At 67.3% G+C, this 49,633-nt stretch carries 47 protein-coding genes, 1 pseudogene and 1 riboswitch; of the genes and pseudogenes, 24 read left to right on the plus strand and 24 right to left on the minus strand.

Annotated features, from left to right (window positions below):
• Positions 1–96 precede the first annotated feature (96 nt).
• The 8 genes from N5D45_RS17860 (at position 97) to N5D45_RS17895 (ending at position 8,607) form a co-directional block, all read left to right on the plus strand.
• Positions 97–843, plus strand: coding sequence for an N-acetylmuramoyl-L-alanine amidase (locus tag N5D45_RS17860; protein ID WP_057503443.1), 747 nt, complete (start codon positions 97–99; stop codon positions 841–843).
• A gap of 67 nt (positions 844–910) precedes the next feature.
• The gene (locus tag N5D45_RS17865) at positions 911–2,086 is read left to right on the plus strand and encodes an MltA domain-containing protein (RefSeq protein ID WP_057503445.1); all 1,176 of its coding nucleotides are present in this window, start codon (positions 911–913) and stop codon (positions 2,084–2,086) included.
• Between the two features lie 84 nt (positions 2,087–2,170).
• Positions 2,171–2,485 (plus strand): hypothetical protein, encoded by a 315-nt coding sequence (locus N5D45_RS17870; RefSeq protein WP_008268793.1) that lies wholly within the window; start codon positions 2,171–2,173, stop codon positions 2,483–2,485.
• 138 nt (positions 2,486–2,623) lie between these two features.
• A complete protein-coding gene (locus tag N5D45_RS17875) occupies positions 2,624–4,669 on the plus strand; it encodes a TonB-dependent receptor (protein ID WP_197656723.1) in 2,046 nt (681 codons plus the stop codon).
• 114 nt (positions 4,670–4,783) lie between these two features.
• Positions 4,784–5,845, plus strand: coding sequence for an ATP-binding protein (locus tag N5D45_RS17880; protein WP_029380135.1), 1,062 nt, complete (start codon positions 4,784–4,786; stop codon positions 5,843–5,845).
• Positions 5,838–7,286, plus strand: coding sequence for a nitrogen regulation protein NR(I) (ntrC, locus tag N5D45_RS17885; protein ID WP_043400755.1), 1,449 nt, complete (start codon positions 5,838–5,840; stop codon positions 7,284–7,286). Before N5D45_RS17880 ends, ntrC begins: the two co-directional genes overlap by 8 nt.
• A gap of 93 nt (positions 7,287–7,379) precedes the next feature.
• Positions 7,380–7,949 carry a superoxide dismutase family protein gene (locus N5D45_RS17890; protein ID WP_010487189.1) on the plus strand — a complete coding sequence of 190 codons (570 nt, stop codon included), beginning with the start codon at positions 7,380–7,382 and terminating at the stop codon, positions 7,947–7,949.
• Positions 7,950–7,980: 31 nt separating this feature from the next.
• Complete coding sequence (locus N5D45_RS17895) at positions 7,981–8,607, plus strand: superoxide dismutase family protein (protein ID WP_019336498.1); 627 nt, start codon at positions 7,981–7,983, stop codon at positions 8,605–8,607.
• A 113-nt stretch (positions 8,608–8,720) separates the two neighbouring features.
• Here the strand turns inward: N5D45_RS17895 and N5D45_RS17900 are convergent, their stop codons facing one another.
• A complete protein-coding gene (locus N5D45_RS17900) occupies positions 8,721–9,608 on the minus strand; it encodes a hypothetical protein (RefSeq protein WP_134959446.1) in 888 nt (295 codons plus the stop codon).
• A gap of 93 nt (positions 9,609–9,701) precedes the next feature.
• On the opposite strand from N5D45_RS17900, the gene N5D45_RS17905 reads away from it, so the two are divergent.
• On the plus strand, positions 9,702–10,997 hold the full coding sequence (locus N5D45_RS17905; protein ID WP_029550824.1) for an acetyl-CoA C-acetyltransferase: 1,296 nt from the start codon (positions 9,702–9,704) through the stop codon (positions 10,995–10,997).
• Between the two features lie 131 nt (positions 10,998–11,128).
• On the opposite strand, the gene N5D45_RS17910 is transcribed toward N5D45_RS17905, so the two are convergent.
• From N5D45_RS17910 to N5D45_RS17920, 3 genes are all read right to left on the minus strand, one after another.
• Complete coding sequence (locus N5D45_RS17910; RefSeq protein WP_197656725.1) at positions 11,129–12,424, minus strand: heme biosynthesis HemY N-terminal domain-containing protein; 1,296 nt, start codon at positions 12,422–12,424, stop codon at positions 11,129–11,131.
• Positions 12,425–12,430: 6 nt separating this feature from the next.
• Positions 12,431–13,408 (minus strand): uroporphyrinogen-III C-methyltransferase, encoded by a 978-nt coding sequence (locus N5D45_RS17915; protein WP_197656726.1) that lies wholly within the window; start codon positions 13,406–13,408, stop codon positions 12,431–12,433.
• A gap of 104 nt (positions 13,409–13,512) precedes the next feature.
• Positions 13,513–14,322 (minus strand): uroporphyrinogen-III synthase, encoded by an 810-nt coding sequence (locus N5D45_RS17920; protein ID WP_197656727.1) that lies wholly within the window; start codon positions 14,320–14,322, stop codon positions 13,513–13,515.
• Between the two features lie 35 nt (positions 14,323–14,357).
• Here N5D45_RS17920 and N5D45_RS17925 point away from each other — a divergent pair, with 35 nt between their 5' ends.
• The 5 genes from N5D45_RS17925 (at position 14,358) to N5D45_RS17945 (ending at position 17,442) form a co-directional block, all read left to right on the plus strand.
• The gene (locus N5D45_RS17925) at positions 14,358–14,825 is read left to right on the plus strand and encodes a YiiD C-terminal domain-containing protein (protein ID WP_043400743.1); all 468 of its coding nucleotides are present in this window, start codon (positions 14,358–14,360) and stop codon (positions 14,823–14,825) included.
• Between the two features lie 32 nt (positions 14,826–14,857).
• Positions 14,858–15,283 carry a hypothetical protein gene (locus N5D45_RS17930; protein WP_019338209.1) on the plus strand — a complete coding sequence of 142 codons (426 nt, stop codon included), beginning with the start codon at positions 14,858–14,860 and terminating at the stop codon, positions 15,281–15,283.
• Positions 15,284–15,340: 57 nt separating this feature from the next.
• On the plus strand, positions 15,341–15,778 hold the full coding sequence (locus tag N5D45_RS17935; protein WP_004153552.1) for a rhodanese-like domain-containing protein: 438 nt from the start codon (positions 15,341–15,343) through the stop codon (positions 15,776–15,778).
• 99 nt (positions 15,779–15,877) lie between these two features.
• Positions 15,878–16,396: a protein-export chaperone SecB gene (gene secB / locus N5D45_RS17940; RefSeq protein ID WP_004153553.1), complete on the plus strand. Its 519-nt coding sequence runs from the start codon at positions 15,878–15,880 to the stop codon at positions 16,394–16,396.
• Positions 16,397–16,416: 20 nt separating this feature from the next.
• On the plus strand, positions 16,417–17,442 hold the full coding sequence (locus tag N5D45_RS17945) for an NAD(P)H-dependent glycerol-3-phosphate dehydrogenase (protein ID WP_010487166.1): 1,026 nt from the start codon (positions 16,417–16,419) through the stop codon (positions 17,440–17,442).
• 140 nt (positions 17,443–17,582) lie between these two features.
• Here the strand turns inward: N5D45_RS17945 and N5D45_RS17950 are convergent, their stop codons facing one another.
• The gene (locus N5D45_RS17950) at positions 17,583–18,035 is read right to left on the minus strand and encodes a nuclear transport factor 2 family protein (protein WP_279939411.1); all 453 of its coding nucleotides are present in this window, start codon (positions 18,033–18,035) and stop codon (positions 17,583–17,585) included.
• Between the two features lie 135 nt (positions 18,036–18,170).
• Between N5D45_RS17950 and N5D45_RS17955 the strand changes: the two genes are divergently transcribed.
• Positions 18,171–18,845 carry an Ivy family c-type lysozyme inhibitor gene (locus tag N5D45_RS17955; RefSeq protein WP_197656728.1) on the plus strand — a complete coding sequence of 225 codons (675 nt, stop codon included), beginning with the start codon at positions 18,171–18,173 and terminating at the stop codon, positions 18,843–18,845.
• 60 nt (positions 18,846–18,905) lie between these two features.
• Here N5D45_RS17955 and N5D45_RS17960 read toward each other — a convergent pair whose 3' ends face one another.
• From N5D45_RS17960 to N5D45_RS17980, 5 genes and pseudogenes are all read right to left on the minus strand, one after another.
• A complete protein-coding gene (locus N5D45_RS17960) occupies positions 18,906–19,280 on the minus strand; it encodes a hypothetical protein (RefSeq protein ID WP_010487161.1) in 375 nt (124 codons plus the stop codon).
• A 490-nt stretch (positions 19,281–19,770) separates the two neighbouring features.
• The gene (gene arsB / locus N5D45_RS17965; protein WP_049480466.1) at positions 19,771–20,802 is read right to left on the minus strand and encodes an ACR3 family arsenite efflux transporter; all 1,032 of its coding nucleotides are present in this window, start codon (positions 20,800–20,802) and stop codon (positions 19,771–19,773) included.
• A 13-nt stretch (positions 20,803–20,815) separates the two neighbouring features.
• A complete protein-coding gene (locus N5D45_RS17970) occupies positions 20,816–21,319 on the minus strand; it encodes an arsenate reductase ArsC (RefSeq protein WP_057502517.1) in 504 nt (167 codons plus the stop codon).
• Positions 21,320–21,355: 36 nt separating this feature from the next.
• Positions 21,356–21,775: pseudogene (arsN2, locus tag N5D45_RS17975) on the minus strand (arsenic resistance N-acetyltransferase ArsN2); the annotation flags it as partial.
• 1 nt (position 21,776) lies between these two features.
• The gene (locus tag N5D45_RS17980; protein ID WP_010487154.1) at positions 21,777–22,106 is read right to left on the minus strand and encodes a metalloregulator ArsR/SmtB family transcription factor; all 330 of its coding nucleotides are present in this window, start codon (positions 22,104–22,106) and stop codon (positions 21,777–21,779) included.
• Positions 22,107–22,123: 17 nt separating this feature from the next.
• Here N5D45_RS17980 and arsH point away from each other — a divergent pair, with 17 nt between their 5' ends.
• The gene (gene arsH / locus N5D45_RS17985; RefSeq protein ID WP_191850428.1) at positions 22,124–22,852 is read left to right on the plus strand and encodes an arsenical resistance protein ArsH; all 729 of its coding nucleotides are present in this window, start codon (positions 22,124–22,126) and stop codon (positions 22,850–22,852) included.
• A gap of 23 nt (positions 22,853–22,875) precedes the next feature.
• On the opposite strand, the gene N5D45_RS17990 is transcribed toward arsH, so the two are convergent.
• The 3 genes from N5D45_RS17990 to N5D45_RS18000 form a co-directional block, all read right to left on the minus strand.
• Entirely contained in the window at positions 22,876–23,562 is a 687-nt protein-coding gene (locus tag N5D45_RS17990; RefSeq protein WP_043034949.1) for a hypothetical protein, read from the minus strand.
• A 157-nt stretch (positions 23,563–23,719) separates the two neighbouring features.
• The gene (locus N5D45_RS17995; RefSeq protein WP_010487149.1) at positions 23,720–23,992 is read right to left on the minus strand and encodes a hypothetical protein; all 273 of its coding nucleotides are present in this window, start codon (positions 23,990–23,992) and stop codon (positions 23,720–23,722) included.
• 212 nt (positions 23,993–24,204) lie between these two features.
• Positions 24,205–25,155: a DUF2268 domain-containing putative Zn-dependent protease gene (locus tag N5D45_RS18000; RefSeq protein ID WP_164193410.1), complete on the minus strand. Its 951-nt coding sequence runs from the start codon at positions 25,153–25,155 to the stop codon at positions 24,205–24,207.
• A 206-nt stretch (positions 25,156–25,361) separates the two neighbouring features.
• On the opposite strand from N5D45_RS18000, the gene N5D45_RS18005 reads away from it, so the two are divergent.
• From N5D45_RS18005 to N5D45_RS18025, 5 genes are all read left to right on the plus strand, one after another.
• Positions 25,362–25,937, plus strand: coding sequence for an Ax21 family protein (locus N5D45_RS18005; protein WP_004134798.1), 576 nt, complete (start codon positions 25,362–25,364; stop codon positions 25,935–25,937).
• Between the two features lie 123 nt (positions 25,938–26,060).
• Positions 26,061–26,828 (plus strand): DUF6597 domain-containing transcriptional factor, encoded by a 768-nt coding sequence (locus N5D45_RS18010; RefSeq protein ID WP_164193408.1) that lies wholly within the window; start codon positions 26,061–26,063, stop codon positions 26,826–26,828.
• 68 nt (positions 26,829–26,896) lie between these two features.
• Positions 26,897–27,265: a VOC family protein gene (locus N5D45_RS18015; RefSeq protein WP_043034959.1), complete on the plus strand. Its 369-nt coding sequence runs from the start codon at positions 26,897–26,899 to the stop codon at positions 27,263–27,265.
• Between the two features lie 121 nt (positions 27,266–27,386).
• Positions 27,387–28,361, plus strand: coding sequence for a Dyp-type peroxidase (locus N5D45_RS18020; protein ID WP_010487139.1), 975 nt, complete (start codon positions 27,387–27,389; stop codon positions 28,359–28,361).
• 84 nt (positions 28,362–28,445) lie between these two features.
• Positions 28,446–28,862, plus strand: a complete 417-nt coding sequence (locus tag N5D45_RS18025) for a hypothetical protein (protein WP_043400701.1) — start codon at positions 28,446–28,448, stop codon at positions 28,860–28,862.
• A gap of 106 nt (positions 28,863–28,968) precedes the next feature.
• Here the strand turns inward: N5D45_RS18025 and pnuC are convergent, their stop codons facing one another.
• The 7 genes from pnuC to N5D45_RS18060 form a co-directional block, all read right to left on the minus strand.
• Positions 28,969–29,538 (minus strand): nicotinamide riboside transporter PnuC, encoded by a 570-nt coding sequence (gene pnuC, locus N5D45_RS18030; protein WP_279939400.1) that lies wholly within the window; start codon positions 29,536–29,538, stop codon positions 28,969–28,971.
• An 8-nt stretch (positions 29,539–29,546) separates the two neighbouring features.
• Complete coding sequence (locus N5D45_RS18035; protein ID WP_197656730.1) at positions 29,547–31,736, minus strand: TonB-dependent siderophore receptor; 2,190 nt, start codon at positions 31,734–31,736, stop codon at positions 29,547–29,549.
• Between the two features lie 70 nt (positions 31,737–31,806).
• Positions 31,807–31,902: riboswitch (TPP riboswitch) on the minus strand.
• 43 nt (positions 31,903–31,945) lie between these two features.
• Entirely contained in the window at positions 31,946–33,070 is a 1,125-nt protein-coding gene (locus N5D45_RS18040; RefSeq protein WP_279939403.1) for a phosphotransferase, read from the minus strand.
• Between the two features lie 128 nt (positions 33,071–33,198).
• Positions 33,199–33,606: a glycine zipper 2TM domain-containing protein gene (locus tag N5D45_RS18045; protein ID WP_005407617.1), complete on the minus strand. Its 408-nt coding sequence runs from the start codon at positions 33,604–33,606 to the stop codon at positions 33,199–33,201.
• Between the two features lie 247 nt (positions 33,607–33,853).
• Positions 33,854–35,845, minus strand: a complete 1,992-nt coding sequence (locus N5D45_RS18050; RefSeq protein ID WP_029380126.1) for a peptidoglycan-binding protein — start codon at positions 35,843–35,845, stop codon at positions 33,854–33,856.
• A 111-nt stretch (positions 35,846–35,956) separates the two neighbouring features.
• A complete protein-coding gene (locus N5D45_RS18055) occupies positions 35,957–36,727 on the minus strand; it encodes a hypothetical protein (RefSeq protein ID WP_010487130.1) in 771 nt (256 codons plus the stop codon).
• A gap of 377 nt (positions 36,728–37,104) precedes the next feature.
• Positions 37,105–37,743, minus strand: a complete 639-nt coding sequence (locus tag N5D45_RS18060) for a response regulator transcription factor (RefSeq protein ID WP_010487129.1) — start codon at positions 37,741–37,743, stop codon at positions 37,105–37,107.
• 74 nt (positions 37,744–37,817) lie between these two features.
• Between N5D45_RS18060 and N5D45_RS18065 the strand changes: the two genes are divergently transcribed.
• Positions 37,818–41,414, plus strand: a complete 3,597-nt coding sequence (locus N5D45_RS18065) for a transporter substrate-binding domain-containing protein (protein WP_164192529.1) — start codon at positions 37,818–37,820, stop codon at positions 41,412–41,414.
• Here the strand turns inward: N5D45_RS18065 and N5D45_RS18070 are convergent.
• Both N5D45_RS18070 and N5D45_RS18075 read right to left on the minus strand, forming a co-directional pair.
• The gene (locus N5D45_RS18070; RefSeq protein ID WP_019338385.1) at positions 41,408–41,809 is read right to left on the minus strand and encodes a c-type cytochrome; all 402 of its coding nucleotides are present in this window, start codon (positions 41,807–41,809) and stop codon (positions 41,408–41,410) included. The genes N5D45_RS18065 and N5D45_RS18070 overlap by 7 nt on opposite strands.
• 65 nt (positions 41,810–41,874) lie before the next feature.
• A complete protein-coding gene (locus tag N5D45_RS18075) occupies positions 41,875–43,551 on the minus strand; it encodes an electron transfer flavoprotein-ubiquinone oxidoreductase (RefSeq protein WP_019338386.1) in 1,677 nt (558 codons plus the stop codon).
• Positions 43,552–43,808: 257 nt separating this feature from the next.
• Here N5D45_RS18075 and N5D45_RS18080 point away from each other — a divergent pair, with 257 nt between their 5' ends.
• Positions 43,809–44,972 (plus strand): acyl-CoA dehydrogenase family protein, encoded by a 1,164-nt coding sequence (locus tag N5D45_RS18080; protein ID WP_057504116.1) that lies wholly within the window; start codon positions 43,809–43,811, stop codon positions 44,970–44,972.
• Positions 44,973–45,357: 385 nt separating this feature from the next.
• Here N5D45_RS18080 and N5D45_RS18085 read toward each other — a convergent pair whose 3' ends face one another.
• Together N5D45_RS18085 and N5D45_RS18090 are read right to left on the minus strand one after the other, a co-directional pair.
• A complete protein-coding gene (locus N5D45_RS18085) occupies positions 45,358–45,837 on the minus strand; it encodes a tRNA (cytidine(34)-2'-O)-methyltransferase (protein ID WP_005407625.1) in 480 nt (159 codons plus the stop codon).
• 69 nt (positions 45,838–45,906) lie between these two features.
• Positions 45,907–46,383 (minus strand): hypothetical protein, encoded by a 477-nt coding sequence (locus tag N5D45_RS18090; protein WP_010487121.1) that lies wholly within the window; start codon positions 46,381–46,383, stop codon positions 45,907–45,909.
• 413 nt (positions 46,384–46,796) lie between these two features.
• Here N5D45_RS18090 and N5D45_RS18095 point away from each other — a divergent pair.
• On the plus strand, positions 46,797–49,633 hold a 2,837-nt coding region (locus N5D45_RS18095), incomplete at its 3' end, for a pitrilysin family protein (protein ID WP_279939410.1).

A 49,633-nucleotide genomic window follows, 5' to 3' on the forward strand; every position in this document is an offset into this window, starting at 1 on the left:
CCGCATCCTCTCTGGTGGGTGCCAAGCTTTCTCGGCACGGCGGCATGCATGGCACGGCGGCATGCATCATCGCGCCTGATCACGCACAATCAGGCCATGCGCCCGATCCGCACTGCCTTCATGCTCTCGGCCTGCCTGTTGCTGGCCGCCTGTGCCTCCGCGCCACGGGAGACGCACAACCCGCTCGCCACCTGGGTGCCGTCGCCCAACCAGAACGCGCGCACGCCGGTCATCATCGTCATCCACCACACCGAGCAGAAATCGGTGCAGCAGAGCCTGCACACGCTGCGCACGGCCAACAGTGGTGGACCGGTCAGCGCGCACTACCTGATCGGCGCCGATGGCCATCGCTACCAGCTGGTGGCCGATGTGCGCCGCGCCTGGCATGCGGGGGCCGGACGCTGGGGCACCATCACCGATCTCAATTCGGCCTCGATCGGCATCGAACTCGACAACGATGGCCGCAGCCCGTTCAGTGCGGCGCAGATCGAATCGCTGATCGTGCTGCTGCGTGACCTCACCACGCGCCTGAACATTCCGCCGCGCCAGGTGATCGCCCACGCCGACCTGGCACCGACGCGCAAGCAGGATCCGAGCCGCTTCTTCCCGTGGCAGCAGCTGGCCGAAGCCGGCTTCGGGGCGTGGCCGCGCGCCGCCGATGGTGCCGCACCCGAAGGCTTCGATGCGTGGAATGCGCTGGCCCGCTTCGGCTATACGCTGGACAACCGCGAGGCCACCGTCGCCGCCTTCCATCGCCGTTTCCGTGGCCGCGACGACCTGCCGAAGACGCTGGATGCCGAGGACGCCCGCATCCTGCATTCGCTGTTGCTGCAGATGCCGTGACCCCGCGCATGAACGCTTGACCCCGCGCTGGGTTGCCGCCCAGCGGCCGGCACTCCACCATGGCGGCATGATCGATTCCGCCACCTTCTTCAAGCGCAAGCACTGCATCCTGCTGGCAGCGGCCGTGCTCGCCGGCTGCTCCACCACCGCCCCCCGCACCGGATCCGAAGTGCCGACGGCCGTCACACCGCCGGCGGCCACCTACGCCAAGGTCGCATGGAGCGCACTGCCGCCGGTCTCCGACAGCGATCTGCAGGCCGGCTTCGTTGCCTGGCGCAGCAGCTGCACCCGCCTGAAGAACGATGCGGTCTGGGCCAGACCCTGCGCCACCGCCGCGACGGTGGCGGACAAGGACCCGGCCGCGATCCGCCAGTTCCTGCAGCGCGATTTGTATGTCTATGCACTGCGTGCCGGCGGCCACCAGGCCGACGGGCTCATTACCGGCTACTACGAACCGATCTATCCCGGCAGCCTCACCCGCACGGCCACTGCCACGGTGCCGGTGTACGGCACGCCGGATGATCTGGTGGTGGTGCAGCTGGAGAGCCTCTACCCGGAACTGAAGGGCAAGCGTTTGCGCGGGCGCGTCGAAGGCAAGGTGCTCAAGCCCTATGACGACGCCGGTACCATCGCGGCCAAGGGCGCCAAGGCGCCGGTGCTGGCCTGGCTGACTGATCCGATGGACCTGCAGCTGCTGCAGATCCAGGGATCCGGCCGGGTGCGACTGGGCGATGGCACGCAGGTGCGGCTGGCCTATGCAGAACAGAATGGCCACCCGTACCGCGCCATCGGTCGCTGGCTGGTGGACCAGGGCCAGCTGAAGAAGGAAGACGTCACCATGGACGCCATCCGCACCTGGGCCCGAGCCAATCCCGCACGCGTGCCGGAACTGCTGCGCAGCAATCCCAGCTACGTGTTTTTCGTGCGCAACCCGGACAGCCCGGAAGGTCCACGCGGTTCACTGAACGTGCCGCTCACCGCCGGTTACAGCGTGGCAGTGGACCGCACCGTGGTGCCGCTGGGCAGCCTGCTGTGGCTGTCCACCACGCGCCCGGACGGCAGCCCGATGGTGCGCCCGGTGGCCGCGCAGGACACCGGCGGTGCCATCGCCGGTGAAGTGCGCGCCGACCTGTACTGGGGCAGCGGCGATGCCGCCGGCAAGCTGGCCGGTGACATGAAGCAGAAGGGCAACATCTGGATGCTGTGGCCGAAGGGCGTGGCGTTGCCGGCGCCGGCCCAATGAAGCGCTCACCTGCGTGCTGCAAGGTCGGGCGATAATGGCACCATTCCGAACTTTCCGGCCGCGTCTGCGGCCAGGACCTCCGCAATGACCTACGCAAAGCACAACGCAAGATCCGGCGCGAAATCCGCCGCAAAGAAGTACTACAAGCACTGGGCCGAATCGGGCCTGGGCAAGGGCAACGTGCTGATGGAAGCACGCGGCGAGAAGATCGTGCGCCAGGTGGAAATCTACGGCACCAAGATGGTCTGGGCCGACGAGCATGCCCACAGCGACGACCGCTTCCTGCTGGCCGACCAGCCGGTGTCGTTCCTGGATTTCGACGAGGACGACGAAATCTCCGCGCGCGAATTCGAAAGCGCCTGGAAGAAGGCCAGGGAAGCCACCGGCTACCCGGTGTAAGCACCGCTCCACCCCGCTGTGTAGAGTCGAGCCATGCTCGACTGCTGTTTGCCAGGAGCCGTCGAGCATGGCTCGACTCTACATGGCAGGCGTGTGAAATGTTATATGATTACATTTCATCCGCACCCTTCCACCCCCATGAAGACCTCCACGCTGGTGGCCGCCCTCGCGGCCGCTCCGTTCGCCCCTGAAGCTTTCGCACAGTCCGCCGATGCCGCGCTCACCCTCGGCAAGGTGCAGGTGCACCAGCATGGCGAAGGCCAGCTCAGCGCACACCAGGTGCTGACCTCGGTGGACGTGCTGGGCGCGGACCAGATCGAAGACCGCAACGTCTCGCACAGCTGGGAACTGCTGGGGCAGATGCCCGGCATCCAGCTCACCGAAACCCGGCAGGGGGCCGAATCGGGCAAGGTCAGCTTCCGCGCCTTCAACGGCGAGGGCTACCTCAACGCCATCAAGACCCTCATCGACGGCATCCCCAGCAACGTCAACAGCGGCAACCAGCGCTTCATCGACATGCTGTTCCCGCTGGAGATCAGCTACATCGAAGTGGTGCGCGGAACCAACGACCCGCGCTACGGCCTGCACAACATCGGCGGCAACGTGAACTTCGGTACGCGCCAGGGCGGCAACTACACCGATGCGCGGCTGGCCTACGGCAGCTACAACACCCGCGATGCGCAGCTGGCGATCGGCCGCGAAAGCAATGGCTTCGCGCAGAACTACTTCGTCGGCACCCAGGCCAGCGATGGGTACCGCGACCACGACACCTCGAAGAAGTATTCGCTGGGTGGCAAATGGTTCTACGGGTCGCTGGACAACGGCCTGCGCGTGGGCCTGAGCGCGCGCGCCTACCACCACGAAGCGGACGAACCCGGCTTCATGACGGCCGACGAACTGCGCACGCATCGTCGTGGCAGCGACCTGCGCAACGGCAACGATGGCGATGACCGCGACATGCGGCAGATCGCCGCGCACGTGGACTTGAAGCTGTCCGACGCGCTCACCTTCGGCACGCGGCTGTACTACAACCGCTACGAAGACGACCGCCGCGTGACCTTCAGCGACCTGCCCACCGGCAACCTGCCGCGCCAGCGCCGCGTGTGGGATGAGCGCCAGACCGGCCTGCTCAGCACGCTCACCTGGCAGGCCAGCCCCGCGCTTACCGTCGAAGGCGGCCTGAACTACGAGCAGCAGGACAACGGCTACCTCCGCGAGCGCTACGCCTACGCCGAACCCACCGATTTCAGCCAGGCACCGGCGCGCGTGCAGAACAACGACCGCCACAGCTTCGACAACTGGGGTGCCTACGTGCAGGCCATCTACCAGCCCGGCGAGGCGTGGAAGATCGTGCCGGCCTACCGTATCGACCGCTTCAGTGGTAGCACGCACCTGATGAGCGGGATCAGCGCCCGCCTGCAGGACTACGGCACGATCGGCCAGCCCAAGCTGAGCGTCATCCACAGCCTGGGCCAGACCACCCACGTCTACGCGAACTGGGGCCGCACCTTCCAGGTACTGACCGGCTCCACCGCACCGGCCTACCTCACCCCGGGGCAGGCGCCGATGCAGCCGTCCACCAACACCGGCACGGAGCTGGGCCTGAAATTCCAGCCGTTTGCCGGCAGCCAGGCACGCCTGGCGGTGTGGCAGCAGGATGCGGAGAACGAGGTATCCAACATGCCGGCTACCGGTACGACGGTCACCTTGGGCAAGACCCGCCGACGCGGCGTGGATGCGCAGCTGAGCCTGCAGATGGGCGACGACTGGACGGTCTGGGCCTCGCACGCCTACCAGGAAGCGAAGATCACCCGCGACGACCGCGATGCCAGCGTTTCCCTGCAGGGCCGCGAAGTGGCCGCCACCCCGCGCCACATCAGCAATCTGGGCGTGGACTACCGCGCCACTGATGCGCTGCGGCTGGGCCTGCAGGCGCGTGCACAGGGCGATTACTACCTGGAAGAGCGCAACGCGGCCGGCAAGTTCGGAGGCTTCGCCGTGCTCGACCTCAGCGCCGCGTACCAGATCAACCCGCGCTGGAGCGTGGACCTGCAGCTGAAGAACGTCACCGGCCGCGAGTACGCCTACGCCTGGTACGACAGCTTCTTCTGGGACAGCGCCCGCCCGATGTTCTCGCCTGCCCCGGGCCGCAGCGTGTTCGTCGGCCTGAACATGAAGCTGTAATCGGCCACGCACCCGGTAGTGGTCGAGCCTGCTCGACCTGCGGCAGGGGTCAGAGCCCTTTCCTCGCGGAAAGGGCTCTGACCCCGAACCCACGTTTTGCACTACATTGGTGCAATGTCCGACCCCGCACCCCCGCCGTCCCTTGATGCCCTCGGCACGCCGCTGGCCTGGGCCGGGGCCGATGGCTGCATTGCCGGCTGCAATCCGGCTTTCGCCCGCTGGCTGGGCGTCAGCGTCCGGCGCCTGTTGGGTCGGCCGCTGGCCGCACTGGAAGTGCAGGGCGAGGCACTGGCCCATTTCCTGGCCCGCGATGAACGCGACAGCCTGCGCCTGAACCGGCTGGCGCTCGCGGTGCCCGGCGAGGCCCCGCGCTTCGCCGAGGGCTGGATGAGCCGCCGCGACGATGGCGGCTGGCTGCTGGAGGCGCATCCGGTCGATGAATTCCCCGGGCTGGACCCGACCCAGGCCCTGCCCAGCGCGCTCAGTGCAGCGCTGAAGGGGCTGGCCCACGAGCTGCGCAACCCGCTGGCCGGGCTGAAGGGCGCGGCCCAGCTGCTGGCCCGCCGCGCGGCCCAGCGCGATGCCAGCGAACGCGAGCTGATCGAACTGATCGGCTCGGAGATCGAGCGCCTCAACGGCCTGCTCGACCAGCTGCTGTCGCCGGCCCCGGCCGCGCCGCATGCCGAACTGAACATCCATGCCGCGCTTGAGCGCGTGCTGCGACTGGCCGAGAACGAGGCCGGCTGGGCGGTACGCCTGCAGCGCGACTACGACCCCAGCATTCCCGAATTCCATGGCGACGCCGACCGCCTCACCCAGGCGGTGTGGAACCTGGTGCGCAACGCGATCCAGGCCGGTGCCGGCAACATCACCCTGCGTACCCGCGTGGAGCATGGCGTGCGCATCGCCGAGCAGCTGCACACGCTGGCGTTGCGCCTGGAAATTGCCGACGACGGCCGTGGTGTACCCGAGGAACTGGCCGAGCACCTGTTCCTGCCGCTGGTCAGTGGCCGCGCCGAAGGCACTGGCCTGGGCCTGGCGCTGGCCCAGCAGGTGGCGCGCGAGCATCGCGGCACGCTGACCTACCGCTCGCGCCCGGGCCATACCGTGTTCACCCTGCTGCTGCCGATCGTCAGTGGCACCGCCCCGGCCGAGGAGGCCCCGCGCGATGTCTGAGTCTTCTTCGTCCCCGCAGCGCATCTGGGTGGTCGATGACGATCGTGCCGTGCGCTTCGTGCTGTGCACCGCGCTGCGCGAGGCGGGCTACCAGGTCGTCGATTTCGACAGCGCTGCGCCCGCGTTGCAGGCGTTGAACGAGGGCCCACCGCCGGCGCTGCTGTTCACCGACGTGCGCATGCCCGGCGACGACGGCCTGGTGCTGCTGGACAAGCTGAAAGCCGCATTGCCGCAGCTGCCGGTGGTGGTGATGTCGGCCTATACCGATGTGGCAAGCACGGCCGGTGCGTTCCGTGGTGGCGCGCATGAATTCCTGTCCAAACCGTTCGACCTGGACGACGCGGTGGCGCTGGCACAGCGTGTGCTGCCGGCAATTGCGCCGGCACTGGCGGCGCCCACACCTGCGGCGGAAGCGCATAGCGACCAACCGCCGCAACTGGTGGGCGATACCCCGCCGATGCGCGCGCTGTTCCGTGCCATCGGCCGCCTGGCGCAGGCGCCGCTGGCGGTGCTGATTACCGGCGAGACCGGCACCGGCAAGGAGCTGGTGGCCAATGCGCTGCATCGCGAATCGCCGCGCGCGCAGGGGCCGTTCGTCGCGCTCAATACCGCTGCAATCCCGTCCGAGCTGCTGGAAAGCGAGTTGTTCGGCCACGAGGCTGGTGCCTTCACCGGCGCGCAGCGCCGCCATATCGGCCGCTTCGAACAGGCCGACGGCGGCACGCTGTTCCTGGATGAGATCGGCGACATGCCGCTGCCGCTGCAGACGCGCCTGCTGCGCGTGCTGGCGCAGGGCGAGTTCTTCCGCGTGGGTGGCCGCGAGCTGATCCGCGTCGATGTGCGCGTGGTCGCCGCCACCCACCAGGATCTGGAAGGCCTGGTTGCACAGGGAAAGTTCCGCGCCGACCTGCTGCACCGCCTGGACGTGGTGCGCCTGCAGCTGCCGCCGCTGCGTGAGCGCCGCGAGGACATCGCGCAACTGGCCAGCACCTTCCTGGCCGCCGCCGCGCGCAAGCTGGATACGCCGCCGAAGCGCCTGACCGCTGCCGCACTGCAGGCGCTGCGCGAACACGACTGGCCGGGCAACGTGCGCGAACTGGAAAACGTGTGCTGGCGGATGGCGGCGTTGGCCGCCGCCGACACCATCGGCGTGGCCGACGTCGATACCGCGCTGAACCGCACGCGCGGCCGTCGCGGCAGCACCAGCGGTGCCGATCCCGGCCAGTGGGAAGCGCTGCTGGCCGAATGGGCACGCCGTCAGCTGGCCGAAGGCGTGGAAGGGTTGCACGCGCAGGTGCGTGAGCGGGTCGACCATGCCCTGCTGGAGGCCGCGCTCCAGATCACCCATGGCCGTCGTGCCGAAGCCGCTGCCCGCCTGGGCCTGGGCCGCAATACCCTTACCCGCAAGCTGGGCGCTGGCCGCCGCCGCGGGGGCCATTGAACGGTCCCTGCACGCGATCCTCGCGCCCGCTTGCCGAACCGTTGATCGTTCATGGACGATGCCGTCCGTAGTGTCACCTGCAAGGAGTCTTCGATGCGTCTGTCCTTTGCCATCCTGCCGTTGTCCGCCGCCGTGCTGCTGTCTGCCTGTGGCAGCGCGCCGAAGAAGGCCGAGCCCACCCCGCCACCACCGACCGTGGTCAGCGCCGCGAAACAGGCCGAGGCCAATCTCTCGCCGGCCTCGGCCAGTATCGTCAGTGGTCGCATCGCGCTGATGGTGGAGCCCGGTGGCCTCCACATCACCGGCCTGATCGGTGGCCTGCAGCCGATGCAGCAGGCCGGCTTCCACATCCATGAGCGTGGCGACTGCAGCGCGGTGGATGCCAGCAGTGCCGGCAATCACTTCAATCCCGGTGGCGCTGCGCATGGCCGCGCCGGCACCGGCAAGCACCACCTGGGCGACATGGACAATCTGCGTGCCGACGCCCAGGGCCGCGCCAACGTCGATATCCACCTCAAGGGCGTTACCCTTGGCGGAGGCGCCGCCACCGATATCGCCGGACGTGCACTGGTCGTGCATGCCAACGCCGACGACTATCGCAGCCAGCCCGCCGGCAATGCCGGCGTCCGCATCGCCTGTGGCGTGATCCGGGTTGTCCGCTGATCACTGCAGGCATCATCCAGGGAGAGATTCCATGCGTTTGATCCACACGTCGCTGTTCGCAGCCATTGCTGCACTGGGCCTGGCGGCCTGCAACCAGCAGCCGGCCGCGCCGCAGGCTGAAACCCCGCCGGCCGCACCGGCCGACGGCGCCACCACCGAACCGGCCGCAACGCCGGCGCCGGCCGCTGCAGCGGCCACCGATGCCACCGCCACCGCCGAACTGGCACCGACCCAGGGTAACGAGACCAAGGGCAGCGTCACCTTCAAGGTGGTTGACGGCAAGGTCCACGTGACCGGCCAGATCAGCGGCCTGAAGCCGGGCAGCGAGCACGGCTTCCACATCCACGAGAAGGGCGACTGCAGCGCCCCGGACGGCATGAGCGCCGGTGGCCACTTCAACCCGGGCAAGCAGGATCACGGCAGCGTGTCCGCTGATCCGCACCACGGTGGCGACATGCCCAACATCAAGGCCGACGACAAGGGCGTGGCCACCATCGACGGCCCGGTGTCGAGCAACGTCAACATCGGCAAGGGTGATGACTTCGACATCATCGGCCGTGGCCTGATCGTCCACGCCGACGCGGACGACTACAAGACCCAGCCGACCGGCAACGCCGGCGCGCGCCTGGCATGTGCGGTGATCCAGAAGGCCCCGTAAGGGCGATCCTGCTGGGAACGGAAAACGCCGGCGCAAGCCGGCGTTTTCTTTGCATCGCTTTCTGTAGAGCCGAGCCCACGCTCGGCTCTACAACACGCGGCGCCCGCTTCCTGTCAGCGCGCCAGCAGCTCGCGCGCGTCCTGCCCGGCCTCGCAGTGCACGAACAGCACCGGCACGCCGTGCGCTTCCAGCACCGCGGCCATCTGCCGCTGACGCATCAGGAACTGCTCGTAGATGCCCTTCAGGCGGTCGCAGTCGTTCTTGCCGTGGTTGTAGTGCGCGCACCAGCCGGCCGGGTCGAACAGCGCCATGCGTGCCTCGCCATGGGTATAGCGCAGCAGCGGCTCGGGCGCGGCATTGAGCCACTCGTCCTCGCCCGGGGCCATGATCGCCGTCTCGATCAGCGGCCACAGCGCGGCCAGGCCCTGGTTGTCGTACTGCATCGACATCATCGCGGCCAGGTCGTTCACAGTGAAATAGCGCGCGTGCTCGATGCGGGCACCGAAGGTGTTCTGCGCCATCAGCGCGGTGTCGGCATGCGCCATGCCGTTGGCCAGCAAGGTTTCTTCCAGCGCATCGGCGACCGCGTTGGTGGTGGCCACATCGCTGCCGGTCAGCAGGAACGGCACCACGCGCAGGCCACCACCCACCAGGGTGGCATCGGCCTGGAACGGCAGTGGCACGTCACCCTCGGCATCGGTACCGAAGGCCAGCAGGCGCGGGCCCTGGTTGCGGCCCGGGGCACGCATCTGCAGCTCTTCCAGCCGGCGATGGATCGGCCAGCCCGGGCGCAGCACTTCGGCCGGGTCGAAATGCGCGGCGGCGAACACCAGGTCCAGCTCGGCGACCTGCGGCACCAGCTTGGCCAGGTCGCGGCCGACGCGTTCGGCCAGTTCACCGGCCTGTTCAGCGCTGAGCACAGCCTGGCGGGGGATTTCGCCGCCGGCCAGTTCCAGGGCCAGCACGCCAAGGGCATTCATCGCGGGGTCGGGTTTGCTCATGGTTCCACGGTTGGCCCATCACAGGGCGGCAGCTACACTTGGCTCCATTATGCCTGCTCCGTCGTGCAGGCCATGTTGCAGACACCCTCATCCATGCCAGGTATCTCCATGCCCAACGCTCGTCCCGTCGCCATCCTCGGTGGCGTCCGCATTCCGTTCTGCCGCCAGAACACCGCGTATTCGGATGTCGGCAACCTCGGCATGTCGGTCCGTACGCTGGGCGCGCTGGTCGAACGTTTCGGCCTGCACGGCCAGCAGCTGGGTGAAGTGGCGATGGGTGCGGTGATCAAGCACTCCAGCGACTGGAACCTGGGCCGCGAAGCCACGCTGTCCTCCGGCCTGTCGCCGCTGACCCCGGGCATCACCCTGCAGCGCGCCTGCGGTACTTCGCTGGACAGCATCATCACCGTCGCCAACAAGATCGCGCTGGGCCAGATCGAATCCGGCATCGGCGGTGGTTCGGACACCACCTCCGACGTGCCGATCGTCTACGGCAAGAAGCTGCGCGCGCGCCTGCTGGCCGCCAACCGTGCCAAGAGCACCGGCGACAAGATCCGTGCGCTCACCGCCGGCTTCAAGTTCTCCGAACTGAAGCCCGAGTTCCCGGGGGTGGCCGAGCCGCGCACCGGCAAGAGCATGGGTGACCATTGCGAGGACATGGCCAAGGAATGGAACATCTCGCGCGACTCGCAGGACGAGTGGGCGGTGTCGTCGCACAAGAAGCTGGCTGCCGCCTATGAGCGTGGCTTCTTCAACGACCTGATCGCACCGTTCCGTGGCGTCGAGCGCGACAACATCCTGCGCCCGGATACCTCGCTGGAAAAGCTCGCCACGCTGAAGCCGGCTTTCGACAAGGTCTCCGGCCGCGGCACCCTGACCGCAGCCAATTCCACCCCGCTCACCGATGGCGCTGCCGCGGTGCTGCTGGCCAGCGAAGAATGGGCCCGCGCACACGGCCACGAACCGCAGGCGTACCTGCGTGATGCCCACGTCTCGGCCGTTGATTTCGTGCATGGTGAAGGCCTGCTGATGGCACCGACCGTGGCTGTGCCGGAGATGCTCAAGCGCAATGGCCTGACCCTGCAGGACTTCGACATCTACGAGATCCACGAAGCCTTCGCCGCGCAGGTGCTGTGCACCCTGCGTGCGTGGGAGAGCGAGGATTACTGCCGCAACCGCCTGGGCCTGGATGCACCGATGGGCCGCATCGACCCGGACAAGATCAACCTGCTGGGTTCGTCGCTGGCCACCGGCCACCCGTTCGCTGCCACCGGCGCCCGCGTGATTGCGACGGCCGCCAAGCAGCTGGCCGAACGCGGCGGCGGCCGCGCGCTGGTGTCGATCTGCACCGCCGGCGGCATGGGCGTGGTGGCGATCGTCGAACGCTGATTGTTGCGACCGCACGCCAACCAAGGTTGGCGACTACCGGGTTCCACACATGAAAACGCCGCCCAATGGGCGGCGTTTTCGTTGGTGGCTCCGGTGGGTGCCGACCGTTGGTCGGCACACCTCAGCCATGCTTACGGCAACCGCGGATTACCGAATTCGTCGCGCTCTTCGTTGGCGTCATACACCGGCGGCTGCACCGTGATGGGCTGCTCTTCCACCGTGGCCCGTGCAGGTGCTTCAATGCCGCGCACCAGCTCCACGCTGTCCTCGCCGCGCTGCAGTCGCAGCGCATTGGCCAGGCATTGCGCGGCCAGCGCGTGCTCGCCACGCTGCGCGAACAGCTCACCCAGTGCTTCCCACGCAGGAGCACCAGCGCCGGCGGCGATGGCCTCATGCAGGAACGCATCGGCGGCATCCCACTGCTGCTGGGCCAGGGCCACGCGGCCCTGTGCCAGGCGCAGCGCGGCCGACTCGTCATGCACGTTGCGCCAGCGCGCCAGGTTGCTCTGGCGGGTGGCCAGGCGCTCGGCCGGCAGGCGCCCATACAGCGCCACCAGTTCGTCGTCCCAGCGATGGTCCAGGGCCTGTTCCAGCGCCAGCAGCGCCGGCTCGTCCCAGTTCAGGGCCACCGCGCGGCTGGCATACGCGCCGACCACGTCCGGGGTCGGGCGCAGCGCCTTCGGCGTGGCTTCCCACTGCGCGGCCAGCGCGTTGACGTCGGCCGCTTCCAGCAGCGCCTGTGCGGCCAGGCGTGCTTCCAGTTGGCTGTTGGCGTCGGCCGGCAGCACCTTGCTCTGGCGCAGTGCACCCAGCTGGCCATACGCCTCGTGGGCGCGGCCGGCCTGTGCCAGTGCTTCGGTGCGCAGCCACAGGCCGCGCGGCGGCAGCGGCTGGATCGCCGCCACGTCCAATGCGTTGATTGCATCCACCGGCAGATCGCGCGCCAGCAGCTGTTCGGCGCGCAGCAGCGCCTGCAGGGTGGCATCGCTTTCGCCCAGGCGCTGCAGCAGCGCTTCACCGGCGGGGCCGTCGGCACGCGCCTGCGCACTGCGCACGGCGTTGGCCAGCGCCACCGCGCTCACTTCCGGATCCTTGGCGGCGCCGTCCAGCAGCTTCTCGGCACGCTGCCACTGGCCGTGCTCATAGGCCTGCAGGCCGTCGATCAGGCGCACCCGGCCCTGCTTGCGGCGGTAGCGGCCCCAGGCGCGGAACGGTGCAGCGATCAGGCTCCACAGCAGCCACAGTACCAGCACCGCGATCACCGACAGCAGCGCCACCTTGGGCAGGTTGCTGTGGTAGTCGTAGCCGCCGTAGCGCAGGGTCACTTCGCCGAAGCGGTTGAGGTCATCGGCGCCGAGCCATTGCGCGGCAACCACGCCGATGGCCACGGCCAGCAACAGCACGACCAGGGATTGCAGGGGTTTCATGTGGGATTACCTCCGGTCGGTCTGGGTACGCAGCTGCTGCAGGGTGCTGCCAAGAACAGCGTTGCTGGCCTGCAGCGGAAGCTCGCGCAAGGCCTTCAGTTCAGCACGTTGCGCGCGCAGGGCCGGTGAATCCGGCCAGCGCCGCTGCGCCCAATGCTCCACGCGTGCCAGCGCAGTATCGCGGCCGGTGCGGTCGCCACGTTCGATCGCGGCGCGCGCCAGGGTCAGTTCCAGTTGCAGTGCATCGTCTGCATTGCGGCGTTCGGCGGCGGTCAGCGGACCGTTCTGGCGGCTGGGGCTGATGTCCACGAACGGGGCCAGCGTGGCCTGCCACCAGGTCTTGCCGGCGCCGGGCGCGCTGTCGCCTGTTACCTGCGAGGGCAGGCCATGCAGGGCTTTGGCCAGGCTATCCAGGCGCTGCAGCGATTGCGCGCGCGGGCCGGCACCAAGGGAATCCAGTGCATCGCGCTCCTGCACCAGGGCCTGGCGCAGATTCAGGCCGTCGCTGTCGGGCAGATCGGCCAAGGCGGTGGCGGCCTGTGCATACAGGCGGCGTGCGCCTTCCACGTCGTCGGCGTAGTTCAGTCGCTGTGCCGCCTGGGTCAACAGCAGCTCGGCCTCATCGCGCTGTACCGCCTGGCGGCCCTGGTTGGCGCTGTCGGCCAGCTTGGCCAGGTTCTCTTCCAGCAATGCACTGCGCTGCGAAAGGCCCAGCATCTCGTCGCGCAGCACGCGGTTGGTGGTCGCCGCATCCTGCAGGCGCTGGCTGGTCGCGCGCTGGTCGCGGCGCAATGCATCCAGCGTCGCCTGCAGGCCCTGCAGCTGCACGGCCGTGGTCTGTGCCTGCGCTTCCTGTTCGTGCTGTTGCTGTTGCCAGACGTACCAGCCGGCATAGCCGCCCACGCCAAGCACGACCACCCCGGCCAGCGGCAACAGCCAGCGCACAGGTCGACGGGGCGGGGAAACGGGCGGAGTCTCGTTCATGGGGCTTCCTTGTCGGCAACGTCGCCGGTCAGGTTCCGGCAGGCCGCGTTGTGCACAGCATCACTGTTGCCGACCACAGCGGCAAGCGTGACCCACGTCCCTGTTCAGGTCGCTGCCGGGACGGTGAGCGTGGCGTGTGCAGCGGCCACCAGTTGTGCCGTGGTGGGCCCGGCCGCGCGCACCACGCGTTGCAGCCCCAATGCGTGCGCCTGTTCGCCGAGCCGTTCGCTGGCCACGACCACGGTGGCCAGCGCCTGAAAGCGTTGCTGCAATGCCGGCGGAAGCTGCTGCCAGAAATGCAGCAACGCCTCACCACTGCTGACCGCCAGCACCCACGGCTGCGCTGAATGCGCCAATCGAGCCAATGTGCGGGGCGGCAGGCGCAGCAATCGGCGCTGGTAGACGTCGGCGCGTTCGATCGTGGCGCCCGCCGCCTGCAGTTGCGCGGCAATCAGGCCGCGCCCGCCAGGGGCGGTGACCAGGCCGATGCACAGGCCCTGTACATTGGCCAGCACCGGCATCGCGAGCAGCCCCTCGCTGTCCATCCGCTGCGGTGCATGCACCTCGGCGACGCCCTGCGCCCGCAGCGCGCGCGCGGTGCCTTCGCCCACGGTCAGCCACGGGCTGCGTTGTGCTTCGGCCAGTGGCAGCAGGGTGGCGGCCGCAGTAACGGCGGCCGGGCTGGTGAACACCACCCGATCGCAGTTCAGCGTGCGTTGCAGCTGACGCACCACTGGCGTGCCGTTCAGGCGCTGCAGACGCCAGGGCGGCAGGGCCACCACATGCCCGCCCAGCCCAGCAACGGCGCGGCGCAGCGCGGAATTCTGGCCCTGCGGCCGCAGCGAAATGAAGGTCCAGCCCGGCTCGGAACCGGCGGCGCCAGTGGGTATCGTATGGTCGGCCATTGCCTGCATTATGCGGGCCCTTCGTTGTCGTGGTCTCTGCTCCGATGTCCGTTGATGCTCTGACTTCCTCGCTGGCCGCCCTGCAGGACGTGCTGGACTGCATGCCGGCGGTCCGCGCCATGCAGATCCAGCTCGACGGCTATGCCGATGGCGTGCTGCGCATCACCGCGCCGCTGGCCGCCAACGTCAACGACAAGGGCAACGCCTTCGGTGGCAGCCTGGCCTCGGTGCTGACCCTGTCTGGCTGGGCGCTGGTCAGCCTGCGCCTGCGCCTGGCCGGCCACGATGCCGAGGTCTACGTGGCCGACAGCAACCTGCGCTACCTGGCGCCGGTCTACGAAGACCTGCACGCCCATGCCGAAGCGGCCGAGGTTACCGGCTGGGATGCTTTCCTGAACACCTTCCGGCAGCGCCGCAAGGCCCGCATCAGCATCATCGCCACCCAGCCCGGTGCCGATGGCAAGCCTGCCGCCGAGTTCAGCGGTCGCTTCGTTGCCTTCGCCAAAGGGTAGGATGGCAGGCTGACGTTCTGGGGAAACCACCGATGCGCCGCCTCATCCAGTTCCTGATGTGTTCCCTGCTGCTGGTCAGCGCCGTGGCGTCGGCCGACGACCTCAGCCGCAAGCAGCGCAAGCTGCTGGAAGAGACCCAGATCGCCTACGGCGCCACCATCCGCTGGGGCAGCATGGACGATGCGATCGGCTATCTGGACCCCAAGCTGCGCAAGGAGAAGCCGCCCACCGAGTTCGAGCTCAACCGCTACGCGCAGCTGCGCGTGTCGTCCTACCGCGAGCGCAGCAGCGCCTCGCTGGACGGTGGCCTGGTCGAGCGCCGGGTCGAAATCGGGGTGATCAACCAGAACACCCAGGCCGAACGCACCGTGGTGGTGGTCGAGCGCTGGCGCTGGGATGCCGAGGCCAAGCGCTGGTGGCAGACGGCCGGCCTGCCGGACCTGTGGAAGGGGCAGTGACGGGCCGCGTCCGGCTTGTGCGACAATCGGCGCCCGCTTAATCGACCCGTGACCTGAGTGAATTACGAAGAGTTGCTGGCCTTTGCAGGCCGAAACCCGATGCTGTCCGCGGCCCTGGTCGGCCTGACCGTGGCCATCATCGTCACCGAGATCCGCCGCCTGTTCCGGGGCTTCAAGGGCATCAAGCCCGCCGAACTGACCCAGCTGATGAACGCGGGCGGCACGGTGGTGGTCGACCTGTCGGCCAGCGGTGACTTCGAGAAGGGCCACATTGCCGGCAGCCGCAACGCCCAGGCCAGTGCCTTCGGCCCGGACAACAAGCTGGTGGCCAACGCCAAGCAGTCGCCGGTGGTGCTGGTGTGCCGCAGCGGCAACGCTTCGGAAACCGCCGCCAAGGCGCTGAAGAAGGCCGGTTTCGAGAAGGTCTACGTGCTCGACGGCGGCATTCCCGCCTGGCAGCAGGCCGAGCTGCCGCTGGTCAAGGGCCGCAACTGATTGCCGCAGGTGGCGGATCCGGCCTTGTATGGGCCTGATGCCGCCCCCATCGCAGTAATTCGACCATCGTTTTCATTGCATTCATTGGAGTTACTGGAAATGTCCGAAGAGATCACCAACGGCGCCGCTGCGCCGGTCGATGCCGCCACCGGCCCCGCTTTCACCGTCGAGAAGATCTACGTCAAGGACGTCTCCTTCGAGTCGCCGAACGCTCCGACCATCTTCAATGACCAGGTGCAGCCGGAGCTGCAGCTGAACCTGAACCAGCAGGTGCAGCGCCTGGGTGAGAACGCCTTCGAAGTCGTGCTGGCCGTGACCCTGACCTGCCAGGCCGGTGAGCGCACCGCCTACGTGGCCGAAGTGAAGCAGGCCGGCGTGTTCGGCCTGGTCGGCCTGGACCCGCAGTCGATCGACGTGCTGCTCGGCACCCAGTGCCCGAACATCCTGTTCCCGTACGTGCGCCAGCTGGTCAGCGACCTGATCCAGGCCGGCGGCTTCCCGCCGTTCTTCCTGCAGCCGATCAACTTCGAAGGCCTGTACGCAGAAACCCTGCGCCAGCGCCAGGAGCAGGGCGACGCACCGTCGCTGGCTGACTCCGAGCCGGCTGGCAACGCCTGATTCCTGCCGCGACGTCACGGATGAGCACTCCCGCTGACAAGATCGCCGTGCTTGGCGCCGGTTCCTGGGGAACCGCGCTGGCCAGCCTGCTCGCACGGCACGGTCACCCGACCGTGCTGTGGGGGCGCGACGCTGCCGTGGTCGAAGCCATCGACCAGCGCCACGAGAACCCGCGTTACCTGCCGGGCATCCCGTTGCCGGACAGCCTGCGTGCCACCACCGACCTGGCGTCGGCGGTGGAGGGCGCGGCCTGGATCCTGGTGGTGACCCCGTCGCACGCCTTCGGTGAAACCGTGCGTGCGCTGGCGCCGCTGCGCCCGGCCGGTGCCGGCGTGGCCTGGGCCACCAAGGGCTTCGAGCCCGGTTCGGGCCGCTTCCTGCATGAAGTAGCGCGCGAAGTGCTGGGTGAGGACGTGCCGCTGGCCGTGGTCACCGGCCCGTCGTTCGCCAAGGAAGTGACCCAGGGCCTGCCGACCGCGATCACCGTGCACGGCGACGTGCCCGAGTTCGCGCAGACGGTGGCCGAAGCGATGCATGGCCCAGCGTTCCGCGCCTACACCGGCGACGACATGGTCGGTGCCGAGCTGGGCGGTGCGATGAAGAACGTGCTGGCCGTTGCCACCGGCGTGGCCGATGGCATGCAGCTGGGCCTGAACGCCCGTGCCGGCCTGATCACGCGTGGCCTCAACGAGATGCTGCGCCTGGCCGCTGCCATCGGCGCCAAGCCGGAAACGCTGATGGGCCTGGCTGGCCTGGGCGATCTGGTGCTGACCTGCACCGGCGACCTGTCGCGCAACCGCCGCCTGGGCCTGGCCCTGGGCCGTGGCCAGACGCTGCAGGATGCCGTGCGGGAAATCGGCCAGGTTGTCGAGTCGGTGCAGACCGCCGACGAAGTGATGCGACAGGCACGCCGCCATGGCATCGACCTGCCGATTTCCGACCGCGTGCGCGCCGTGCTGCACGGCGAGCAGACGCCGGAAGAAGGCCTGCGCGCACTGCTGGCGCGGGAACAGAAACCGGAATACCCGGACACGCTGTTCAAGTGAATCGAAAACCCCGGCCACGCGCCGGGTTTTCTGTGCGCGCCCCATCCACGCATAGCGTGGATCTAGGACGGAACCCGCTTCTGGTAGCTGCCAACCTTGGTTGGTGCCCGGTAGCGCCGGGCCATGCCCGGCGGCATTCATCACCGCGCGCGCGGCCGCGCGTTGCTGTTGTCCATGTCCGAGAAGATCAACCACGGCCCATCCCCCTCACGCTTCAGCGTCAGCGTGAACTTGCCGGTATCGCCCACGTTGTTGCCGTAGCTGTACGCACCGATGATGTAGCCCGTATTCCCCTCCACCGCATACGCCAACGCACGCAGCCGCAACGGACTGCTGCCCTGGCCGGAATACGCGGCCTCGATCGCGCTGCGGCCGCGCACCGGCGGCTGGTTGCTCTGCAGCACAAAGCCATCTTCGGCGAACAGTGCAGCCAGTGCCTTGGCATCACCGGTGCGCCACGCCTGCTCGTAATCGCGCAGTACGCGATCCAGCGGTGCGGGCAGGGGGGTATCGGGCAGGTGCGCAGACGTCGTGCCTTCTGCATCGTGGGAAATTGCCGGCGTTGCTAGCAGCAGGGCACTGCAGAAGATCATGGCGAGGGGTGTACGGCGCATGCGTCCGGCTCCAGACGATGACGGGAAGCTGCGAACGCATCCTAGCGCGGTGCTGGTTAGAATCACGCGGCCGCCGATTCGGCGGATGCAGCGCAGATCAGACAAGGACACGCGATGAAGATGCGAATCACAGGGATGGCGATGATGGCTGCGCTGCTGGCAGCCTGCGGACAGGCACCGGAGAAGTCTGGCGGGACTGCACCTGCTGCGGCGCCAGCGCCGACCACCGAAGCACCGGCCGCCACGGCCACCGTGGTCGAGAAGGAACCGTCCATCGAAGAAGGCGTGGACCCTGCGGTGTGGGACAACGAAGGCGAGCCGGAAGAGCCGAGCGCTGGCGGCGAACTGACCTGCGCGGACAATCCGCTGGCGACCCACTTCTTTACTCTGGTGGGCGGCAACACCGTGGATGACTGCGGCCGCAAGGACCCGAAGGTGCTGGCCGCGTTCGATGCGCTGATGAAGGGCACGCAGGACGCCGAATCCAGCGACAAGGACATTCCGTCGCTGCGCAAGCGCCTGTTGAGCGGACCCAGTGGCCCCGGCGAGCTGCTGGTGCTGCAGGGCGAGCCGTGGTGGTTCTACACCGCCTGCCAGGCCCACGATTGCCCCGGCACCGCGTTGGCGATGTTGTACTCGCCCGATCAGTCGAAGCTGGTCGGCCGTCTTACCGCGCGCTGCCGTGTGTGGTGGCTGGGCGAGCCGACGGCGGAACAGCGTGCGCAGATCGAACAGCGCCAGCCACTGCAGGATGCCGCGTTGAAGGAAGACAGCGTGCGCTGCGAGTGATGTGGCGCGCTCTGCAGCGCCGGGCCGTGCCCGGCGCTGAAGTGAGCGTTGTTCCCCGTATCACCCTTCCGGCCGCATGCGTGCGCTGACCTGTGCGGCCAGCGACAGACTGGCCATCATCAGGCCCTCCATCACGCGGTCGCCCACGTATTCCTCCTCGGGCCCGTTCTGGCGTACGCGCTCGGCAGCCAGCAGCATTTCCAGCGCCACGCGCAGCCCGGCCAACGCACAGTCCGCGTCGGCCAGCGCCATGCGGCGCCCTGGCATCTGATGACGTTCGGGCCAGGGCTGGCCGTCGGCGGCCGCGCCCTTGCCGATGCGGTCGAGCGTGGCGATGAAACCGTGCGGATCGTGCGGGTGCAGCGCTTCCGAGGGCGCGTCCGCGTTGGCGGGCACGTACTGCGCGCGCAGGCGGGAGGATTCGGGTGTGCTCATGGCAAGGGCTCCGTGCAGGACAGACGGTAACCGCCACATAGAGGTGGCGGGCGGAGACGTGGCTCGAAAACCGGGAGATCACGAACAAGACCGGCAGGCGCAAGGCCTCCACGCTCCGCCCGCCATAGCCGGCAGACGGAATGCCAGCCGGCGCCACGCGGGGTGACGCCGGCTGGCAAGCGCAAACAACGTTCGTGATCTAACGGGTTTTCGAGGCCCGGCCACCCATTTTCCGGCGGCCCACCATCTGTACCGCCGTCGCTGCGCAACGCCAATCAGAAGAGTTGCATTCAACGCTGGATCAAAGACGCTTTTGGCATTTTTGCATGCTGTTAAGCCGTCGCAGACGCAGGCGCCGCAACGTCCGTAGCGGCATGGGGAATATGCGACATGGGTCGAAGTTGATGACGTGGCGTACGGGCACTCCACCAGGCCGATGACGACAGTGCGGGGCGAAGAACGTAAATCGACTTCGGCGCACTCCGGTGTGTCAGTGCTCTTCGCGTCTCTCGTACCAGGCTTGAGTACGGTTCACGATCCGCACCACAGACAACATGACCGGCACCTCGATCAGTACACCAACCACCGTCGCCAGCGCAGCCCCCGAATGCACGCCGAACAGTCCCACCGCGGTGGCTACCGCCAGTTCGAAGAAATTGCTGGCACCAATCAACGCCGAAGGGCCGGCCACGCAATGCGCCACGCCCAGGCGACGATTGAGCAGGTAGGCCAGGCCGGAAGTGAAATAGACCTGGATCAGGATCGGCACTGCAATCAGTGCGATCACCAGCGGCTGCTCCACGATCTGTCGGCCCTGGAAGCCGAACAGCAGGACCAGTGTGAGCAGCAGCGCGCACAGCGAGACGGGCGCCAGCTGGCGAAGCACCCGCTGCAACGCCGCCTCGCCACGACGCATCAGTATCCAGCGCCGCAGCAACGCCGCCACCAGCACCGGCACCGCGATGTAGAGGCCCACCGACAGCAGCAGGGTATCCCACGGCACGGTGATCGCCGACAGGCCCAGCAGCAGTGCAACCACCGGCGCGTAGGCAACCACCATGATCGCGTCGTTCAACGCCACCTGGCTCAGGGTGAAGTTGGCATCGCCACGGCACAGGTTGCTCCACACGAACACCATGGCGGTGCAGGGCGCGGCCGCCAGCAGGATCAGCCCGGCGATGTAGCTGTCGATCTGTGCTGCGGGCAACCAGTCGGCGAAGGCGTGGCGCAGGAACAGCCAGCCCAGCAGTGCCATCGAGAATGGCTTCACCGCCCAGTTGATGAACAGCGTTACGCCGATGCCCTTCCAGTGCTGCTGCAACTGGCGCATCGCAGTGAAGTCGACCTTCAGCAGCATCGGGATGATCATCAGCCAGATCAGCACCGCAACCGGCAGGTTGACCTTGGCGACCTCTGCGGATGCCAGCGCGGCAAAAGCGCCGGGCAGGAAGTGGCCCAGCAGGGTGCCAGCCGCGATGCACAGCACAACCCACAGCGTCAGGTGTCGCTCGAACAGGCTCATGGCAGTGGCACCGTCACTGCGTGCCGTCGGCCGGCAGCAGCTCGCCGATCCGGTCCAGCGCGTGTTGCAACGCCTCGCGGTCGGACCACAACGATTCGGGCAAGCCGAGCAATGCGCTCAGGCGCGCTTTCACGATGGCATGGGCCTGCGCGAATGCTGCGGCCTTGTCGGCATCGCTACCCGCGACGGCCGCCGGATCGGGCAGACCCCAGTGGCTGCGGATGAAGTCACCGAACACCACTGGGCAAGCTTCGGCGGCCGCCGAATCGCATACGGTGATGACCAGGTCCATCGGGGCCGCGTCCACGAACTCATCCCACGATTTGCTGTGCAGCCCTTCAATGGGCATTCCTTCGGCCTGCAACTGGGCCAGCGCGAAGGGGTTGATCTGGCCAGTGGGCTGGCTGCCCGCACTGAATGCGCTGAAGCGATCGCCGCCCCAGGCGCGCAGGGTGGCTTCAGCAAGCACGCTGCGGGCGCTGTTGCCGGTACAGAGGAAGAGGACCTTGCGGGTCATGTGGCTTCCATGGTCAGTGAGTGGCTTGGACATGCAAAGCGCGCTGGCCGGGCAAAGACGAGTGAACTCGGCAGAGCTGCGGATCGCCTCCGCTATCTGCGCGCGATCACATCCGGCATAGCCGTGCCGCGCGAACCACGTGCCTGCCGATGTTGTCAGCAGCACCAGTTCCCTGACCTGCATACGGCAGGCCACCTCTTCGGCCGCTGCCAGCAATGCGCGCCCAAGGCCGGTATTGCGTCGGTCATCAGACACCACCAGGGAGCGGAGCAGCGCCGAGGCGCCGAAAACCTGCAATCCAACGGCGCCCACGGGGACGCCGTCGAGGTCTGCGACGAAAAACACGACCTTGCTGCTTTCCAGATCGGCCACGGGTAACTGCGCCTGCTGCAGAAGGTCCCGGATGCAGGACAGGTCGTCGCGTGTGCCGGCACGAATCACGGGGTCTGGCTTCATCTCAGCACCTGCATGCCGGTTCGCTCACCGCGCACCGCTCGTCCGGCGAGCCCGCGCAGCAGTTGTGCGTCAGGTACTCGATCAAGCCGTTCATGGCATCGAAGTTGGCCCGATAGCAGACATGGCGGCCCTGGCTTTCACTCTCCACCAGCCCGGCCTGCACCAGCTCCTTCAGGTGGAAGCTGAGCGTGGCTGGGGGCACCTGCAGGGCCGTGGCGATGTCGCCCGCCATGCGCCCTGCCGGGCCAGCCTCCACCAGCAGGCGGAAGGCAGCCAGGCGGGTGGCATGACCGAGCGCGGTGAGGGCGGTGATTGCATTTAACGTTTCCATATTTCTAGAATAATCGAATGAATAAGCCAATCACAAGCCCTGATCTGCCCAATCTGGTGGAATCGTCATTGCCCCAGCCCAATCATCACCAGCTCGCCGCGGCAGATCTGGGGCCGCCACGCATCCTCCTGCTCTACGGCTCGCTGCGGCCGCAGTCGTTCAGCCGCAAGCTGGCGCTGGAAGCCGAGCGATTGCTGCGCCATCTGGGGTGCGAAACCCGCATGTTCGATCCGCATGCGCTGCCCATGCTCGACAGCGTGGACACGAGCCATCCTGAAGTGCAGCGGTTGCGTGCGTGGTCGCAGTGGTCGGAAGGCCAGGTCTGGGTCAGCCCCGAGCGGCATGGCACGGTCACCGGCGTGTTCAAGAACCAGATCGACTGGTTGCCGCTGGAAGATGGCAGCGTGCGGCCCACGCAGGGCAGGACGCTGGCGGTGATGCAGGTGAGCGGCGGCTCGCAGTCGTTCAACACCGTCAATACGCTACGCGTGCTCGGCCGGTGGATGCGCATGCTGACCATCCCCAACCAGTCATCGGTGGCCAAGGCCTGGCAGGAATTTGATGACGATGGGCGCATGAAGCCCTCGCCGTACTACGACCGCGTGGTGGATGTGATGGAGGAGCTTGTGAAGTTCACGCTGCTGACGCGAGGGCGGTCGGACTACCTGGTGGACCGCTACAGCGAGCGGAAGGGCGACGCGCATGCCGCAGCATTGGCGCGGGCTGCAGGGGCTACGGCTTCCTGAATTCCAATCTGCCGACGAGCGTATTACTTGCTTGCGCGCCGCGCGCCCTTCTCGTCTTCGTCCTTCGCATCCCCGCGGCTCTGCGCGAACTCCGGGAAGGTCTTCGCGATCGAATCCTTGTCCGGCAGGATGTAGAACACGCCGCCCTTCTCGAACATGGGCTGCACGATCTGCCCGTAGAACGCGGGCGAGACATTGATGCAACCGTGGGTGACGCGGTTGTCGTCCGGCGTGGGCGATGCCAGTCGTTCGGCACGCTTTTCCTTCGGGCTGCCCGGCGGCAGCGGGTGCATTGAAACCGCGGAATCGTAATCCACCCACAGCACGCGCCCGGCATCGTCGGAGGGGCCGTAGCCACCGATGAAGCGGCCGGCCGGCGTGGTGCGGTCGTGGCCGGGAATCGCGCTCAGTGCGAGCTTGGCGACGCCGGGTGCGGAATGATCGCCGATAGCCGAACCGAACAGCGCCGGTGCCGCGCCACGCAGCTTGCCGTCACCGCTGAAGATCAGAACCTGCGCCGCCGCCTTGTCCATGACTGCAAACGGATAGCCCTGGTTGTCCTTGCTGGCGACGACCCAGCCGGCCAGTTCGATCACCGTTTCGGACACGCTCTGGTCAGCCGGAAGTTCATCAACGGCGGCTACCGGTGATGCAGGTGCGTCCTTGTCCCTGGCGTTGGCTACGCCGCTGCACGCAACGACCAGTGCCATGGCCAGTGCGGCATGGAGGGCGCGGCGTGCAGGGGAGGAGTAGGTACGAATGAGACGGCTCCTTGCAATGCAGTCTTGGGTGGAAGGACGCCAGTGGCCGGCGAAGGCCACTGGTTCCCGATACAGAGATGGATCAATTCAAGCAGTGAGGGAGCGATTACCCGCGCGGCTTGCGGCCGGCCGGTGCCCTTTCAAGCTGCTGCACGCGGCCTTCGATCTGGTCCAGACGCTGGTTGGCCTGCTGTGCGGACTGGTTGGCGGATTCCGCACTCTGCGCAGCACCCTGCACCTTGACGTCGAGCTGATCGAGACGCGAGTTGATGGTTGCAAACTCGTTCTTGTAAGAGGCGCAGGCGCCAAGGCTGACGGTGGCGATGAGCGCTACAGCAAGTGCGCGGGCCGTCTTCATGTGTTGCGGGTTCAGGTTCATTGCACTCCCTCCTTCGTCTGGGGAAGCTGGAATATAGCGGCGTTTGTTCCCGTCGCTACCATGCGCTTTCAGCTGGAATTTGAGTACGTGGATGGGCTGTGAAGGCCTGTAAATCAACAAACCTTAACAAGCGGGATCAGGCGAGCTGATCTGCGCCGGTCAAGCGCCTTGTGCCTGTTCAATATCACCCATTCACCAGCATGAAGCCGGCATCACGGTATCTGCGCCTGCGCGCTTTCGCCTGCTCCGCACGCAGGCTGCCATCCACTTGCTTCCAGCAGCGCTGCAGCGTTTCCAGGCTGGACATTCAGCAGTTCGGCGATGGCGTTGCGCGTGTCGGGCGCGCGCGCAACGTAGGCATGGGCAATGCGGTAGCCGATCCAGTAGCCGAGATCTCCACGGCGCGCATCGTCGCCGGGGCCGTTGTACAGCCACCTCGAAAGATCGGTGCCCATGCTGTCCTGCAGGAACGCGCGCTCCAGCGCACACTCACGACCCTGCGTCCAACGCTGCAGATGCGCGTTGGCCGGTTGCCCGGAGATCCGTTCGGCCACGTACTCGGCGCCGCCTTCCAGCAGCGTCTGATAGAGCAGGGTGGGCTGCTCGACCTCCACGCGTGCACCAGGCTGTTGCACGTGCACATACTCATGGGCGATCAGATGCACGAAGCGGTCACTCACATCGGCCTGCATCCAGTCGGCGTTGCACAGCGCTTCCAGGCCGATGACCACGCCTGCTTCGGTGGTCACGCCACCACTGTTGCCGCGGCCCACCAGTACGGTGACCGGGGGAAAGCGCGCAGACGGCAACAAGGCGCCCAACTGATCGACGGCAGCGGCGACGCGCGTGCGGATCGATGGCAATGCTGTCGCGCAGGTTCTCGCTTTCGCAAACAATGCCGGCTTGTCCTGGATGGCACTGGCCAGCCGCTCCATCGAGCCGATACGGCTGTCGGTGAAGCTGCGCAGGGCATCCGTACCCGCATCCAGATAGCCGTGTTGCAGTTCATCGGCGCTTGGGCGCCCTTGGTTGGCGTCCATCACCTTGAAGAAGCGCGTGACATCGTCTGTCTGCACGACGATGTGCCCGGCAGAAACGATGCGCTCAGCCGCCTGTGCCTGCAGCAGCGCGACCGGCGAGGCGATCAGGATCAGTGCGCACATCAAGCATCGAGCGTGGTGCGTATAAGAAGCCGGCAGCAGTGCCATGCAGAGTTCCCTGAACGCCAGCCTTATTTATACACCAGTCAGTTCAATATTCAGGGTTGATTAGACCCCCTAACGGATAATTCACACCTGTCGACCGCCTCCTTTCTCTCCCCCTCCCGGGAGGCGGTCGACGAAACCAAAATAATTAAAGGTGTGTCCCGATGAACAAGAATTCGCTGCTTGCCCTGGGTCTTCTGGCTGCCCTGCCGTTCGCTGCATCGGCAACCGATGGCCTGTCGTACAACTACGTTGAAGGCGGCTACGTGAACACCGATGCCAAGGGCGGCGACGCCGATGGCTGGAAGGTGAAGGGTTCCGTTGCGGTGCACCCGAACTTCCACGTCTTTGGCGACTACAGCGCCCAGGAAACCGACAAGTTCAAGAATGACGTCGACCAGTGGCGCCTGGGTGTCGGCTACAACTACGGCATCGCACCGAACACCGACCTGGTGGCCCGTGTTGCGTACCAGAAGTACGACGAGAAGCGCGGCCTGGACTTCAACGGTTACTCCACCGAAGTGGGCGTGCGCACCGCGTTCAACCCGTACGTGGAAGGCTACGTGATGGCCGGCTACGAAGATTTCAGCAAGAAGCACGGTTACAACCCGGACGGCGAGTTCTACGGCCGTGTCGGCGCCACCGCCAAGTTCAACCAGAACTGGGGCCTGAGCGGCGAAGTGAAGCTGGCCAAGGCTGGCGACCGCGAGTGGTTCGTGGGCCCGCGCTTCACCTGGTAACAAACGCCTGTCGTTAGTGCGTGTTGTGCTGGCGTGTGACTCTCTCTCTCTCCCACACGCCAACCGAAGCCCGGCCTCGCGCCGGGCTTCACTTTTATGGGCCCTGTAGCGCGACAATGCGGCATGGGCGACTCTTCCCCCCTCGCAGGTACTGGCACGGCCTACCAGGAGCATCCGGCGCCTGCGCCGCTGCGCGGCCACTTTGGTCAGCTGTGGCAGAGCCAGCTTCCTGACGATGCCGATGGGCACATCACCGTACTGCCCGATGGTTGCGTGGATATCCTCTGGCGCGACGGTGCGTTGTTCGTGGTCGGCCCGGACCGCGTGGCCGCGCACCCGGCGCTGGCACCCGGTGCGCAGGTGCTGGGGGCACGCTTCCGTCCCGGCCAGGCATTGGCCGCGCTGGGCCTGCCCCTGGCCGAGATCATCGGCCAGGCCGTGCCACTGGCCGATCTGAAGGGCGCGTGGGCGAGCAAGGCGGCGGCCTCCATTGGTGACACCGCGCCTGCACAGCGCCTGCAGCGGATGGCGCACTGCCTGCAACAGCATATGGGTGCGTCCGCGCTCGATACCCCGGCGCAGCGTGCACATGCCCTGTTCCAGGCGCTCGCCATTGGTGACGCCACGCTGGATACGCTGGCGGCACGCCTGAGCCTGAGTCCGCGCAGCCTGCGGCGCTTCAGCCAGTCGCAGTTCGGCTACGGCACCAAGACGCTGGAGCGGATCCTGCGCCTGCAACGTTTTCTTCGCCACAGCCGCGCGCTGCCGCAGCACTCGCTGGCGATGCTGGCCGCCGAGGCCGGCTATGCCGACCAGGCCCATCTCAGTCGCGAGGCGCGTGAGCTGAGTGGCATGACCGCACGCGAACTGCGTCTGGAGTGGGGCCAATGATGGCCGTTTCGTTCAAGACCGCGATGCCACGTTGATTGAAGCTGGGGCTCCCACCACGGAGCCACGCCATGAGCCACGTCGCACCCCACGATGCCGAATGCCGCATCGACAACATCGAATTCAACGTTGCCGACATTGCCCGCAGCAAACGCTTCTACGGCGAGGTGTTCGGTTGGCACTTCACCGACTACGGGCCGGCCTACACCGAGTTCGACGATGGCCGCCTGAAAGGCGGCTTCGTGGCCGACGCGCCGGTGCGTGCCCACGGCGGGCCGCTGGTGATCCTCTACTGCGCGGACCTGGCCGATGCACAGCAGCGTGTGACTGCCGCTGGGGGCGAGGTGGTGCAGGCGGTGTTCGCGTTCCCTGGTGGCCGCCGCTTCCAGTTCCGCGATCTGGATGGCTACGAGTTGGCGGTCTGGAGTGATGTGGATTGAGGTCTTCGTACCTCCGCTGGTGGACGGAACGAGAACCGCTCCGTCCCCGGCCAGGTGGTTCCGCTATGATCGCCCGCACATCGCCACGCGATGCGCCCGCCTCAAGCCAGCAGGAACCGCCGTGAACTCCCAGCCCGCACCGATCACCGCCCTCAACCACACGCTCGACAACGAGCCGCAGCAGATCACTGCGCCACTGACCCATTCGGCGGCGTTCCTGGTGCTGAAGGTGAAGGACGACGAGGCGTCGATCGCGAAGGCACGCGAGGTCCTGGCCAGCACCGATGACCTGATCAAGAACACCGCCATCCGCGAGATCGAGCGCACCTTCACCTGCAACGTGGCCATTGGTCACCGCGTGTGGAAGCCGCTGGTGGGCACCACGCCGCCGCGTGAGCTGCAGCCGTTCCGCGAGATCAAGGGCGCGACCCACACCGCCGTGTCCACGCCCGGCGACCTGCTGTATCACATCCGCGCACGCACCATGGACCTGATCGTGGCGTTCGAGCGCAACCTGCTGATGGCCTTCGGCGATGCGGTGGAGACGGTCGATGACGTGGCCGGCTTCCGTTATTTCGATGGCCGCGATCTGCTCGATTTCGTCGATGGCACCGCCAATCCGGAAGGGCTGTCGCTGCCGGAAGCCACCATCGTGGGCGAAGAAGATCCCGAACATGCCGGTGGCAGCTATGTGGTGGTGCAGAAGTACCTGCACAACCTTGATGCCTGGCGCGCACAGAAGACCGAGGCGCAGGAAGCGATCATCGGCCGCACCAAGCACGACAACATCGAGCTGGATGATGCGCCGGCCGATGCACAGAAGTCGCACAAGACCCTGTGCACCATTGAAGACGCCGACGGCGAGCACGAGATCCTGCGCGACAACATGCCGTTCGCCAACCCGGGCCGTGGCGAGTACGGCACCTATTTCATTGGTTACACCCGCCGCCTGTGGGTGATCGAGAAGATGCTCGAGCGCATGTTCATCGGCAATCCCGCGCCGCTGCACGACCGCATTCTCGATTTCTCCACCGCCACCACCGGCGTGACCTTCTTCGCGCCCTCGCGCAAAGTGCTGGCCGATCTGGGCGATTGATCGCGCCGGGCAGCGGCGACCGCCATCTGCCTGTCATCTACCGCCCCGACCATCTGCTGTTGGATGCGAGTGCAGGAGCAGGTGATGGCCATGACAGGGAACAGAACCGGCATGCGCCGCTGGTGGCGGCCGCTGGCCGCGTTGTTCGGTGCGCTGGCACTGGGGAGCGCCGCGGTGTCCGCGCAGGAAGCTCCTGCACACTGGATGGCCTATGCCGCCGCCGTGGGGGGCCAGCTGCAGCAGCGCCTGCAGCAGGAGCAGGACCCGCAGGCGCAGCGCGTGCTGGAATGGCTGCAGGCACATCCGGACGCACCGACGCCGCTGCCGGTGAGCGTGTGGATCGCGGCGGATGGCCGCATCTCGAAGCTGGAATTCGACAGCCTGGGCGATGCCCAGGTTGACGCAGACCTGCGCGCGACCCTGCAGGCAGCGCCGCTGCAGGCGGCGCCACCGGCCGACATGCGCCAGCCGCTGCGGCTGGGCCTGGTGCTTACCCAGTAGATCCACACCATGCGTGGATATGCCTGGTAGATGCCGACCTTGGTCGGCAGGCACGCCAACCAAGGTTGGCGACTACCGGTGGCCCCCAGCCACGCATGGCGTGGCTCTACTGCGTTGCCACCTGTGGCTCGCGCGCGGCGGCGCTCCATGCGCGCAGGCCGAACACGGCCAGGCCGAGGAAGAACACGTACAGCGCGGCGGTCACGTGCAGCGACTTGAACAGGTACGCACCCACGTAGACCACGTCCACCGCGATCCACACCCACCAGCACGCCACATGCCGCCGTGCCTGCCACCACTGGCCGACCAGGCTCAGCGCGGTCAGCATCGCGTCCAGCCAGGGCAGTGCGGCATCGGTGAAGGTATGCATGGCCGCACCCAGCGCCACGCCACCACACAGGCCGATGGCCAGGTCGCGCAGCAGCTTGCCGCGCGCCAGCGGCACGATGCGGATGCTGCCCTCATCGGCGGCATGCTGCCGCCAGTTGAGCCAACCGTAGACCAGAAAGCCACCGAAGGCGACCTGCAGCAGGGTATCCGAGTACAGCTTGGCCTCGGCGAACACCAGCCCGTATAGCGTCACCGACAGCAGGCCCACCGGCCACGCCGCCAGCCGGCGCCGGGCCATCAGCCAGACGCCGAGCACACTGAACAGTGCGGCGGTCCACTCCAGCATCACGCCGCTCACAGCGCGAACGTCACCGACAGGCGGGCCTGTCGCGGTGCGCCGGGGAACAGGTAGTAGTCACCGCCGCTGCTGCCGGTATCGCGCCAGTAGAAGCGGTTGAACACGTTGTCCACAGACAGGTTCCAGGTCACCGCACGCTCGTGCAGGCGATGCTGGAAGCGCAGACCAGCGTCGAACACCGAGTAGTCCGGTGCGCGCACGCCGCCGTCGGCACGTGCGACGTTGGCACCGGCATAACGCCAGCCGCCAGTGACATCCAGGCCCTGCACGAACGGCAGCGCATAGGCCACATGCACGCTGGCCCGCACCTTCGGCACATTCACCAGCTGATGGCCTTCATAAGCCGGCGTGCCGGTGTCGCGCGCACGCGCCTGCAGCACGCTGGCACTGGCCACGATCTGCAATGCGTCGGTCAGCTGGCCGTTGGCGGTCAGCTCCAGGCCGGTGTGGGCCTGGGTGCCTTCCTCGACGAAGGTGTAGCCCACGTCGCTGTTGTCCGGCCTGGCGTACTGGTACGGCTGCGAAATTCGGAACACGGCCGCACCCAGGGTTAACGCCTCGACCGGTACGTACTTCACGCCCACTTCCAGCTGGCGCGACTGCACCGACGGCAGGAAGGTGTCGGCATTGCTGGTCCAGAACGGCGCTTCCTGGCCCAGCGAAATGCCGCGCACGTAACTGGCATAGGCGTTGAGCTGGTCGGTGGCCTTCCACACCAGCGCGGTCTGCGGCAGGAAGCGCGACAGGCGGCTGTGGCGCTGCGGGGTGCCGCGCTTGTCGTAGGCGCGCTCGTCGAGGCGCACGAAGCGGCCACCGGCCAGCCACTGCCAGTCGTCACCGAAGCTGATCCGGTCCAGCGCGAAGAAGGCGGTCTGGCGGCTGTCCAGGCGACGTGCGGACGGGCCGGGCATCTTCGGCGACGGCTCGAACACCGGCACAGGTGCCTCGTGGATGTTGGTGGTGCCGACGTACTCGTTGACGCTGGGGCGCTTGTCCACGGTGCGGCGGAAGTAGTCGGCACCGAGGGTCAGCTCATGGCCGACGCTGCCGGTCTCGAAACGGCCGCGCAGCTCGGCACGGGCCTGCTGGTTGCGGCGGGTGTCGCCCGGGCTGCGGTAGTCGTAGACGTCGTAGTCGCCATTGGGCGCGAAGTAGTTGCCCGGCACGGTGCCATCGGCGCATTGCGTGGCGTAGTAGCAGCCGTAGGCGAAGGCGACGTTGTCGTCGATCACCGACCGGCTGTGGCCGACCGACACGCGCGACTGCCAGGCGTCATTGAAGTCGTAGGTGTGCAGTGCGGTGATGTTGGTGCTGGCGATATCCACCGGGCGCTGCCACGGCTGGTAGCCGAGCAGGTGCTCGCGGTCGACGCCGCGCGGCAGGTCACGCGCGCCCAGCAGCTGGTAGCCGGACACCGAACGCTGCGAGCTGGTCTGGTAGTTGGCATCCACTTCCAGCTTGCCGCGTTCGCCGATCAGCCAGTCGGCCGCCAGCGAGTAGAAATTGCGGCGGCCATCGGCGTGCTCGACATAGGAATTGCTGGAATCCCACGCGGCATTCAGGCGCAGGCCGAAGCGCGGGGTGATCCAGTGGCCGACATCGACGGCGACGTAGCGCGAGCCTTCCGAATCGGTACCGAGCGTGGCGGTGCGCACTTCGGCCGGGCGCTTGCCGATGTAGTTGATGATGCCGCCGGGCGCCATCACGCCTGCGGCCAGGCCGGCTTCACCCTTGAGGATCTCCACCGACTGCACGTTCTCCAGCGCCAGGCGCTGTTCGCCGGCGATGGACAGGCCGTTGAAGCGGTAGCCGGTGGCGGCGTCCAGCGCGAAGCCACGGATGGCGATGTTCTGGTAGTAGCCCACCGGCGCATACGCATCACCCAGCGAGGCATCGTTGCTGGCCAGCTCGGACAGCGAACGCACCTGGCGGCGATCGAGGTAATCGCGCTCGAGCACGTTCACCGAGGCCGGCGTGTCCTTCCAGCTGCCGCCACCGAAGGCGTTCACGCGCGAGGTATCGGCCTTCGGTTTGCCGGCCTGCACGCGCACCGCTGCCAGTTCGGTCGGCGAGCGTTCGGCGCCATTGGCAGCCGCATCAGGGGACGCCTCGGCCTCGCTGGCGTGCAGCGGCAGCGCGGCGCAGAGGGCGAGGGAGAGCAGGGTGGGACGCAGGCAGCGGTTCATTCGATTCGTCTTCGGACAACAAGGGAGACGAAGCGACGGCGCGCAGGTGCACCGGCCCATGACGGGGGTGTGGCTGCGGCTCAAAGCTCCCTACGCCGGTGCAAACCGGATCAGGTTCCAAGGGACTCTCTCAGCCTGGCAGATCCAGGCACCCCCGCTTCAGGTGACCATTTCACTACAAATGGTACGGATTTGCGAGCCGGCGCCCTTCAGGCTGCCGCGTGCAGGGCCTGCAGCAGTGCCTGTCCCGGCGCGCTGTGGAACCACGTCGGGTGCCCCAGCATGAAGGGCTGCCACGCCACGTCGGCATTCGCGGTCGAGCCGGTGACACCTTCGAAGTACTCCACTTCGGACAGTGCGAAGTCGAAATGGACCATCGGCAGCAGGTCGGCCAGCAGGTGCACGCGTGCCGCCGACAGCGGCAGTACCTGGCGGTAGCCGTCGAGCAGGGCCAGCGCGATATCGATGCGCACCGCCTCCATGCCGCGCTCCAGCTCCAGCCACGCCACCGCGTTGCGCTCGATCGCGGTGGCGAGGTCGAACAGTGCGCTGGTGGGCGAGGCCAGGCCGAAATCCAGCACGGTGCTGATCTGCCCATCGCGCCACAGCAGGTTGGAAACATGCCAGTCGTTGTGGGCCCACAGCCGCGGCTCGTCGCGCAGGCGCTTGGCCAGGCCGGCATGCCACGGCAACACGTCACGCTGCAGCTGCGCTTCCCACGGAATGCGCGCGAGATAGCGGGCCAGCCCGGGGCGCTCGTGCAGTCCTGCCTTGATGGCCGCGACCGGATCGTCGGCGCGGATCAGATCGTCGCGCGCGACCAGCACATGGGTGCTGCGCTGGGGCGCGTGGTAGCTGGCGGCGGCACGGTGCAGCTGTGCGAGTGCGCGTCCGGCTTCACGGGCCTGCGCGATATCGGTCAGCAGCGACCACGACACCGCGTCGCGATACAGGTCCTCACCGACGCCAACCGCATGCAGCTCGAAGGTCCATTCGCCATGCTCGACGGCAGTGTGGCCATCGGTGGCCGGCAGCACCTGTACTACCGGCACGCCGGCGGCGGCGAGATGGGCGATGAAGTGGTGTTCTTCTTCCAGGCAGGCCGCACTGCGCACGCTGTGGTGGTGGCGCTTGATGAACAGCGCGCCGTCCACGCCGTCGACGATGGCGGCGGCCGACAGCGGTCGGGGGCTGTGCCAGTGCGGTTGGCTGTGCTCGCCCAGCTGCGGATAACGCCGGCGCAGCCACGCGATGTCCGCCGCGCTGATCGGTGGCCAGTCGGCAGCGACCTCGTCGTTGTTGAGGCCCTGCACGCGGTGGGAAGAAGAATTCATGCCGCAGCCCCGGTGGGGAAAGTCACATCCAAGGCTGCGCATTCAACGCCATGCACGCGGCCAACGCAAACGGGCGGGTCATCGACCCGCCCGTCCGTGCATCAGCTGCGGTGATGCTGCCGCGCTTCTTACCAGCCGCGATGGCGGCCGCGGTCGTGGTAGTAGCGGTTGTCGTAGTAGCGCTCGCGCTGCCAGCGACGATCGTTGCCACGGTCGTAGTAGCCGCTGCGGTAGTAGCCACGGTCGTAACGGCGATCGTAGCGGTCGTCGTAACGGCGATTGTCGTAGTAACGACGGTCGCGGCGGTCGGAGGTGGTCAGGTTGCCGATCGCCCCGCCGGCCACGGCGCCGCCCACGGTGGCGGCAGGATCGCCGTTGGAGAGCAGGTTGCCGGCCACGCCACCGACCACGGCGCCGACCAGGGTGCGCTTGTCCTTCCTCGACATCGCGCTGGCATCGCTGACCACGGCCACACCGGCCACCAGTGCCAGAGCCATCGCCAGACCACGGAAGCTGAGTGCGGAAGTACTGAGCATGTAAGTTCTCCTGTGAGGTGCATGCCACGCTGGGCAGGGAGGGCGCGGGGCGCCCCGGCTGCCGTGGTGTCCACGCTGGCGTTCCAACGTTGCCGGAACATTGCCTGGTCCACCGTGCGGCTTGCGCATTCATCTAGCGGCAGGTGGCATGAAGCGAGGCTGAAAGCGGCCTCGGCCGCTCAGCTGGCAGAAAGGGAAAAGGCCACGCGGACGTGGCCCCTCCCTTCTCTCCCAAGGCGCTGCGGGCTTAGATGCCCATCGCCTTCTGTGCCTGCCGGGCCTGCTCCTGCTGGGCATCCTGCTGCTGGTGCAGCACGTTGGGCGCACCCTGCACGGCACCACTGCTGAGCGCAAGGCTCTGCTCGCTGGCGGCACGGGTATCCACCGCCACGCGGCTGGCGGCGGGGTCACCGATCGTGCCCTGCACGGCAAACAGGCGCTCACCGTTCGGGCTCGGCACCACCGTGTCGATGCGCTGCAGGCCGGCGGCATGCGCCTCCTTGGTCAGGGCCGCAGCGGCGCTTTCCAGCGCGTGGCGATCCTTGAAGGTGCCTGCCGGCATCAGTTCCAGACCCTTGCTGGCCTGGATGAACAATGGATTGCGCGGGTGCCGCTCGTCGTTCAGCAACGGCCGTTCGCGGGCGTCCTTGATCGCCTCCAGGGTCTTCGCCCCGACAATGCCGTCGGCCACCAGGCCGTTGTCTTTCTGCAGCTGGCGCACCGCCGCGTCGGTGTTGCGGCCGAAGCGGCCATCCTCGACCAGCGGCTTGCCGTCGGCACCGACGTAGCCGAGGTGGCCCAGCTGCTCCTGCACCCTGCGCACGCCCTCGCTGTGCGCACCCTGCTTGTACAGTTCGGCGTGCGGGGTGGCAGCGGCCTTGTGCTCGGCCGCAGGCTTGCCCTGTGTCTGCTCGTGCGACTGGGTGCGGTTTTCCAGCAGGTCGCGCGCCTTGGACAGCGGATCGGAGGCGTACAGCTTCCAGTTCGGGTGCTCCTTCACCTGCTTGAGGTAGTCCTCGACCGGCATGGTGTGCACGCCCTTGCTGCCGGTGGACTGGCTGATCAGCAGCTTGTCGGTGTTGGGGTCGCGCACCACCATCACAATGTGGTCGATGCCGTTCCAGTGCTCATGGCGGGTCTTGGCCGTATCCAGGCCGATGATCATGCCTTCCTTCAGCGCATCGGGCTTCAGGATCGCGTCGCGGTCCAGCAGCACGCCGGACTGGTCGAACGCCTTGCGCACGATGCCGCCGGAACCCAGGTTGCCCAGGTCGATGCGATCAGCCTTGCTGAACACCGCATGCCCGGCCTTCTGGTTGATCTCGTCCATGGTCCGGTTCTGCAGCGTGCCGACCCAACCGGAACAGTCGATGTAACCCTGCTCCACGTTCTTGCCGGTCTTGCCCGGCACGTACAGCGCGTGACCCGGGATGTTGATGGCGTACTTGACGTGGTCGTACTTCACGCCGGCCTCGTAGGCGGCCTGCAGTTCGATGCCCGGCTTCGGCGCGGCAGCGGCTGTTGCGGTTGCCGCCAACGTGGCAGCACCGGCCGCTACGGCTGCGCTGACCTGTGCGGGCGCTGCCGCGGTCTGGCCCTGGCCCTGCGCCACCGCCTGCGGTTCGATGTTCTTTTCCGGAATGCTGATCGCCGCGTACTTGTGGATGTAGTAGCTGGAGAACGTCCGCGCCAGGTCACCATCGTTCATGCCGCGCATCTCGGCCAGGGTGTGGCCGGTCAGCGCCTTCGCGTCGGAACCGATCTGGTTCAGCACGTTGCGGCGCATGTTGATCTCTTCGCCGTGGCTGTTGCGCACCACGCCGAAGGTGCCGGTGGCAATGGCGGTCTGCACCGAGCCATAGCCGGCGCTGCCCTGCTGGTGGGCCAGGTACAGGTCCAGGCCGGTGGGCGTGTTGCCACCGGACAGGTACGGGTTGCCGGTGCGCTCGTTGCGGCGCGCCATCGAGTCCAGGTTGTCCTGGTACATCTGCGCGGCCGCCTCGGTGTTGCGGGTGGGGTCGAACTCGTGGCCGGTCAGGTGGTACTGGCGCGCGGAGCCGGGCACGAACTGGAACAGGCCCTTGGCGCCGGACGAGGTGTTGTGGGCGCGCTCGTTGAAGGTGCCGCCCGTCTCGATGTGCGCGAAGCGCATGAAGTCATCGACCGGAATGCCTTTCTGCCGGGCGACCTGCTCGACGATGTCCAGGACTTCCTTTCTGCTGTAGTCATGCTGTGCCATGACGTTTTCCTCGGGGTTGATGGAGCGGCGCATGCCGCGAATCGCCAACCGGACTCATCCGTGAGTCAAGAACATGTCGGTCAACAGGGAACCCGCGCGTGGCGGGTGCTATCAGGGCGCGACGTACTGCTGGGTCGCGCTGTCGAAGGTGTAGTGCACGGCGTCGCTGGAACCCAGTGCGCGGGTCTTGCCGGGGCCTTCGATGGTGGTGCCCTTGAAGGTCACGGTCAGGCGCGGCAGGCCGTTGCCCTCGGCAGCGAAGGCCAGTTCGCCGTCGCTGCCGGTGCAGGGCATCACGTTGCCTTCGTCGCAGGCCGCGCTGTTGTCCTCACCGGTGCGCACCGAGCCGACATAGCGCCAGACCTTGCTGTCCACGTCGTCTTCGCTGCGCTTGGGGTTGAACAGCAGCAGCGCATAGCCGGTGCTGCTGATGCCGCGGTCGAAGCTGCGGGTCGGCACCGCCAGCAGCAGGCGGCCGTCGGCGGTGCGATGTTCAAGTGGCTTGCGCCGGGTATCGACATCGTCGGCCTTGTCGTATGCGCCCAGTGCGCCGATGGTCCATTCCTGGCCACGGAACTTCCATGGCTTCCTGGCGTCGGTGCCGGCCAGCACGAAGGTGGCCTCGGCGAGGTTGGCGCGGTCATCCGGACCGGCCGGCGTCTGCTCGCCCGGCTTGCCGTAGTGCTCGCGGGTATCCCAGGAGAAACCCGTGTAGTACGTGGTGCCATCGAGGGTGAAGGTGTGGCCGAACCAGAAGGTCGCCACGCTGCCGTTCTGGACCTCATAGGAGGTCGCGCCATCGCCGTCCACCTGGTAGGTGAAATACATGACGGTCGGCGCGTCGGGCGGGGTGACGGCGGCATCGGGGGTGGGGGTCTGCATCGGGGCAACATCCTGTCGGGGCGCATTGGCAGCCTGCGCAGGAGCGCCGGGCTGGGAGGACGAGGGGGCCGGATCGGCGGCGCTGCAGGCGGCAGCGGAAAGAGAGACGAGCAGGCACGCCGCGAATGCGCGCAGGGGTCGCACCGGCAGGGTCCAACGTAGCTTGGGGGAATGATGCATGCGCCTCTCCATGGTCAGCGTTGCCGGGCCAGACGGCCGGCAGGAAACCGCACCCCATCCACCAGGGACGGGAGCGAGGACATGAGCCGGTCGATTCCTTCGACCTCGCATTGAGAACTCATGCCGGGCCATCTTGGCACAGATCGGCGGCGGGTCAAAGAGGGCGGTGGCAGATGCCCTTCTTTGTGATCTGGCTCTCAGATATTGCCGTCGCGCAGGTAATCGAACAGCTCGGCGTCGCCCTTCAGGCCCAGTTTGAGCATGGCGTCACCCTTCTGCCGGCTGATGGTGCTGACGCTCTTGTGCAGCTGCAGCGAGATTTCCTTCACGGTCATGCCGGTGCCCAGCAGCCGCAGCACCTCCACTTCGCGTGGCGACAGCGGCTTGCCGTCGCCCTCGCGCATGCGCCAGCTGCCGGCGGCCTCGACCCGCTCGCGCAGGCTTCGGCTGATGTAGGGCTGGCCCCGGTAGACCGACTGGATGGCCTGCGGCAGTTCGTCCATCGACGAACTCTTGTCGACCAGGCCGAGCACGCCGCTGTCGAGCACCATGCGCAGGATCGCCAGATTGTTGGAGACACTGAGCATCAGTACAGGCAGGTCGGGATGGCGCCGGCGGATCATGCCGATCATGGCGAAGCCGTCGGCCTGTGGGCTGCCGGGCATGGAGTAGTCGGTCACCAGCAGGTCGCAGGGCTGGCTGCCAAGCAGGGCCATCAGCGCCTGTGCACTGTCGGCTTCGCCGACCACGCGGCCAACCCCGCTCGATTCGATGACGGCGCGGGTACCGATACGGACCACCGGGTGGTCGTCTGCGATGATGATGCGCAAGCTCATGCTCTAGTATGACCACCGGGCAGGCCGGGCCGCGACCATCGCGGCTCCTGGCAGATTCTAGGAGATCGACGCCGATGCGTAGCTGGGCTGTTCGCGGGCTGGTCCTGCTGCTGGCCGTGCTGGCGTTGCCTGCAGCGCTGGCACAGGCGGTGCCTGGACCGTTGCCGCTCACCCCGCTGCAGCGCGAGTACGTTGCCGCGCATCCGAGCATCGTCGTGGGCCAGTATGACAGTGGCTGGCCGCCGTTCGAGTCCCTCCGTGATGGCCAGCAGGTCGGCCTCGGACCCGATTATCTGTCGCTTCTCGCCCGTCAGCTAGGCATGAAGGTCGAGGCGAGGCGCTATTCCGACTGGACATCCGTGCTGGACGCGGCATGTCGTGGTGAGATCGACGTGGTGATGAATGTCGGTCTCAGTGCCGACCTCACCCGCTGCATGGTCTATACCGCCGCCTATGGCGAGGCGCCGCTGGCCCTGGTGGGACGCCCGGATGACCTGCGTGCCTCCGACATCCCCGACCTGGATGGACTGCGGGTGGTGATCGAGCAGGACTTCCTGACCGGCCCGCAGGTGCGGGCGCGCTTCCCCCGGGCACGACAGCTTGTCGCAAACAGCTCGCTGGCGGCGCTGGAGATGGTCAGAGACGACAAGGCTGACGTTTACATCGGCAATGCGTACGTAGCCACCGAACTGATCGCCCGCGAGGACCTGCAGGGGGTCGTGCTGCTGCGCCCCAGCGATCTGCCGCCCGAACGGCTGCACTTCGGCATTCCCAACAGCAAGCAGCCGCTGGCCGAAGCGTTGGACCTGGCGCTGGCCGCGACCAGCCAGGCCCAGCGCGATGCGCTGGTGCAGCGCTGGCTGCCACCTCCGCGGTGGTCGGCATCGGCACAGCTGGCGCTGAGCCAGGCCGAGAAGCGGGTATTGGAGCAGCCGTTGAAGATCGGCTTCGCGCCGAACGCGGCGCCGCTGTCGTTCGCGGACCAGGATGGCAGACCCAGCGGCCTGGCCAGCGAATACCTGCGGCGTTTGCTGCAGGCCGGCGCCAACCTGCAGGTGGAAAACAGCCATGACTGGTACGAGGTGCGCGAGAAGGCACGCCGCGGCGAGCTGCAGGCGGTAATGGGCATTCCTGCCGATTCGCGCTACCTGGGCCCGGACTGGGTGTTCAGCCAGCCCTTCATCAGCGTGCCGAACGTGATCGTCAGCCAGCGTGACAGCCCGGCGCTGCTGGGCCTGTCCGACCTGCAGGGCAGGCGGGTGCTGCTGTCCGATCCGGAGCGTGTGCGTGGCTATGTGCTGCAGCAGGCACCGCAGGCCCGGATCATCGCGGCGCGCAGCGCGGAACAGGCCCTGCAGCGCCTGATCAATGGCGACGCCGATGCCTATGTAGGCAATCTGGCCGTGGTTGACCATCTGCTGCGCAGCCGCTTCCCGGGGCGCCTGCAGGTGGCCGCACCGGCTGGCTTCAACGATCAGCTGGTGCTGGCTGTCGAGCGCCGCCATGCCGCCCTGGCCACTACTTTCGACCGCCTGCTGCTGCAGATGACCCCACGCCAGCGCGAGGCCCTGCGCGGCGACTGGCTGGCCGTCGAATATCGCAACGGGCTCGACTGGACCCGCGTGGCGCGCTGGGGCGTGCCGCTGCTGCTGGTGCTGCTCACCGCGCTGCTGGTGCACGCCATCGGGCATTGGCGGCTGCGCCGCGAGGTGGCCGGGCGACGTCATCTGGAACAGCGCCTGGCCGAAGTCACCGACAACCTGCCCGCCGTGGTCTATCAGGCGCGCCGTGCGGCAGACGGAACCCTCAGCTTCCCGTTCATCGCCGGTGACCTGCAGGCGTTGTTCGGAATCAGCCGGCAGCAGGCCGAACAGGATGCAACGTGCCTGCTGGAGCGCATCGAGGAAGACGACCGCGAGCACATCCTGCATGCGGTCGAGCAGGCGGCGCGCCAGTTCGCACCGCTCATTCTGGAATTCCGGCTGCGACCTGAAGGTGCCGGCGCGCGCTGGGTGCGCAGCCAGGCCCATCCCTATGCGGCCGAAGCAGGTGCGGTGACCTGGAGTGGTTACTGGGTGGATGTCAGCGAGGCGCGTGCGCAGGCCGAGGCCCTGACTGCGGCCAAGGCCGACGCCGAACAGGCCGCGGAAGCGAAGTCGCGTTTCCTGGCAACCATGAGCCATGAGATCCGCACGCCGATGAGTGGCGTGCTGGGCATGCTGGAGGTGCTGGCGCATTCGCCGCTGGATGCCGAGCAGCAGCGCATCCTGGGGGTGATCGAGGATTCGGCGCAGATGCTACGGCAGATCCTCGACGACATCCTCGATTACTCGCGGCTGGAGGCCGGCGCGCTGTGCCTGGAACCGGTGCCGCAGCCGCTGCGGCCATTGCTGGAAAGCGTGTGCCGGTTGTTGTCGGCGCAGGCCAGTGCGCGTGAGCTGGACCTGCACGTGCAGATCGACCCGCAGCTGGCGGCCGCGCACGAAGTGGATGGTGTGCGCCTGCGTCAGATCGTGTTCAACCTGCTCAGCAACGCCATCAAGTTCACCGTGCGCGGCGAAGTGCGGCTGCAGCTGGAAGTGCTGGGGCCGACCGCCGAGGACGGCAGCCAGCCGCTGTGCCTGAGCGTCACCGACACCGGCATCGGCATCGCACCGGAAAAGCTGCAGCACCTGTTTGCGCCGTTCACCCAGGCCGGTGCGTATATCCAGCGCGACCATGGTGGTACCGGCCTGGGCCTGAGCATCTGCCAGCGCCTGGTGCAGATGATGGATGGCGAGCTGGAGCTGCACAGCACGCTGGGTGAGGGCACCCGCGCCGAGGTGCGGCTGTCGCTGGTGGAAGCCAGCAGTGGTGATGTTGAAGTGTTGGTCGCTGAGCAGGAACAAGCGGCGCTACTGCCGCCGGCGCTGCGCGAGGCACGCGTGCTGGTGATCGAAGATCATCCGACCAACCAGGCGATGATGGCCTGGCGCCTGCAGCAACTGGGCGTGCCGCATGTGCTGGTCGGCGATGGCCAGCAGGGGCTGGATCGGTTGGCGTCGGAGCCGTTCGATCTGGTCATCACCGATTGCCGGATGCCGGTGCTGGATGGCTTCGCATTCACCCGCCTGCTGCGCGAACGCGAGGGCCGCAACGGCCAGCCGCGGCTGACCGTACTGGCGCTGACCGCCAGTGTGCTGGACGACGATGCGCGTCGTTGCCGTGAGGCCGGCATGGACGAAGTGCTGGCCAAGCCGTTGTCACTGGCCACGCTGCGTACCGCGCTGCTGCGCTGGTTGCCGCAGGCGCAGGGACAGTCGTTTGAGGAGCTGGCCGAGTCCGCTGCCGACGATGGTGGGACGCTGCCCGATCTGGACAGCCTGCAGCGGCGCTTCGGCTCGCGCGCGGTGGCCGAGCAGCTGCGCGACAGCCTGTTGCAGGCCAGCGAAGGTGATCTGGCGGGCGTACGGCGCGCCGTGCAGGCCGGTGACCGCATGTCTGCCGCACTGCACCTGCATCGCCAGGCCGGTGGATTGGGTGCGGTGGGGGCGACGGTGCTGGCCGGGCAGGCCAATGCCCTGGTCGAGCGCCTGCAGGACGCAGCCGAGACCGATCCGGAGCCGTTGTTCGAGGCGGTGGCGGGGTTCGTCGCGCGGCTGCAGCAGCAACTGCAGCGCCTGGCTCACTGAGCCGGCTGCTGCTGCAGGTAGGCGATCACCAGCGCGCGGCGTTCGGCGCTGGGGAAAGCGTTGTACATGCGCGTGCCGGGCACCACGTGGGTGGGCGACTGCAGGAACGCATCCAGGGTCTGCGCGGTCCAGGTGATGTCGGCGCGGCGCATGCCCTCGGAGTAGCCGTAGTCGGGCAGGCTGCCGGCGCGACGACCGATCACGCCGTGCAGGTTCGGCCCGAAGCGGTGGATGCCGCCGGGCTGTACGGTGTGGCAGCCGGCACACAGTTCAAACGCGCGCTGCATGGCCTGCTGGTGCGCCTGTTCCGGCGTGGCCGGAGCCGCAGGCGGGCGCTGGCAGGCCGTGGCCGCCAGGGCCACGACAACGGTGATGGGCAGGCAGAAAGCGCGCATGGGCGGGCAGGATAGCGACGCTGCGGGGCAGGCGGGCTGCGACACGCCGTCGCAGCCCGGAGCAATCACATGCCCGAATAGTTCGGGCCGCCGCCGCCCTGCGGGGTCACCCAGACGATGTTCTGGGTGGGGTCCTTGATGTCGCAGGTCTTGCAGTGCACGCAGTTCTGCGCGTTGATCTGCAGCCGCGCGCTGTCGGCTTCGCCGACGAACTCGTACACGCCGGCCGGGCAGTAGCGCGCTTCCGGACCGGCGTATTCGGCCAGGTTCACCTTCACCGGAATGCTCGGATCCTTCAGCGTCAGGTGGCTGGGCTGGTTCTCGTCGTGGTTGGTGCTGCTCAGGAACACCGAGCTGAGACGATCGAAGGTCAGCACGCCATCGGGCTTGGGGTAGGCGATGCGGGTGTGCTTGGACGCCGGTTCCAGGCAGACATGATCCGGCTGGGTGCGGTGCAGCGTCCACGGCGGATTGCGCACGCCCAGCTTGGGCAGCAGCCACTGCTCCACGCCGGTCATCAGCGTGGCCACGGTCTGGCCCTTCTTGAACCACTGCTTGAAGTTCTTGGCCTGCTGCAGTTCGGTGAACAGCCAGCTGGCTTCGAATGCCTTCGGGTAGGCGCTCAGTTCATCGTGCTGGCGGTCGGCGGCCAGCGCGTCGAACGCGGCGTCGGCGCACAGCATGCCGGTCTTGATCGCCGCGTGGCTGCCCTTGATGCGGCTGGCGTTGAGGTAGCCGGCCTCGCAGCCGACCAGTGCGCCACCCGGGAACACCGTCTTGGGCAGCGACAGCAGGCCACCGGCGGTGATCGCACGCGCGCCGTAACCGATGCGGGTGCCACCCTCCAGGTGCTTGCGGATGGACGGATGTGTCTTGAAGCGCTGGAATTCCTCGAACGGGCTCAGCCACGGATTCTTGTAGTCCAGGCCGACCACGTAGCCGATGGCGACCTTGCCGCCGTCGGCGTGGTACAGGAACGCACCGCCGTAGGTATCGCTGTCCAGCGGCCAGCCGGCGGCATGCACCACCAGGCCCGGCTCATGCTTGGCCGGGTCGATCTGCCACAGTTCCTTGATGCCGATGCCGTAGGCCTGCGGGTCCTTGCCTTCGTCCAGCGTGTAGCGGGCGATCAGCTGGCGGCCGAGGTGGCCGCGCGCGCCTTCGGCGAAGATCGTGTACTTCGCCTGCAGCGCCATGCCGCGTTCGAACGCCGGGCCGATGCTGCCGTCCTTCTCGATGCCCATGTCGCCGGTGGCCACGCCGATCACTTCACCGTTGTCGCCGTACAGCACTTCGGCGGCGGCGAAGCCGGGGAAGATGGCCACTTCCAGCGCCTCGGCCTGCTGCGCCAGCCAGCGGGTCACTTCACCCAGGCTGATGATGTAGTTGCCTTCGTTGTGGAAGCACTCCGGCAGCAGCGCGTTGGGCGTGCTGCGTGCGCCGGTTTCGCTGAGGAACAGGAATTCGTCGCGGGTGACCTTCTGCTTCAGCGGTGCGCCGCGCTCGGCCCAGTCCGGGAACAGTTCGGTCAGCGCGCGCGGGTCCATCACCGCACCGGACAGCACGTGGGCGCCTGGTTCGGAGCCCTTTTCCAGCACGCACACCGACAGCTCGCGGCCGGCTTCGATCGCGCGCTGGCGCAGGCGGATCGCGGTGGCCAGGCCGGCGGGGCCGGCGCCGACGATCACCACGTCGAACTCCATTACTTCACGCGGGGGCAGGGCGTTGGCTTCAGCGCTCATCGATTGCATGACTCGTGGGTAGGGCCGGCATCGGGGCCACCGGCGGTGCCTGGGAATCGCGCGTGCGGCCACGGGCGAAACGGTTGTTTGAATGTGTCAGGGTACCGGGACGCGCGTGATCGAGCTAGATAGACGCCGTTCACCGCACGATTGCTGCAGCGCAGCGTAGTGCCTCAGCCCTGGTGGGGGCTAACCCTGGTCGGCACGCGCTGCCCGGATGACCGACAATGGCCGGGTCCTGACTGCGTGTGAGTGCCATGGCTTTGCATCCGTACGATCTGTTCGATGTCCGTTCCCTGCTCAACGAGGAAGAGCGTGCGGTGCAGGAGAGTGTCGCCCGCTTCACCAACGAGCGCGTGCTGCCGATCATCGGCGATGCCTTCGACCAGGCCCGTTTTCCGTCTGAACTGGTGCCGGAGATCGCGTCACTGGGCCTGCTGGGTGCAACGCTGCCGACCGAGTACGGCGGCGGTGGCCTCGGCGCGGTCAGCTACGGCCTGATCTGCCAGGAGCTGGAGCGCGGCGATTCGGGCCTGCGCAGCTTCGTCTCGGTGCAAAGCTCGCTGTGCATGTACCCGATCTACGCCTATGGCAGCGAGGAACAGCGCCAGCAGTGGCTGCCGGCGATGGCGCGCGGCGAGCTGATCGGCTGCTTCGGCCTGACCGAGGCGCATGGGGGTTCCGACCCGGCCAGCATGAAGACCCGCGCCGTGCGCGACGGCAGTGACTGGCGCATCAGCGGCAGCAAGATGTGGATCACCAGCGGCCCGGTGGCCGATCTGGCCATCGTCTGGGCGCAGACCGAGGACGGTATCCAGGGCTTCGTGCTGGAGAAGGGCATGGCCGGCTTCACCACGCAGGAAATCAAGCACAAGATGAGCCTGCGCGCCTCGCTGACCGGTGCGCTGTTCTTCGATGACGTGCGCGTGCCCGACAGCCACCGCCTGCCGAACGTGAAGGGCCTGAAGGGGCCGCTGGGCTGCCTGACCCAGGCCCGCTATGGCATCAGCTGGGGCCCGATCGGCGCGGCGATTGCCTGCCTGGATGAAGCGCTGGGCTACGCCAAGGAGCGCGTGTTGTTCGGTCGCCCGCTGGCGGCCACGCAGAGCGCGCAGATCAAGCTGGCCGAGATGGCCCGCCGCATCACCACCGCGCAGCTGCTGGCCTTGCAGCTGGGCCGGCTGAAGGAAGCCGGCCAGCTGCAGCCGCAGCAGGTCAGCCTGGCCAAGTGGAACAACTGCCGCATGGCCATCGATATCGCCCGCGAGTGTCGCGATCTGCTCGGTGGGGCTGGGATCACCACCGAGCATGTGGCGATCCGGCATGCGTTGAACCTGGAATCGGTGATCACCTATGAAGGCACCGAGACCGTGCACCAGCTGGTGATCGGCCGCGAGCTGACCGGCATCAACGCGTTCTGAGTGCACCGGTAGTGCCGGCCGCTGGCCGGCGTTGCCAGGTAGGGTGCACGCGCCCCGGGCAACGCAAGGGCGCCCACTCCTGATTGATCCAGGCGGAGGGCATCCACGCATGGCGTGGATCTACCGCGCGGCTGTTGGGTCCGCCTTGAAGCGAGCCGAGCACCGCAGGTCCGGCGGGGGCGAAGAGGCGCGGGTGTCTGAGCGCAGCGAGTTCCGCGCCGTCCCCCGGCGGGCCGAGGAGCGCAGGGTACCGGTGCGCAGCACCGGCTCGCAGACGGCGGCGCGTTTCTTTTGGTTACTTTTCTTTCCGCGTGGAAAGAAAAGTAACGCCATGAACGCATGCGCCCGCCACAGCAACAATCAGGCAGAAGAGAGACGCGTGGAGCTACGCCCCGCCGGCAAACCCGTGCTGCCGCCACGCTTCGTACATCACCACGGCAACGGTGTTGGAAAGATTGAGGCTGCGGTTGTCCGGCCGCATCGGCAGGCGCAGGCGGCGGCCATCGGGCAGGGCATCGAGCACGTCCTGCGGCAGGCCGCGGCTTTCGGGGCCGAACAGGAATGCATCACCGTCTTCAAAGGCCACGCTGTCATAGCGGACGCTGGCACGCGTACTCAGGGCGAACAACCGTTTCGGTGCGATCCGCGCCAGCGCGGTATCCAGGTCGGGGTGCACCTGCAGGCGTGAATACTCGTGGTAGTCCAGCCCGGCGCGCTTGAGCTGCTTGTCTTCCAGTGCGAAGCCGAGCGGCTCGACCAGGTGCAGCTGCGCGCCGGTGTTGGCACAGAGCCGGATCACATTGCCCGTGTTGGGCGGGATTTCCGGTTGGAACAGGATCACGTGGAACTGGGGCGCGGCATTCATCGGCGCAGTGTACCTGCGACGGCGGCCGCCTTTACGGCGCACGCCCTGCGCTGGGCAGGGCGGCACCGCTTACGGGCGCAGCAGGACCTGGGCGGTTTCGGTGGCCAGGGCCTGCAGGTCGGCGGCGCTCGGACGCACCTGCAAGGCCGGCAGGTTGACGATGACCGAGTGGGCAACGTTGGTGGCGGCGGCAGCCAGGGTGGCGGCGTAGCGCTGGGCTTCCAGTTCGGCGGCCAGGGCGACGCGCTGTTCCAGGCTCGGGCGCACTTCCACCGAGGCCAGGGTGGTGATCGGCATCGCGGCCGCAACCGGGGCGGCGACGTAGCCGCTGCGCTCGGCCAGCTGGTCGGCGCTCGGGCGCACTTCCACGGTGGCCAGGGTCGGGATGCCGCTGGCCTGTTCCCAGGCCTGCTGGGCCAGCTGGTCGGCGGCCGGGCGGACCTGCACGGTGGACAGCGTCTTGATGGATTCGGAGGCCTGCACCGACGAAACAACCGCGGTGCCGGCGATCAGGGCGATGGCGATGGCAATGGTCTTGGCGTTCATGACGGGGCCTGTTTAGTGTTGGTGATCAGTGGTGTGGTAGTAATGTAGTACACCGATTCTGGGCATGCAAGGAGAATTTTCGATTTCCTGCATTTGTTCAGTCTTCAGTCAGCTTTCGTCTGAAGCCCTTCCTGGCGCAGGAAGTACCAAGCAATCCCCGTGCCAACTTTTAGTTGTTGATTTACAAGGGTTTTTTGCGTCGGAAAGTGTCCGGTGGGCGGACACCTGTCCATTCGATGCGCCGCGGACACTGTCCGGACGTTCCTGGCGGGCGCATGTGACGGGTCAGGCAGGGCAGATCGGCACCGCGGATGGGGCACAGGGGCAAACACCCCCAGTGACTGCTGGCCGATTCCTGCCGCTGCGTGCGCAGGCTAGGATCGGGGTTCACCTATGTGACCAAGGATCCGGATATGTCTCTCGCCCTTCGCCCGCGCGCTGCACTGCTGGCCGTCGCCCTCAGCACCGCCCTGGGCACGCTTGTGCCTTCCCATGCGCTGGCGGCCAAGCCGGCCGCACCGGCGAAGGTCGATATCCCGTATGAGCAGTTCACCCTGCCCAACGGCCTGCGCGTGATCGTGCATACCGATCGCAAGGCGCCGATCGTCGCGGTCAATGTCTGGTACCACGTGGGCAGCAAGGACGAGCCGGCGGGCCGTACCGGCTTCGCGCACCTGTTTGAACACCTGATGTTCCAGGGCAGCGAAAACCACGACGGCGAATTCTTCGAGCCGTTCAAGCAGGTCGGTGCCACCAACCAGAACGGCACCACCAATACCGACCGCACCAACTACTTCGAGAACGTGCCCACCACCGCGCTGGACATGGCGCTGTGGATGGAATCGGACCGTATGGGCCATCTGGTCGGTGCGATCGACCAGGCGGCGCTGGACGAGCAGCGTGGCGTGGTGCAGAACGAGAAGCGCCAGGGCGAGAACCAGCCCTACGGCCAGGCCTGGGACCAGCTCAACAAGGCGCTGTACCCGGTTGGCCACCCGTACCACCACGGCGTGATCGGTTCGATGAACGATCTGAACGCGGCGTCGCTGGATGACGTGAAGAGCTGGTTCCGCACCTGGTACGGCCCGAACAACGCGGTGCTGGTGCTGGCCGGCGACATCGACCTGGCCACCGCCAAGGAAAAGGTCGGCAAGTACTTCGGCGCCATCCCGGCCGGCCCGACCATGGCGCAGCCGGCCGTGAACGTGGCCAAGCGCAGCGCCGACACGCGCGAGACGATGACGGACAAGGTGCCGCAGGCGCGCATCTACCGCGCCTGGAACGTGCCGCAGGTCGGCACCACCGATGTCGATCAGCTGCAACTGTTCGCGCAGGTCCTGGGCGGTGCCAAGTCCTCGCGCCTGAGCCAGCGCCTGCAGCACCAGGACAAGCTGGTGGACAGCATCGCGTCGGGCCTGTCTACGTCGCAGCTGGGTTCGAACTTCGTGATCATGGCGACGGTCAAGCAGGGCCAGGACCCGGCCAAGGTCGAGAAGATCATCGACGAGGAACTGGACCGCCTGATCAAGCAGGGCCCGACCGCGGCCGAGCTGGAGCGCGCCAAGACCAGTGCCCGCGCCGGTTTCATCCGCGGCATCGAGCGCATTGGTGGCTTCGGCGGCAAGGCCGATGCACTGGCGGAGTGCGCGGTGTTCACCGGCGACCCGGGCTGCTTCCGCACCTCGCTGGCCAACATCGAGAAGGCCAGTGCTGCTGATCTGAGCCGGCTGGGCGCGCAGTGGCTGGACACGGGCAGCCACACCCTGGTGATCGCACCGGGTGAGCGCGTGGCGCTGAAGGAAGACCCGAGCCAGGCGCCGAAGCCGTTCAACGTGCCGGCGGTGGACCCCAAGTACAGCACCCTGCCCGAGCAGGTCGACCGCAAGGCCGGCGTGCCGCAGACCCGCGAGTTCCCGCAGTTGAAGTTCCCGGCGCTGCAGCGCGCCACGCTGAAGAACGGCACCCAGGTGATCCTGGCCGAGCGCCACGAGATTCCGGTGGTGCAGTTCAGCTACCAGTTCCCGGGCGGCTTCAGCGCCGACCAGGGCCGCAAGCCGGGCACCGCCAACTTCACCATGAGCCTGATGACCGAAGGCGCCGGCAAGCTCGGCTCGCTGGCCTTCGCCGATGCCGCCGACGCACTGGGTGCCAGCCTGGATGCCTCGGCCGGCCTGGATTCGATGAGCGTGGACCTGTCGGCGCTGAAGGAAAACCTTGCACCGTCGCTGGCGCTGTACCGCGACCTGCTGCGTGAGCCGCGCTTCGAGCAGGGCGAGATCGACCGGGTCAAGGCGAGCTGGATCGCCGGCATCCAGCAGGAGAAGGTCAACCCGGGTGCGGTGGCGATGCGCGTGCTGCCGCCGCTGCTGTACGGCAAGGGCCACCCGTATGCCATTCCGTTCACCGGCAGCGGTGACGAAGCGGCGATCAATGGCCTGACCCGCGAAGACCTGGTCGACTTCCACCACGACTGGCTGCGCCCGCAGAACGGCACCCTGATCGTGGTCGGTGACACCACCCTGGCCGAGATCGTGCCGCTGCTGGACAAGCAGCTGGGCGACTGGAAGGCCAGTGGCGACGCCCCGCAGGTGAAGGCGGCCACCGACGTAGCGCTGCCGAAGGGCCCGCGCGTGTTCCTGATCGACCAGCCGGGCGCGGTGCAGGCCAACCTGTTCGCCGGCCAGGTGGTGGCGCCTTCGAGCGCTGCCAGCTCGACCCGCTTCGACATCGCCAACGGCGTCATCGGCGGTGACTTCACCTCGCGCCTGAACATGAACCTGCGTGAAGACAAGCACTGGTCGTACGGTGCACGCAGCAGCGCGGTCAACTCGGTGGGCCAGCGTCCGTGGATGGCCAGCGCGCCGGTGCAGATCGACAAGACCGGTCCGGCGATGGCGGAAATGCGCAAGGAAATCGCCGCGTTCGCCGATGGCAGCAAGCCGGCCACCGCCGACGAGGTGAACCGCATCCGCAACATCCAGACGCTGAGCCTGCCCGGTGCCTACGAGACCGCCAGCGCGGTGGCGTCGACCATCGGTTCGATCGTGCAGTTCAAGCGCCCGGACGACTACGTGCTGCGCCGCAAGGCCGAGATCGAGGCGATGACCCCGGCGCAGGTGCAGCAGGCCGCTGCCGAGATCAAGCCGCAGGCCCTGACCTGGGTGGTGGTGGGTGACCTCAAGCAGACCGAAGCGGCCGTGCGTGCGCTGAACCTGGGCGAGGTGACGGTGATCGATGCCGAAGGCAACCC

The organism is Stenotrophomonas sp. GD03819, assembly GCF_029841665.1.
Classification (GTDB): Bacteria; Pseudomonadota; Gammaproteobacteria; order Xanthomonadales; family Xanthomonadaceae; genus Stenotrophomonas; species Stenotrophomonas geniculata.

Coding starts and splice junctions, on each gene's coding strand:
- N5D45_RS17895 (WP_019336498.1), top strand. CDS start 7,981: ATGCGTTTGATCCACACGTCGCTGTTCGCAGCCATTGCTGCACTGGGC.
- N5D45_RS17970 (WP_057502517.1), bottom strand. CDS start 21,319: ATGACCCGCAAGGTCCTCTTCCTCTGTACCGGCAACAGCGCCCGCAGC.
- N5D45_RS17910 (WP_197656725.1), bottom strand. CDS start 12,424: ATGAAACCCCTGCAATCCCTGGTCGTGCTGTTGCTGGCCGTGGCCATC.
- N5D45_RS18070 (WP_019338385.1), bottom strand. CDS start 41,809: ATGCGCGCTTTCTGCCTGCCCATCACCGTTGTCGTGGCCCTGGCGGCC.
- N5D45_RS17905 (WP_029550824.1), top strand. CDS start 9,702: ATGCCAGGTATCTCCATGCCCAACGCTCGTCCCGTCGCCATCCTCGGT.
- N5D45_RS17875 (WP_197656723.1), top strand. CDS start 2,624: ATGAAGACCTCCACGCTGGTGGCCGCCCTCGCGGCCGCTCCGTTCGCC.
- pnuC (WP_279939400.1), bottom strand. CDS start 29,538: ATGCTGGAGTGGACCGCCGCACTGTTCAGTGTGCTCGGCGTCTGGCTG.
- N5D45_RS17930 (WP_019338209.1), top strand. CDS start 14,858: ATGCGCCGCCTCATCCAGTTCCTGATGTGTTCCCTGCTGCTGGTCAGC.
- N5D45_RS17860 (WP_057503443.1), top strand. CDS start 97: ATGCGCCCGATCCGCACTGCCTTCATGCTCTCGGCCTGCCTGTTGCTG.
- N5D45_RS18000 (WP_164193410.1), bottom strand. CDS start 25,155: ATGTGCGCACTGATCCTGATCGCCTCGCCGGTCGCGCTGCTGCAGGCA.
- N5D45_RS17990 (WP_043034949.1), bottom strand. CDS start 23,562: ATGGCACTGGTCGTTGCGTGCAGCGGCGTAGCCAACGCCAGGGACAAG.
- N5D45_RS17950 (WP_279939411.1), bottom strand. CDS start 18,035: ATGATCTTCTGCAGTGCCCTGCTGCTAGCAACGCCGGCAATTTCCCAC.
- N5D45_RS17945 (WP_010487166.1), top strand. CDS start 16,417: ATGAGCACTCCCGCTGACAAGATCGCCGTGCTTGGCGCCGGTTCCTGG.
- N5D45_RS18055 (WP_010487130.1), bottom strand. CDS start 36,727: ATGCAGACCCCCACCCCCGATGCCGCCGTCACCCCGCCCGACGCGCCG.
- N5D45_RS18050 (WP_029380126.1), bottom strand. CDS start 35,845: ATGGCACAGCATGACTACAGCAGAAAGGAAGTCCTGGACATCGTCGAG.
- N5D45_RS18005 (WP_004134798.1), top strand. CDS start 25,362: ATGAACAAGAATTCGCTGCTTGCCCTGGGTCTTCTGGCTGCCCTGCCG.
- arsH (WP_191850428.1), top strand. CDS start 22,124: ATGAATAAGCCAATCACAAGCCCTGATCTGCCCAATCTGGTGGAATCG.
- N5D45_RS17865 (WP_057503445.1), top strand. CDS start 911: ATGATCGATTCCGCCACCTTCTTCAAGCGCAAGCACTGCATCCTGCTG.
- N5D45_RS18090 (WP_010487121.1), bottom strand. CDS start 46,383: ATGAACGCCAAGACCATTGCCATCGCCATCGCCCTGATCGCCGGCACC.
- N5D45_RS17870 (WP_008268793.1), top strand. CDS start 2,171: ATGACCTACGCAAAGCACAACGCAAGATCCGGCGCGAAATCCGCCGCA.
- N5D45_RS18025 (WP_043400701.1), top strand. CDS start 28,446: ATGGCCATGACAGGGAACAGAACCGGCATGCGCCGCTGGTGGCGGCCG.
- N5D45_RS18015 (WP_043034959.1), top strand. CDS start 26,897: ATGAGCCACGTCGCACCCCACGATGCCGAATGCCGCATCGACAACATC.
- N5D45_RS17980 (WP_010487154.1), bottom strand. CDS start 22,106: ATGGAAACGTTAAATGCAATCACCGCCCTCACCGCGCTCGGTCATGCC.
- N5D45_RS18040 (WP_279939403.1), bottom strand. CDS start 33,070: ATGAATTCTTCTTCCCACCGCGTGCAGGGCCTCAACAACGACGAGGTC.
- N5D45_RS18075 (WP_019338386.1), bottom strand. CDS start 43,551: ATGAGCGCTGAAGCCAACGCCCTGCCCCCGCGTGAAGTAATGGAGTTC.
- N5D45_RS17880 (WP_029380135.1), top strand. CDS start 4,784: ATGTCCGACCCCGCACCCCCGCCGTCCCTTGATGCCCTCGGCACGCCG.
- N5D45_RS18080 (WP_057504116.1), top strand. CDS start 43,809: ATGGCTTTGCATCCGTACGATCTGTTCGATGTCCGTTCCCTGCTCAAC.
- N5D45_RS17960 (WP_010487161.1), bottom strand. CDS start 19,280: ATGAGCACACCCGAATCCTCCCGCCTGCGCGCGCAGTACGTGCCCGCC.
- N5D45_RS17995 (WP_010487149.1), bottom strand. CDS start 23,992: ATGAACCTGAACCCGCAACACATGAAGACGGCCCGCGCACTTGCTGTA.
- N5D45_RS18085 (WP_005407625.1), bottom strand. CDS start 45,837: ATGAATGCCGCGCCCCAGTTCCACGTGATCCTGTTCCAACCGGAAATC.
- N5D45_RS17915 (WP_197656726.1), bottom strand. CDS start 13,408: ATGAACGAGACTCCGCCCGTTTCCCCGCCCCGTCGACCTGTGCGCTGG.
- N5D45_RS18035 (WP_197656730.1), bottom strand. CDS start 31,736: ATGAACCGCTGCCTGCGTCCCACCCTGCTCTCCCTCGCCCTCTGCGCC.
- N5D45_RS17920 (WP_197656727.1), bottom strand. CDS start 14,322: ATGCAGGCAATGGCCGACCATACGATACCCACTGGCGCCGCCGGTTCC.
- arsB (WP_049480466.1), bottom strand. CDS start 20,802: ATGAGCCTGTTCGAGCGACACCTGACGCTGTGGGTTGTGCTGTGCATC.
- N5D45_RS18010 (WP_164193408.1), top strand. CDS start 26,061: ATGGGCGACTCTTCCCCCCTCGCAGGTACTGGCACGGCCTACCAGGAG.
- N5D45_RS18060 (WP_010487129.1), bottom strand. CDS start 37,743: ATGAGCTTGCGCATCATCATCGCAGACGACCACCCGGTGGTCCGTATC.
- N5D45_RS17925 (WP_043400743.1), top strand. CDS start 14,358: ATGTCCGTTGATGCTCTGACTTCCTCGCTGGCCGCCCTGCAGGACGTG.
- ntrC (WP_043400755.1), top strand. CDS start 5,838: ATGTCTGAGTCTTCTTCGTCCCCGCAGCGCATCTGGGTGGTCGATGAC.
- N5D45_RS18065 (WP_164192529.1), top strand. CDS start 37,818: ATGCGTAGCTGGGCTGTTCGCGGGCTGGTCCTGCTGCTGGCCGTGCTG.
- N5D45_RS17900 (WP_134959446.1), bottom strand. CDS start 9,608: ATGAGCAAACCCGACCCCGCGATGAATGCCCTTGGCGTGCTGGCCCTG.
- N5D45_RS17955 (WP_197656728.1), top strand. CDS start 18,171: ATGAAGATGCGAATCACAGGGATGGCGATGATGGCTGCGCTGCTGGCA.
- N5D45_RS18045 (WP_005407617.1), bottom strand. CDS start 33,606: ATGCTCAGTACTTCCGCACTCAGCTTCCGTGGTCTGGCGATGGCTCTG.
- secB (WP_004153553.1), top strand. CDS start 15,878: ATGTCCGAAGAGATCACCAACGGCGCCGCTGCGCCGGTCGATGCCGCC.
- N5D45_RS17890 (WP_010487189.1), top strand. CDS start 7,380: ATGCGTCTGTCCTTTGCCATCCTGCCGTTGTCCGCCGCCGTGCTGCTG.